Source organism: Arthrobacter sp. 05T420 (assembly GCF_056396305.1).
Window position 1 is genome coordinate 1 of the sequence record NZ_JBFTLG010000023.1, and the last position, 55787, is coordinate 55787.

The 55787-nt window shown below is 66.4% G+C and carries 51 protein-coding genes and 2 pseudogenes; 30 read left to right on the forward strand and 23 right to left on the reverse strand.

Annotated features, from left to right (window positions below; translation table 11 throughout):
• Positions 1 to 210 precede the first annotated feature (210 nt).
• Together AC1DEM_RS19415 and AC1DEM_RS19420 are read left to right on the forward strand one after the other, a co-directional pair.
• Complete coding sequence (locus AC1DEM_RS19415) at positions 211 to 375, forward strand: hypothetical protein (protein WP_476885921.1); 165 nt, start codon at positions 211 to 213, stop codon at positions 373 to 375.
• On the forward strand, positions 372 to 2006 hold the full coding sequence (locus AC1DEM_RS19420; protein ID WP_476885922.1) for an alpha-amylase family glycosyl hydrolase: 1635 nt from the start codon (positions 372 to 374) through the stop codon (positions 2004 to 2006). Before AC1DEM_RS19415 ends, AC1DEM_RS19420 begins: the two co-directional genes overlap by 4 nt.
• 187 nt (positions 2007 to 2193) lie before the next feature.
• On the opposite strand, the gene AC1DEM_RS19425 is transcribed toward AC1DEM_RS19420, so the two are convergent.
• Entirely contained in the window at positions 2194 to 3252 is a 1059-nt protein-coding gene (locus AC1DEM_RS19425) for an LLM class flavin-dependent oxidoreductase (protein ID WP_476885923.1), read from the reverse strand.
• Positions 3253 to 3717: 465 nt separating this feature from the next.
• Between AC1DEM_RS19425 and AC1DEM_RS19430 the strand changes: the two genes are divergently transcribed.
• Positions 3718 to 4020: a YciI-like protein gene (locus AC1DEM_RS19430; RefSeq protein ID WP_476885924.1), complete on the forward strand. Its 303-nt coding sequence runs from the start codon at positions 3718 to 3720 to the stop codon at positions 4018 to 4020.
• 427 nt (positions 4021 to 4447) lie between these two features.
• Here the strand turns inward: AC1DEM_RS19430 and AC1DEM_RS19435 are convergent, their stop codons facing one another.
• The gene (locus AC1DEM_RS19435) at positions 4448 to 4702 is read right to left on the reverse strand and encodes a hypothetical protein (protein WP_476885925.1); all 255 of its coding nucleotides are present in this window, start codon (positions 4700 to 4702) and stop codon (positions 4448 to 4450) included.
• Between the two features lie 389 nt (positions 4703 to 5091).
• Here AC1DEM_RS19435 and AC1DEM_RS19440 point away from each other — a divergent pair.
• From AC1DEM_RS19440 to AC1DEM_RS19450, 3 genes and pseudogenes are all read left to right on the forward strand, one after another.
• A pseudogene (locus AC1DEM_RS19440) lies at positions 5092 to 5265 on the forward strand (diacylglycerol kinase family protein); the annotation flags it as partial.
• Positions 5231 to 5506: pseudogene (locus tag AC1DEM_RS19445) on the forward strand (alpha-amylase family glycosyl hydrolase); the annotation flags it as partial. The pseudogenes AC1DEM_RS19440 and AC1DEM_RS19445, both read left to right, overlap by 35 nt.
• Before the next feature lie 78 nt (positions 5507 to 5584).
• Positions 5585 to 5776 carry a hypothetical protein gene (locus AC1DEM_RS19450; protein WP_476885992.1) on the forward strand — a complete coding sequence of 64 codons (192 nt, stop codon included), beginning with the start codon at positions 5585 to 5587 and terminating at the stop codon, positions 5774 to 5776.
• 126 nt (positions 5777 to 5902) lie between these two features.
• Here AC1DEM_RS19450 and AC1DEM_RS19455 read toward each other — a convergent pair whose 3' ends face one another.
• The 6 genes from AC1DEM_RS19455 to AC1DEM_RS19480 all read right to left on the reverse strand — a co-directional run bounded on the left by AC1DEM_RS19455 (position 5903) and on the right by AC1DEM_RS19480 (position 11007).
• Positions 5903 to 6742, reverse strand: coding sequence for an anti-sigma factor (locus tag AC1DEM_RS19455; RefSeq protein WP_476885926.1), 840 nt, complete (start codon positions 6740 to 6742; stop codon positions 5903 to 5905).
• Positions 6729 to 7301: an RNA polymerase sigma factor gene (locus AC1DEM_RS19460; protein WP_476885927.1), complete on the reverse strand. Its 573-nt coding sequence runs from the start codon at positions 7299 to 7301 to the stop codon at positions 6729 to 6731. Before AC1DEM_RS19460 ends, AC1DEM_RS19455 begins: the two co-directional genes overlap by 14 nt.
• Before the next feature lie 183 nt (positions 7302 to 7484).
• Complete coding sequence (locus AC1DEM_RS19465) at positions 7485 to 8201, reverse strand: DUF4397 domain-containing protein (RefSeq protein WP_476885928.1); 717 nt, start codon at positions 8199 to 8201, stop codon at positions 7485 to 7487.
• 166 nt (positions 8202 to 8367) lie between these two features.
• Positions 8368 to 9366, reverse strand: a complete 999-nt coding sequence (locus AC1DEM_RS19470) for a squalene cyclase (RefSeq protein ID WP_476885929.1) — start codon at positions 9364 to 9366, stop codon at positions 8368 to 8370.
• A 333-nt stretch (positions 9367 to 9699) separates the two neighbouring features.
• Entirely contained in the window at positions 9700 to 10599 is a 900-nt protein-coding gene (locus tag AC1DEM_RS19475; RefSeq protein WP_476885930.1) for a hypothetical protein, read from the reverse strand.
• Positions 10600 to 10767: 168 nt separating this feature from the next.
• Complete coding sequence (locus AC1DEM_RS19480) at positions 10768 to 11007, reverse strand: hypothetical protein (protein ID WP_476885931.1); 240 nt, start codon at positions 11005 to 11007, stop codon at positions 10768 to 10770.
• Between the two features lie 283 nt (positions 11008 to 11290).
• Between AC1DEM_RS19480 and AC1DEM_RS19485 the strand changes: the two genes are divergently transcribed.
• Together AC1DEM_RS19485 and AC1DEM_RS19490 are read left to right on the forward strand one after the other, a co-directional pair.
• Positions 11291 to 12025, forward strand: coding sequence for a hypothetical protein (locus tag AC1DEM_RS19485; protein ID WP_476885932.1), 735 nt, complete (start codon positions 11291 to 11293; stop codon positions 12023 to 12025).
• Positions 12026 to 12502: 477 nt separating this feature from the next.
• The gene (locus AC1DEM_RS19490; protein ID WP_476885933.1) at positions 12503 to 13561 is read left to right on the forward strand and encodes a glycerophosphodiester phosphodiesterase family protein; all 1059 of its coding nucleotides are present in this window, start codon (positions 12503 to 12505) and stop codon (positions 13559 to 13561) included.
• Positions 13562 to 13705: 144 nt separating this feature from the next.
• On the opposite strand, the gene AC1DEM_RS19495 is transcribed toward AC1DEM_RS19490, so the two are convergent.
• Positions 13706 to 14086 carry a VOC family protein gene (locus AC1DEM_RS19495; RefSeq protein WP_476885934.1) on the reverse strand — a complete coding sequence of 127 codons (381 nt, stop codon included), beginning with the start codon at positions 14084 to 14086 and terminating at the stop codon, positions 13706 to 13708.
• A gap of 381 nt (positions 14087 to 14467) precedes the next feature.
• Here AC1DEM_RS19495 and AC1DEM_RS19500 point away from each other — a divergent pair, with 381 nt between their 5' ends.
• From AC1DEM_RS19500 to AC1DEM_RS19525, 6 genes are all read left to right on the forward strand, one after another.
• Positions 14468 to 15619: a low temperature requirement protein A gene (locus AC1DEM_RS19500; RefSeq protein WP_476885935.1), complete on the forward strand. Its 1152-nt coding sequence runs from the start codon at positions 14468 to 14470 to the stop codon at positions 15617 to 15619.
• A gap of 184 nt (positions 15620 to 15803) precedes the next feature.
• Positions 15804 to 16907 (forward strand): oxidoreductase, encoded by a 1104-nt coding sequence (locus AC1DEM_RS19505; RefSeq protein WP_476885936.1) that lies wholly within the window; start codon positions 15804 to 15806, stop codon positions 16905 to 16907.
• Positions 16908 to 16994: 87 nt separating this feature from the next.
• A complete protein-coding gene (locus AC1DEM_RS19510; protein ID WP_476885937.1) occupies positions 16995 to 18965 on the forward strand; it encodes a helix-turn-helix domain-containing protein in 1971 nt (656 codons plus the stop codon).
• A 167-nt stretch (positions 18966 to 19132) separates the two neighbouring features.
• Positions 19133 to 20383 (forward strand): iron-containing alcohol dehydrogenase, encoded by a 1251-nt coding sequence (locus AC1DEM_RS19515; RefSeq protein WP_476885938.1) that lies wholly within the window; start codon positions 19133 to 19135, stop codon positions 20381 to 20383.
• 19 nt (positions 20384 to 20402) lie between these two features.
• Positions 20403 to 21878, forward strand: a complete 1476-nt coding sequence (locus AC1DEM_RS19520; RefSeq protein WP_476885939.1) for an NAD-dependent succinate-semialdehyde dehydrogenase — start codon at positions 20403 to 20405, stop codon at positions 21876 to 21878.
• A gap of 39 nt (positions 21879 to 21917) precedes the next feature.
• On the forward strand, positions 21918 to 23291 hold the full coding sequence (locus tag AC1DEM_RS19525; RefSeq protein ID WP_476885940.1) for an MFS transporter: 1374 nt from the start codon (positions 21918 to 21920) through the stop codon (positions 23289 to 23291).
• A gap of 199 nt (positions 23292 to 23490) precedes the next feature.
• Here AC1DEM_RS19525 and pdxA read toward each other — a convergent pair whose 3' ends face one another.
• Entirely contained in the window at positions 23491 to 25914 is a 2424-nt protein-coding gene (gene pdxA / locus AC1DEM_RS19530) for a 4-hydroxythreonine-4-phosphate dehydrogenase PdxA (RefSeq protein WP_476885941.1), read from the reverse strand.
• Between the two features lie 263 nt (positions 25915 to 26177).
• Between pdxA and AC1DEM_RS19535 the strand changes: the two genes are divergently transcribed.
• From AC1DEM_RS19535 to AC1DEM_RS19580, 10 genes are all read left to right on the forward strand, one after another.
• The gene (locus tag AC1DEM_RS19535) at positions 26178 to 27752 is read left to right on the forward strand and encodes an ABC transporter substrate-binding protein (RefSeq protein WP_476885942.1); all 1575 of its coding nucleotides are present in this window, start codon (positions 26178 to 26180) and stop codon (positions 27750 to 27752) included.
• 3 nt (positions 27753 to 27755) lie between these two features.
• Positions 27756 to 28691: an ABC transporter permease gene (locus tag AC1DEM_RS19540; RefSeq protein WP_476885943.1), complete on the forward strand. Its 936-nt coding sequence runs from the start codon at positions 27756 to 27758 to the stop codon at positions 28689 to 28691.
• Positions 28688 to 29638: an ABC transporter permease gene (locus AC1DEM_RS19545; protein ID WP_476885944.1), complete on the forward strand. Its 951-nt coding sequence runs from the start codon at positions 28688 to 28690 to the stop codon at positions 29636 to 29638. The genes AC1DEM_RS19540 and AC1DEM_RS19545 overlap by 4 nt, the downstream gene beginning before the upstream one ends.
• Before the next feature lies 1 nt (position 29639).
• Complete coding sequence (locus AC1DEM_RS19550) at positions 29640 to 30518, forward strand: ABC transporter ATP-binding protein (protein WP_476885945.1); 879 nt, start codon at positions 29640 to 29642, stop codon at positions 30516 to 30518.
• Positions 30511 to 31341, forward strand: a complete 831-nt coding sequence (locus AC1DEM_RS19555; protein ID WP_476885946.1) for an ATP-binding cassette domain-containing protein — start codon at positions 30511 to 30513, stop codon at positions 31339 to 31341. The genes AC1DEM_RS19550 and AC1DEM_RS19555 overlap by 8 nt, the downstream gene beginning before the upstream one ends.
• A 55-nt stretch (positions 31342 to 31396) precedes the next feature.
• The gene (locus AC1DEM_RS19560) at positions 31397 to 32386 is read left to right on the forward strand and encodes an aldo/keto reductase (RefSeq protein ID WP_476885947.1); all 990 of its coding nucleotides are present in this window, start codon (positions 31397 to 31399) and stop codon (positions 32384 to 32386) included.
• Between the two features lie 54 nt (positions 32387 to 32440).
• The gene (locus AC1DEM_RS19565) at positions 32441 to 33217 is read left to right on the forward strand and encodes an HpcH/HpaI aldolase family protein (RefSeq protein WP_476885948.1); all 777 of its coding nucleotides are present in this window, start codon (positions 32441 to 32443) and stop codon (positions 33215 to 33217) included.
• A gap of 96 nt (positions 33218 to 33313) precedes the next feature.
• Positions 33314 to 34546, forward strand: coding sequence for a sialidase family protein (locus tag AC1DEM_RS19570; RefSeq protein ID WP_476885991.1), 1233 nt, complete (start codon positions 33314 to 33316; stop codon positions 34544 to 34546).
• Positions 34543 to 35223 carry an SDR family NAD(P)-dependent oxidoreductase gene (locus AC1DEM_RS19575; RefSeq protein ID WP_476885949.1) on the forward strand — a complete coding sequence of 227 codons (681 nt, stop codon included), beginning with the start codon at positions 34543 to 34545 and terminating at the stop codon, positions 35221 to 35223. The genes AC1DEM_RS19570 and AC1DEM_RS19575 overlap by 4 nt, the downstream gene beginning before the upstream one ends.
• Before the next feature lie 109 nt (positions 35224 to 35332).
• Entirely contained in the window at positions 35333 to 36118 is a 786-nt protein-coding gene (locus AC1DEM_RS19580; protein ID WP_476885950.1) for a DeoR/GlpR family DNA-binding transcription regulator, read from the forward strand.
• Positions 36119 to 36248: 130 nt separating this feature from the next.
• On the opposite strand, the gene AC1DEM_RS19585 is transcribed toward AC1DEM_RS19580, so the two are convergent.
• Complete coding sequence (locus tag AC1DEM_RS19585) at positions 36249 to 36668, reverse strand: ester cyclase (protein ID WP_476885951.1); 420 nt, start codon at positions 36666 to 36668, stop codon at positions 36249 to 36251.
• Between the two features lie 381 nt (positions 36669 to 37049).
• Positions 37050 to 37940, reverse strand: coding sequence for a carbon-nitrogen hydrolase family protein (locus tag AC1DEM_RS19590; RefSeq protein WP_476885952.1), 891 nt, complete (start codon positions 37938 to 37940; stop codon positions 37050 to 37052).
• 82 nt (positions 37941 to 38022) lie between these two features.
• Between AC1DEM_RS19590 and AC1DEM_RS19595 the strand changes: the two genes are divergently transcribed.
• Positions 38023 to 38787, forward strand: a complete 765-nt coding sequence (locus tag AC1DEM_RS19595) for a FadR/GntR family transcriptional regulator (protein ID WP_476885953.1) — start codon at positions 38023 to 38025, stop codon at positions 38785 to 38787.
• 18 nt (positions 38788 to 38805) lie between these two features.
• On the opposite strand, the gene AC1DEM_RS19600 is transcribed toward AC1DEM_RS19595, so the two are convergent.
• A complete protein-coding gene (locus tag AC1DEM_RS19600) occupies positions 38806 to 39279 on the reverse strand; it encodes a hypothetical protein (protein ID WP_476885954.1) in 474 nt (157 codons plus the stop codon).
• Between the two features lie 163 nt (positions 39280 to 39442).
• On the opposite strand from AC1DEM_RS19600, the gene AC1DEM_RS19605 reads away from it, so the two are divergent.
• The gene (locus AC1DEM_RS19605) at positions 39443 to 39883 is read left to right on the forward strand and encodes an HD domain-containing protein (RefSeq protein WP_476885955.1); all 441 of its coding nucleotides are present in this window, start codon (positions 39443 to 39445) and stop codon (positions 39881 to 39883) included.
• A gap of 49 nt (positions 39884 to 39932) precedes the next feature.
• Here the strand turns inward: AC1DEM_RS19605 and AC1DEM_RS19610 are convergent, their stop codons facing one another.
• The 5 genes from AC1DEM_RS19610 to AC1DEM_RS19630 all read right to left on the reverse strand — a co-directional run bounded on the left by AC1DEM_RS19610 (position 39933) and on the right by AC1DEM_RS19630 (position 45455).
• Entirely contained in the window at positions 39933 to 41297 is a 1365-nt protein-coding gene (locus AC1DEM_RS19610; protein ID WP_476885956.1) for an MFS transporter, read from the reverse strand.
• A 70-nt stretch (positions 41298 to 41367) separates the two neighbouring features.
• On the reverse strand, positions 41368 to 42135 hold the full coding sequence (locus AC1DEM_RS19615) for an amino acid ABC transporter ATP-binding protein (RefSeq protein WP_476885957.1): 768 nt from the start codon (positions 42133 to 42135) through the stop codon (positions 41368 to 41370).
• Complete coding sequence (locus AC1DEM_RS19620; protein WP_476885958.1) at positions 42132 to 43151, reverse strand: amino acid ABC transporter permease; 1020 nt, start codon at positions 43149 to 43151, stop codon at positions 42132 to 42134. Before AC1DEM_RS19620 ends, AC1DEM_RS19615 begins: the two co-directional genes overlap by 4 nt.
• On the reverse strand, positions 43148 to 44059 hold the full coding sequence (locus tag AC1DEM_RS19625) for an ABC transporter substrate-binding protein (protein ID WP_476885959.1): 912 nt from the start codon (positions 44057 to 44059) through the stop codon (positions 43148 to 43150). Before AC1DEM_RS19625 ends, AC1DEM_RS19620 begins: the two co-directional genes overlap by 4 nt.
• A 124-nt stretch (positions 44060 to 44183) precedes the next feature.
• On the reverse strand, positions 44184 to 45455 hold the full coding sequence (locus AC1DEM_RS19630; protein ID WP_476885960.1) for an alpha-hydroxy acid oxidase: 1272 nt from the start codon (positions 45453 to 45455) through the stop codon (positions 44184 to 44186).
• A gap of 133 nt (positions 45456 to 45588) precedes the next feature.
• On the opposite strand from AC1DEM_RS19630, the gene AC1DEM_RS19635 reads away from it, so the two are divergent.
• On the forward strand, positions 45589 to 47217 hold the full coding sequence (locus AC1DEM_RS19635; RefSeq protein ID WP_476885961.1) for a PucR family transcriptional regulator: 1629 nt from the start codon (positions 45589 to 45591) through the stop codon (positions 47215 to 47217).
• Between the two features lie 83 nt (positions 47218 to 47300).
• On the opposite strand, the gene AC1DEM_RS19640 is transcribed toward AC1DEM_RS19635, so the two are convergent.
• From AC1DEM_RS19640 to AC1DEM_RS19650, 3 genes are all read right to left on the reverse strand, one after another.
• Complete coding sequence (locus AC1DEM_RS19640; protein ID WP_476885962.1) at positions 47301 to 48659, reverse strand: diacylglycerol/lipid kinase family protein; 1359 nt, start codon at positions 48657 to 48659, stop codon at positions 47301 to 47303.
• A 170-nt stretch (positions 48660 to 48829) separates the two neighbouring features.
• Positions 48830 to 49165, reverse strand: coding sequence for a cupin domain-containing protein (locus AC1DEM_RS19645; RefSeq protein ID WP_377988253.1), 336 nt, complete (start codon positions 49163 to 49165; stop codon positions 48830 to 48832).
• Positions 49166 to 49390: 225 nt separating this feature from the next.
• Entirely contained in the window at positions 49391 to 49708 is a 318-nt protein-coding gene (locus AC1DEM_RS19650; protein WP_476885963.1) for an acylphosphatase, read from the reverse strand.
• A 240-nt stretch (positions 49709 to 49948) separates the two neighbouring features.
• Here AC1DEM_RS19650 and AC1DEM_RS19655 point away from each other — a divergent pair, with 240 nt between their 5' ends.
• Positions 49949 to 50212, forward strand: coding sequence for a YegP family protein (locus AC1DEM_RS19655; RefSeq protein ID WP_476885964.1), 264 nt, complete (start codon positions 49949 to 49951; stop codon positions 50210 to 50212).
• 144 nt (positions 50213 to 50356) lie between these two features.
• Here the strand turns inward: AC1DEM_RS19655 and AC1DEM_RS19660 are convergent, their stop codons facing one another.
• Both AC1DEM_RS19660 and AC1DEM_RS19665 read right to left on the reverse strand, forming a co-directional pair.
• Complete coding sequence (locus tag AC1DEM_RS19660) at positions 50357 to 51259, reverse strand: hypothetical protein (RefSeq protein WP_476885965.1); 903 nt, start codon at positions 51257 to 51259, stop codon at positions 50357 to 50359.
• A 14-nt stretch (positions 51260 to 51273) separates the two neighbouring features.
• Positions 51274 to 52020: a hypothetical protein gene (locus AC1DEM_RS19665; protein WP_476885966.1), complete on the reverse strand. Its 747-nt coding sequence runs from the start codon at positions 52018 to 52020 to the stop codon at positions 51274 to 51276.
• 221 nt (positions 52021 to 52241) lie between these two features.
• Between AC1DEM_RS19665 and AC1DEM_RS19670 the strand changes: the two genes are divergently transcribed.
• Positions 52242 to 53492, forward strand: a complete 1251-nt coding sequence (locus AC1DEM_RS19670; RefSeq protein ID WP_476885967.1) for a mechanosensitive ion channel family protein — start codon at positions 52242 to 52244, stop codon at positions 53490 to 53492.
• A gap of 129 nt (positions 53493 to 53621) precedes the next feature.
• On the forward strand, positions 53622 to 55511 hold the full coding sequence (locus AC1DEM_RS19675; protein ID WP_476885968.1) for an alpha-glucosidase: 1890 nt from the start codon (positions 53622 to 53624) through the stop codon (positions 55509 to 55511).
• The last annotated feature ends 276 nt before the right edge of the window (positions 55512 to 55787 follow it).

The following is a 55787-nucleotide window of genomic DNA, read 5'->3' on the forward strand; positions in this document are numbered from 1 at the left end:
CCCGCGCATATCAGTCTGACAGCGCCGTCGTTCACGACGCGCCAGCCATCCAGATCAGGCCAGGGAACGGACACAAAAGAGCGGTCCAAGACAAACCAGCCTTGGACCGCTCACCCTTGCCCTCTTGACAAAGAACTCCTACATATCAGATGTACTGCCCAGGCAGGTTGGTTATGCAGCCGCGAGGGAATGTGAACCGTACTAGGTTTGATGCCGCTTCAATTTTGGGAGGGATTCACCGGCGCCACCGAATTCCAGGCGCCCTTCGGCGAACAGATGGCCGCCGGCGTGATCGGCACCGTACCGTTGGTAATTATGGTGCTGATCTTCCAGCGGCGGATCGTCGAGGGCCTCACCGCAGGGGCAAGCAAATGAGCGCTGTTCCCGGCTCCCAGGCGGGACCGCTCGAGGAGACAGCCCTCGCGCCCGCCCCGGACTGGTGGCAGTCCGCCGTCATCTACGAGGTCTACCCGCGCTCCTTCGCTGACGGCGACGGCGACGGCGTGGGCGACCTCGCCGGGTTGATCGCCCGGCTGCCGTACATTGCCGCGCTCGGCGTCGACGGCATCTGGATGACCCCGTTCCAGCCCTCGCCGCAGGTGGACCAGGGCTACGACGTCACCGACTACTGCGGCGTGGACCCGCTGTTCGGCACCATGGAACAGTTCGATTCGCTGCTTTCCGAGGCGCACGCGCTGGGCCTGCGGATCCTGCTCGACGTCGTCCCCAACCACTGCTCGTCCGAGCACCCGCTGTTCCGGGCGGCCCTCGCGGCCGGCCCGGGCTCGCCGGAGCGGGACATGTTCCACTTTGTTGAAGGACCCGACGTCGACACTCCGCCGAACAACTGGCAGAGCGTCTTCGGCGGCCGGGCCTGGAGCCGCGCCCACCCGGACTCGGCCACCGACCTCGACTGGTACCTGCACCTCTTCTCCCCCGCGCAGCCGGACTGGAACTGGCGCAACCCCGCCGTCGGCGACTACTTCGACAACGTGCTGCGTTTCTGGTTCCACAAGGGCGTGGACGGGCTGCGCATCGACGTCGCGCACGCCCTGTTCAAAGCCAACGGGCTGCCGGACTCGCCGTCCGAGGGCGGGGTGGTGGACGGGCTGCGGTCCAACCCGCAGGTGTCCGACCAGGAGGACGTCCACGAGGTCTACCGTCGCTGGCGCACCATCGCGGAGAAGTACCAGCCGCACCGGCTGCTGGTGGGCGAGGTCAACCTGGAGCCGGCCCGCGCCGCCCGCTACACCCGCGCGGACGAGATGCAGCAGGCCTTCGCGTTCGCGTTCGTGAAGCTGGGCTGGCATCCGGAGGCGTGGGCCGCCGTCGGGAACGAGCTCGAGGCCGCTCGTCTGGAGCACGGCGCCGCGCCGACGTGGGCGCTGGAGAACCATGACATCGTCCGCTCGGTGACCCGGTTCGGCGGCGGTTCGCTTGGCAGCGCCCGTGCGCGGGCCGCCCTCGTGGCTTTGCTCGGGCTTCCCGGCGCCGCGTACCTCTACCAGGGCCAGGAGCTCGGGCTGCCCGAGGTCGACGTCCCGATCGAAGCCCGGGTGGATCCGATGTGGGCCCGCGGCGGCGTCTGCCGCGACGGCGCCCGTGTCCCGCTGCCGTGGACCGAGGACCCGGCGTTGAACCACGGCTTCTCTTTGTCCGATACTGCGGGCGCACCGTGGCTGCCGCAGCCGGAGGGCTGGGGAACCCACGCCGTCGAACTTCAGCAGCAGGACCCTACGTCCGCCCTGAACCTGACAAGAACGGCTTTGGAGCTGCGCCGGCAGTTGTGGAAGAACGAGGTCTTCACCGCCAACGACGGCGGCACGTGGCGGGTCGACGCCGGAAACCTCCTCATCTGCGAACGCAACGAGCACTTCCTCGTTGCTATCGCCATGGGCACCGAACCCGTGCAGCTGCCCGCCGGCACGGTGTTGCTCAGTGCCGTGCCGCTGGCAGACGAAGGCTGGCTGCAGCCTAACAACGCGGCTTGGGTGCTCAAGGGCTGAGGTGCATGGAGCAAGGTGTTGGTTTCCGGTGCGGATACCGGCCCGTCCGACGCCGGGCCGGGCTGGCGGCCCCTCCGCTGCGTCGCCTTGTCCAAGCGGCCGTCGAGGGGCCGCGTTTGCAGAACAAGCCAACCGTAGGAGCTCACCGACTTCTTGGTCCTGCTTCTTGGTCCTAGGGCCGCGCCGCTCACTGCGAGTCTTGCCCACGCTGAGCCGGATTCCATCCCAAGGCGGGACCCAACTTGCGGGCGATGTCGGTAAGGATCTGGGTGTAATCCTCGTGGTCGAAGCTGAAGGGCAGGGCGAACGCCACCTCGTCGACTTCCTGGAATCCGGCGTGTGCGTACAGCTGCTCGGCGATTTCATCGCTGGTGCCGATGAGATCCGGGGCGAACAGCATGCCTTTTGGCCCCTGCGGTGCCCGCGTGCGGGGAGTGCGTTCATCGACGTACCGCTGGTACTTCTCCCGCTGGTCCGGCGACGCCGAATCGGTCGGGATCACCACCAGGCCCTGGGACACCCGGGCCGGTCGGTGCGCTTGTGCCGACTCTGCGGCGGCCTTCCGGAAGGCACGGATCTGCGATTGCTGGATACGGGCGAAATCCGGTTCCTGATCCTTCTCGGGGAAGACCACACTGCTGGAGAGCAGATTGAATCCGCTTTCCCCGGCCCAGACGGCCGACTTCAGACTGGCCGCCCCGTACCAAAGGCGGTCGCGGAGCCCGGGAGCGTGGGGCTCCACACGGTTGGAGTATTCTTCGACTACACCCTGCTTGCCGGAAAAGTCCCGTACCGTTTCCCCCGCGATCAGGCGTGCAAGGCGATCAACGCGGACGTAGCTGAAGTCCTCGAGCTCCGAGGACTCCGGGTACAGTGCGTGCTTCACGGTGTCGTAGTGCATCGGTTCCCCCACGCTCAGCCCGGGATTGATGCGGCCCCCGGCGAGCAGATCCACGGTGGCCAGATCCTCGGCAAGGCGCAGCGGGTTTTCCCAGCCCAGTGGGGTCACAGCGGTTCCGAGCTCAATCCGGGACGTGCGCTGGCTGGCAGCGGCCATCACCGCGATCGGAGAGGAGATTCCGAACTGCAGGTGGCGGTGGCGCAGCCAGGCGCTGTCGAATCCAAGCCGCTCGCCAAGTTCGATGATCTGCAAGGTGGACTCGTGACCCGGGGCAGGATCCACCGGATCGAACAGGCCAATGGTGAGGAATCCAAGCTTGCGCAGGGGACGTGTGGGGCTGGGCATGAGGCTCCTTCAGCATCGGGATGCGGCTCCTCCCACAATATGCGCCCCGACCGAACGGACCCTTCTGCGGCGGTCGTTGTGTTACGAGGCCATTGCGATGGCGCTACTGGTAATTCCGGTTCCGGAGCTGAGCGCAGCGCAGCGGCCCCGACGGTGGCCTTTTCCGTCGTTGTCATTTCCGGCGGGGCGGCCCGGAAGCCGGGGGTGATCAGCGCCAGAACCACGACGCCCGGCACGAGCCAGGACACTCCCCGCGTAATGGCGTTACTGCCCTGCGGCCCTTCCAGGCCTGGGCGCGATTGGCACTCCCCTGGACCCCGGTGAGGGACGACGGCGCCGACCCCGGGCGGGTGCAGAAGTTCCGGGACGCGGGGTACAGGTTGGGGTGGCCCCGTTTCTGGCTAAGTCCCGGTGGGTAGGCTACTTCTACAACGAACGAAATCCCTGAACGATATGGAGACAGGCATGCACGCCGTCCTCGAATACACCTACGCAGACAACTACCTTGAAAGCCGCGAACAATACCGCGCAGACCACCTTCGGGCGGGGTGGGAATCAGTCGAACGCGGCGAGCTTCTGCTGGGCGGCGCCGTTGGCGAGGTCCCCTTCAAAGGCTTGCTGATCTTCACCGGTGAAAACGCGCTCGAGGCAGCGAGGGCTTTTGCAGCCGCCGATCCCTACGTCATCAACGGCGTTGTGACGGAGTGGACCGCCAGCCCCTGGACGACGGTGCTCGGAAACGAAGCGGCCTCACCCGTTCGCCCCTAAGCCCTGTCAAGCGCGCCTCCGGCACCATGATGCCGCCTTTCGGCGGATCCCGGAAAAGCTAAAGTTGCGGTGGACCCGGCGCACCAGGGCGACGACGTTGGCCGGGCCGTGGTCAGGGAAATCGTGGAACACTCGCCGGCAGTTGCCCGGCACCGAGGCGATCAGCATCACCAGCGCCAAGTTCATGGAGCGCGCCCACAACCTGTACCGGTCGTTGAGCTCCCGCCGCGCGCGCCGGAACGGGACTGGTTCGCGCCGGGCGAGGACGTGCTGCTGTGGGTGTTTATGCTGAAACTGCGTGGTTGAGCCCGTCGAAGCCTGTACAAACGTCCGATGGCGCGAAAAAAGGAGGCCGACGACGACACTTAGTGTCGCCGTCGGCCTCCTTTAATGCCGCGGTGGTGCTATCCCCGCAGGCCGCTGGACCCTAGGCCGCCGTCGGAAGAGTGACGTAGCTGCCTTCGACGTTGCCGGCGGCAACAACGGGAGTGCCGTCTACTGTGACATAGCTGCCACGGGTGACGGGGGGCAGGTTGCGAACACCGGCGACGGTGGCATAGCTGCCCTCGACGCCGGCGGGCACGCTGCCGGCGGGGAGGGTCACGTAGCTGCCGCCCCGCGATGTGGTGTCAGCGACGGCGGTGGATGAGGAGGCTGCGGAACGTTCGGTCAAGATAGTCATGATTCTCCGTGAGGTTTCTGGATGAGGGCCACATAGGTTCTTGTGCCGCTCAAGCAGGAGGGTGTTGCGCGTGGCGTCGCTTGCCCCGCTGGCCCGGGTATGTTCACCGGTGCGGTACTCAAGGGCTACGCTGGCCTGCATCTAACTTTACGGGCTTATTGTGAGTAACTCAGAATAAGGTGCGAAGACTCACGTTATAAAGTGGCACGGCTCACGTCTTGTGCGGGACGCCTGTGGGCTGCTCCGAACGGCGCCGGTTCGATGGTAAACGCACGGGTCCGTCACCTAGCATGGCCCACATGAAGACTGCCCGGGACGCACGCTCCGCCGCCGTTGTCATCAACGCCGGATCCCGCCGAGGGGCGGCATCCGAACTTGCCGTGGACACGATGCGTAAGGCCGGAGTGCCCGTCTCCTCCGTGCACCACGTGCTGTCCGGGGCGGACCTGGCCGGGACGGTGTCCTACGCCGCCGGCCGGGTTGCCGGCACCAACGTGGCACTCGGCGTTCTTCCTCTGGCCACCGCCAATGACTTCGCCCGCAAGCTGGAGATGCCGAACAATCTTGCCGAGGCGTGCGCCGCCGTCGCCGAGGGGAAGGTGGTGGACATCGACCTCGGCCGGGCCAACGGTAAGCCGTTCCTCAACGTCGCGTCCGTGGGCCTCTCGGTGGCAGTCACCGAGGCCGGACTGGAACTGGCGGAACCCCGCCGTCGGCGATTACTTCGATGGCGAGCTGCGCTTCTGGTTCGACAAGGGCGTGGACGGCCTGCGCATCGACGTCGCGCACGCGCTGTTCAAGGCCGACGGCCTGCCGGACTCGCCGTCAGAGGGCCGGGGGTGGACGGGCTGCGGTCCAACCCGCAGGTCTCGGACCAGGAGGATGTCCACGAGGTCTACCGCCGCTGGCGCAAAACGCGACGAGCACTTCCTGGTCGCCGTCGCGATGGGCACCGAGCCGGTGAAGCTGCCCGCCGGCACGGTGTTGCTCAGCGCCGAACCGCTGGCCGAAGACGGCTGGCTGCAGCCGAACAACGCCGCGTGGGTGCTGCGCGACGAGGGCGTTCCCTCATAGGAAAGCACCGTCGCTGGCGGAGCCGCTCCGCCTGGGCCTTGTACGTAGCCCACCACAGGAATTCGGCAGCGTGCTCCCGGTAGCAGACTGGCGCCCCGCGAAATTCGAACCCCGCCAGGAGCCGAGTCAGGTTTTCGGGTTCAGTGTTCCGCGGGCGATGCTGTCGGCGGAGTGGGCGGGATTCCCGTTGTACGGCTGGTTGGAAATGTCGACCACAGGGTATTGGGCCAGATCGGTGCCGGCGGGGATGGTGAAGACGCCGGAGTCATTGGCGAGGACGCCGAGACTGACCATCTTGGAGAGGTCGGCCGAGCCGACCCACACTCCCCGGAATCCGGAGATGGGGTCGTTGGAGAGCCGGATCGCGAGTCTGCGGGATCCGTCGGGAAGTTGTTGCACCTGCGCCTCTCCCGTCCCGGTGTGCGAGGGAAGGGGAGTCAGGGCTGTTTGGGCGAGGACGACGGCGGCGGGGGCCGACTGGCTGGCCGTGGGGGCCGGGGTGCCGGCGCGTTCGAGGACTCCGGCCGCGATCCACCCGGCAGCAATGCCGACGACGATGCCGGCGGCTGCGGCGGCAGTCCAGAACCTGGGACGGGCAAGCCGCTTTTTTGCGCCCTGCCGCAGTGGAATCGGTGCAGCCGGTGGTTCGGTGCCGGACGTGTCAGCGGCCGCAGGACCGGGCGGCGACGACGACATGGGAGGCCCGGCGGCTCGCCGGCTCAGGGGATCCGCCGCGAGCTCCGGGGAGAGCCCGAGGGCCTGATGGATGGCGGTCCAGGTCTGGCTGCCGGGGGCCTCAAGTTCAATGTCGGCGAGGTCGAGGGTGGCTACGTGCACGGCGTGCTGCAGGGCCCGGAGGGTTTCGCGGCACTGCGGGCAGTTGGCGAGGTGGTCCGCGTCGGCGTCTGCGCCCAAGGGCTCGCCAAGGGCCATCAGGCTGAGAAGTTCGGCGTCAAGGTGTTCCATGTTCCACCTCCAGGCGGTCGCGCAAACGGGTAAGGCTGCGCCGGATGTGGCTTTTGACGGTGCCGAGCGGCAGGTTCAGGCGCGAGGAGATCTGGTCGTGGGTCAGGTCTTCGTAGAATGCCAGCCGCATTATTGTCTGCTGTGGATCCCCAAGATGTTCCAGTTCTTCGTCCAGGACCAGGCGGTCGGCGAGTTCCTCGACACCGCCGGCAGCGGGTCCGGGAGCCGGGTCAGCGGCCAAAAGAGCGGCGGCTTGTTCCAGATGACGCTGCCGGGAGCGGGCAGACAAGGCGTCGGAGATGGCATTACGCGTGATCCCGATCAGCCAGGCCGGCAGCCGTGCCGCCTCGGGGCGATAGCTGGTCCGCGATTTCCAGGCCCGGATGAAGACCTCCTGGGTGACATCGTCCGCCGCGGCACGCTCTCCCAAGGATCGCAGCGCCAGCGTGTAGACCAGCGGACTTAGCCTCCGGTAGACCTCGGCGAGGATGCGTTCGTGGCCGCCGGCAAACGCGTAATCGAGGCTGGGATCCCAATCATGCGCGGCGGCAGCCTCCATGGGGTGCTCCTTCGAGCGGCAACGGGGCTTGTTGAACCATATTATGCCGCTCCCGCAGGGGCTCCGCCATGGTCCGATGGCCGCTGTTGTCCGGAGCGCCACTACGCGCGCCGGCCGGCAGGGCCGCCGTCGAAGCGGCCCCACCGGGGTACAGAACGTGGTGGCTGCACAAGCCCTGGGAGCTTAGTCGCGGTCGCCGTCGTCTCCTTCCGATGACGAGTCCACCACTTGCACGGCGGCTTTGAGGTTTTTGGCGGCGAGGCTGCCCCACGCGTAAACGATGGTGTTCTTGCCCTGGGCGACCTTGACGGTCGCGGGGCCGATCAGCGGGGCTGTGGTTCCCGCGGCCGCGACCGAGGCGGAGACAGTCCCGGCCTTGAGGGTGAGGGTCTTCTGATGCGGGTTGGTGAGGGCTTTGACGACGGCGGTCTTGCCGGCGAGGACATCGACGGCCGGGGCGGCGGCAACGTGCCGGACGGTCAACTTGCCCTTTCCATCCGGGCTGCGCGACGTGTCATTGGTGAACAGCGTGGCCGTGGGCTTGCCGTTGGCGCTCAGGTGCGCGACCGCCGTATAGTCTTCCCCTGCTTCCAGGTCCACCGTGACGGGTCCTATGACGGGGTTGGCCGCGCTGGTGGCGTTCGAGCCGGTGACGGCAATCTTATGGTCACCGTCGGGGACGTTTAGCGGTCCGGCCAATGTGCCTGGTGCGAAGTTGTCCAGGGCGCGCTTTCCGTCGACCCAAACGTCCACGGTGAGGCCCGGGACGCCGTGAAGGACCGAGAGTTTCGCTGTGCCTTCGTCGCGGTGATGCGGGCTGCCGGCCTGGGCCGGGGCGGCCAAGGTCAGTGCTGCCAGCAGCGTCACGGTTCCGGCAACTGCAGTAAGTGTCTTGCGCATTTCCAGCTCCTCGTAGAGGCCCCTGTGGGGGCTGTAATTGTGCTTACACCTCTACTACCGGCCCAGGCCCGTGCCTGGATGCACCCGTCCGGAAATTTCTTGGGCCGCGCTGGCCTCGTTATGGATGCGGCTGCCCAGCGCGCGGCCTTGGCCGGGACTGCCCCCGTCAGGTCCCGCGGACCTCGCCGCCGGGAACCGCCCCGTCCCACCAGTTGAGCAGGCGCGTGGCGTGGAAGGTCAGCCACTTTGACGGTTCGCCTGCCCGCACGTCCGTTTCGAACCAGACCCGGCCGGGATGGCGGCGTTCCTGCACCCACGTCCCGTCCGGCTGCCGGGCGGACCGGACCAGCTCGACGGCGTCGGCCATCCGCGGATCCGGCGCTGCGGCGTCGTGGATGGCCGCCGCCCGGAAATAGTCCGCTGCGTTGAGTGCACTGTAGAACCAACGGAACGGGTAGGCGAAGCGGGCAGCCCACGGCGCCACCACCTCGCCCGAGGCGAGCCTGTAGAGCAGCCTGCGCTCCAAAAGGTACTCCTCGCCGCGACGCCGGGCAGCGCGCATTTCATCGGAGCCGCCGGTCGCGCCCTCAAAGTACAGCACACCCTTCAGAGCGTTAAGGGTGGAATGAAACGAGGACCTGGCGGAGCCGTTGACCCACTCGCAATTCCAGCCGCCGTCGGCCAGCTGGTGAGCCGGGAACCATCGGGCGAGTCCGGCGACGTCGGCGCCCAGCCAGGCGCCGTTCGCCAGCGTGAAGGCATTGATGCAGCAGTCCACCTCGCCGTCCCAGTAGGGCAGGTCATCGTACTCCCAGTGGCTGTTCGCGGCCAGAAGTTCGGCGCTGCCCGCGAGCGCGTCCGGGGCCAGACCCCACTCCCGCAGCATGTTGAGGGACCACGTGGTGGCGGTGTACGGCTGGCCGGCGTCATCGGCTGCCTCCGGTCCGCCGAAGTCAAAGTCCTTGGGAAAATATGCGCCGCCCGCCCATTGTCCGTCCGGGTCCTGCAGCGCGAGCAGCCGCGCGCCGAACCCCTCGGTGCCGATGCGGGCGCGGGTGGCTTCCCACACGTCAGGCGGCGCGCCGGCGAGGTCGCGCTCAACCTGCCAGCGGAGCGCAGGGTCGGAGTCCAGAAGCCACGTCAGCAGAGCGGGGTCTACGGCCATAGCGGGGAGACTACCACGGCGTAGCGCGTCCGCCGAGGCCCGCAACGGCACCTGCCCGCTCCCTGCCACCTCGCTGACTAGAGCTTGGGAATCAGAACCGAAGTATTTCTCTTGTAGGCCTCACAGGCGGCCGGACCGCCCCACTTTTCGAGTCGGGCTTCTTCTCCACCCCGTGCCAGGCAGCGCGCGACCCAGGCAGCCGAACCCACCATGGCTGCAGGCGCCGTCGGCCTCTTCCTCCATCCACTCGCAAACGGGGCTGCCATTGCTCCCTGCGCGGCGCGGCAAAGCCCCCGGTGATGTGCCGGGGGCTTTGCGCCTTTTCCGTGACTGTTACTTTACTGCGACGAAAACCTTGTCGCCTAGCATGCCCGGCCTGACGGCGAGGACGCCTTTGGCGGCCGTGGCCGTCGGCACTTCGATGACCATATTGCCGGTCGCGGTGCCTTTTGTGTAAAGCGTGCTCATGGTGTCGATCGGCTTCGGTGCGACGGCGTGGTTGTCGAGTTTGTTGACGGTGGTGCCCGCTGCTGTCACGTAGTCGATCGAAACGAAGATAGGCATCTGACCTTTAGGGTCATCGCCGATGTAGGTAGTGGAGTAGTTCACGATCATGTACTCCGACCCCTTGGCCGGGGGCTCATTGAATTGGTTGGCAGCGACAACGGCCTTCGTGGCGGCGAGGGTGACTGAGTGGACTACGACGCGCCAGTCTTTAGACTCGATAACCGAGCCGACCGGGTATGGGTTCTCGCGGGTTCCGGCTTCGGCTGCCGGCTTCGCTGCTGCCCCGTCGCTGGCGCCTGCGCTCTGGGACGGTACTGCGACTGTGGTCTTGCCGCCGCTGAAAGCGTTGTCGAACGATGTCGCTACGACGGCAGAGAACACGGCGACCCCGACGATGGTTCCCACGATGGAGAGGATCAGGGCGGTGATCCCCATCCACTTGGCCTTGTCCTTGAGGAATAGAGAAACGAGAGCCAGAACGAATGCGATCGGGAGCAGAATCCACCCAACGATGAGAGCACCGGGGATGCAGGCGAAAATGAACCCGAGGGCCGCCGTGATGAGCGCGATGAGCCCGAGGACGTTCAACGGCTTTTTCGCCTTCGTCGACTGGGGCGGGGGCGTTTGCGTTGGCGCCCCATGGTCCTGCTGCGCGAGAGATGATTGCTGTGGCTGGTGGGGCGCGGTCTGCTGTGAGCCCACCCCAGGGAGCTCTGGTGTTGTCATGGCCCAACTATCGCAGACACGTTTGGTTTGTCATGTTTCACGACACGACGCAAGCTGAACTGTGACAAACATGATGCTTCTCATGTCGCACGTCACGACGCAACGCGTGGTTGATGAAGCCCCCACCCCGCGGGCCAGGGCACGCAATGACCGAGCCGCGTCCTAGGATCACACCCTGAGTACGCCGCAGATCGTGCGGAGGGCGATGCGTGTAGAGGCCACCCTATTCAACGCCGACGGGCTGCCGGACTCGCCCGGGTGGACGGGCTGCGGTCCAACCTGCAGGTCTCGGACCAGGAGGACGTCCACGAGGTCTACCGCCGCTGGCGCACCCTCGCCGAGGAGTACGAGCCGCACCGCCTGCTGGCGGGCGAGGTCAACCTGAAGCCGGCCCGCGCCGCCCGCCACACCCGTGCCGACTGGGTACGACGATTACAGAGGCATGGCCCGGGGGCGGAATTGACCCGGGCCAGAGCCCAGACGACACATTCGACGAATTGCCCCTGGGCTTGGGCGCGCCTAGGACCGTCGCCGTCCAGAGTGCCCATTTCAGTGGGTATGATTCAGCTAATAGCCAGCGAGCGTTCAGATGCCGCTCAGGAATTCTCATTAGGACCGTCAGAATTCACTGCCCCTGCCCAAGTCACTGAGCCGGGTGCGCATATGGCGTTTTGCAAGGAGATACGACCCCGTGAAGAACCCCTCATCGGATGTTTCGCCCAACGACGAACTTGAGCAGACAGATGGACCGCCGATGGCCGACGCCGGCTCGATCGCTAGCTCGGTTTCTCAGGGGCAGCCGGACTCTGCGGCCGCAGGTGAGCCCCTAGATCCGCAGGCAAAGGTCTGCCGCAAGTGCAGCGTTCAGACCCACACTGTCGGCAACTTCTGCCCGAGTTGCGGGACCGCCTATGTCGCTCAGCGACGCTTCGCGACGGTGAAGAAGCGTACTGTCCTTATCGTTGCGGCCCTAGTCGTCGCGGTGATCACCGGTACTGGAATTACATTGAGCATCCAGCACACAAATCAGGTGAACGCTGAGCAAGCGGCCGCGGCGGCTGCCGCCGAGGCCCAGACCCAGCGCGAGGCCGAAGCCGCCCGGGCTGCGGCAGAGGCGACCGCTGCAAAAGAGGCCGCCGATGATGCAAAGCGGACAGAGCGAAAATTGATAGTGTCCGAGGTAGAGGACTCAATTCTCAAGGACGCTAAGTCACGCGTTACCGAAGGAGTCCTGACGGGCCCGATAACGCGGGCATCCTGCACGCCGTTGGGTGGAGGATCGACGGATGATTTAACGGCCATCACGGGCACGTTCGAGTGCATCGCCGTCAACAAGACAGAGGCAGATGGCTCTTCCTCCGGCTACCGGTTCTCCGCAACCGTCAATTGGAACGCTGGCAACTACAGCTGGCACCTCGGCAGCTAAGTATCGGAGCACGTCAACTCCGATGACGGGGTGGATCGGAAAAGGACCGAGGAGGCCGAGTTGAACCGCGGCATTTCACTCACCAAGCCTGCCACCGTCGTGCTCCCGCAGGCATTGGAGGCGTGCGTGCTTCCGAGCTTCACGCGTAGCAGAGCCGAACAACGCGGTTTGGGTTCTGAACGGCTGAGCGTGCCGCCAGGCTGAGCGATGCCACGCGAAGAGGGCCGTCCACGTTCCTTGGAAACGTGGACGGCCTTTTTCGCGTCTCCGCCGGTTCTCACGGGCCGGGATGGAAGCCATTCTTGGACGGCAACACCCTCCCGCGCGGGGATGAGCGCCAGCCGTTGCGCATCTACGCAGCATCTTTGTGTTCACCCCCGGTCCAGCTCCCCGAACACAACAGTCCATCTGGCCTCCCTACGGTGGTCGAGTCGCCGGCGCAGCGCCGGTTACCGTCATCCAGGAGGAACCATTCCCATGCGCACACCCCTGACTGCCGCGGCCGCCGCCGCGCTCATCGCCGCTCTGGCGAGCCCCGCCGTCGCCGCTTCCAGCCCCGAAGCCGGCTCGGCGCCGTCGTCGAACGCTTCCGCAACAACAGCGATCAAGACCAACGAGAGCAACGGCTCCTTTGACCTGCAGGCCCACCGCGGTGGCCGCGGCCAGTGGACCGAGGAATCCCTGGCCGCGTTCGCCAACTCGGTGAAGCTCGGGGTCACCACGCTGGAGCTGGACACCCACCTGACCTCGGACGGCAAGGTGATCGTCTGGCATGACGACACGATCCAGGCGGACAAGTGCCGCGACACCGCTCCCGCGGCTCCCGGCGACACGCAATTCCCCTATGTCGGCGACCGGGTGGCCGAGCTGTCCCTCGCGCAGATCAAGACCCTGGACTGCGGGTTTACCCAGCTGAAGGGATTCCCGGAACAGGACGTCGTCGAGGGCAACCGGATCGCCGAGCTCAAGGACGTGTTCCAGCTCGCGCGCGACGCCAAGAAGGTCCGCTTCAACGTCGAGACCAAGGTGGAGGACGGCCGGGCAGGCGGCGAGGGCATGGTGGCCCTGACCAAGGCCGTGGTCACGGAGATCTACACCGCCGGCATGGCCGGGCGCAGCACCGTGCAGTCGTTCGACTGGTCCTCGCTGAACCTGACCAAGAAGATCGCCCCGCAACTGCCGCTCGTTGCCCTGTCCAGCGGCGATGCCTGGCTCGAGGTCGGCAAGCCCGGCGCCAGCCCCAACCTCGGCGGCATCGACATCGACACCTACGGCGGCTCGCTCGCCAAGGCCGCGGCTGCCCAGGGCTACGACGTCATCTCCCCCGCCTTCGCCTCCGTCACCCCGGCCATGGTCAAGGACGCCCACGCCCTCGGCCTGCCGGTCATCCCCTGGACGGTCAACACCACCGCGGACATGAACCGGCTGATGGACCTCGGCGTGGCCGGCATCATCAGCGACTACCCCACCCGCCTGCGCACGGTCATGGAAGAGCGGGGACTGAAGCTGCCCAAGGCGTACTCGGCCAAGGGCTGATGCACTGATTTCCAGGCGCCCGCGTTCTAGATTCTCGCGCGTACGCTGAACCGGCTCCCGCCTTGAAGGCGGGAGCCGGTTTCGTCAGGCCTCGTTGCCGACCCCAGCGATGCTGTGAGTGGCTGACCGGTGCCGGACTCCGGCCTACGTGCGCTGGGAGATGTTGATGATGTTGCCCTCGCTGTCCAGGAACCAGGCAGCCATGCCCCAGCTGGTGGTGGCAACTCCGTTTTCCGTCTTCAGGCCGGGAAAATCGTAGTCTTCAAAGACGACGCCGCGGGCCCGCAGTTCCTCCATCTCGCGCTGGAGATTGTCAGTATCCCAGGCCAGCTGGGTGTTTTTGGCTGTCCCGGCATTGTCTGTCTGGTAGAGGAGGAAGCGGGTTCCTTGGCCGCAGCTATACATGACGGTCCCCTCCTCCATGGAATCGGAGGGTTCGATTCCCATCTTGTCCCGATAGAACGCCTTCGCCCGGCTGATATCCTTCGCGGGGAGGACAGCCATGATGTTTGAATCCTTGAACATGATGATTCCCTTCAGTGCGTAGAAGACCGCAGCGACGGCGATGCTCCCCCCGGTTTCGGTCCCGGAATCCCCATCCGGAACCCGTGGCCGCCCCTTGCGCCGAGCCGGGGCAGCCACCTGGGACTCTTTTTATGCCACGCCACGCATGACCAACGTGAGGGGTCCCCGAAGTTATGTGGCCATTATGGACCGGTTTGGGTCCGCGGAAGTAGGGGCGTTGGCATCTGCCAGCCCGACCGCTTACGTCCCCGTCGGCACGATGCCAGAGTTGAAGAATAAACGCTCCGGCGAGACCACCCTTGACTTCTCTGCTGACCGTCGTCAGTCTTTTCGACAACAGGGGTGCGTCCGTCCGCTCCTGAATCCCCGTGGAGGACGCTGATGTTCCGTGCCAGGTCGCTGATGCGTTCCGCGACCTCCGGTGACCGGGTTACGCGCCTAGAGCTATTCTTCGATCTGGTCTTTGTCTTTGCGCTATCGCAGCTGTCCCATTATTTGCTGGAGCATCCCTCATGGGTGGGGGCCGGAGAGACCTTCGTGCTTCTTCTTGCGGTCTATAAGGTGTGGGTGTACACGACCTGGTCGGCGACATTGCTGGACACTTCGCGGATTGAGGTGCAGTGGATGCTGCTGATCGTCATGCTTGTCACACTGTTCATGAACGCCTCAATCGGCTCAGCGTTTGGCGCCTTCGGCTGGCTCTTTGCTGCGAGCTATCTCCTGGTCCAACTGGGCCGAGGTGCGTGGATGCTCACCGTCGGACTTGACCGGACCACCCACGACCATTTCGTGCGCACGCTGATCTGGGGGTGTATGAGCGCGCCGTTTTGGATTGCCGGTGCCTTCTTCGGTCCGGGGCCCCGGTTGATGCTCTGGGGTGTCGCTGCCGCGATCGATCTGGGCGGCCACATGCTGGCGCACCGGTTGCCGGGCCGGAAGACCGAAGGAAGCCGGGTCCCGCTCCCGGGAGAGAGGATCTTTGAGCGGTTCGGGTTGTTCTACCTGATCGCGCTCGGCGAGACAATCTTTTCAACCGGCCTGGCGATAGCGGGCAATCTGGAGGACCCCTTGATACTTCTGACCGGGACCGTAAGTTTGGCCGGAAGCGTCGCGATCTGGTGGTGCTACTTCCACGGCCTCGAGGAGGAGGTTCTGGAGAAGCTTGCTTCTGTCGACGATCAGTTCCGGCCCGGTATTTTGGCGGGCAACACCTTGGTGGTGTTACTGGCGGGCCTGATCCTGGTGGCGGTTGGTGATCAGCTCGTGATCACTGATCCGACCGCCCGCCCGGATCTGGCCACCGTCCTGTTTCTTTTTGGTGGGCCGGCTCTTTTCCTTGCCGGCCGGGGCGTTTTTATTCGACGGGTGCTGGGCCACCGCCAACCATCTGATCTCGCCGGCATCGCAGCCTTGGCGGTCCTGGCAAACTTGAGCTTTCTCCTCCCGGCCTTCGTTGCCGCTATTGGGGCCGTTCTTCCCCTCATGGGCGTGGCATTTTCCGACGCCGTGAACCGCCGCCGCCGAGCGCTCTGACGCGCAGGGCTGCCCGCCCACCCGTCAGATTCGGCCGGGAGTTGGCGGCGGCGGCACACGCGACCAGCAGCCGGTGAGACGCCACCCGAGAAATATCCCCACGCCGTGTGTCGTTGGTACTCACGGGAGCAGGTCCCGATGCGGACTGGCTCCCCTGCATTAGACAACCTTGAAGGAGCCATACATGCCCGATTTCACCCCGCTCTGGTCAGATGTTCAGATCGGTTCCACCACACTGGCCAATCGAGTCGCCTTGGCGCCCATGACGCGAGTCAGTGCAAGCGAGGAGGGACATGCAACGGAGAGAATGGCCTCCTACTACGAGGCGTTTGCCCGGGGAGGCTTCGGTCTGCTGATCACCGAGGGCATCTACACGGACACGAGCTACAGTCAGGGCTACCTGTTCCAGCCGGGTATCGCCACCGCGGAACAGGCACAGTCCTGGGTCAAGGTGGTGGAGCGCGTCCACGCCGCCGACGCGCGGATATTCGCCCAGCTCATGCATGCCGGGGCACAAGCCCAGGGCAACCGATTCGTGGAGTCGTCGGTGGGTCCGTCGGCCATCGCCCCCAAGGGTGAGCAGCTGGCTTTCTATCGTGGAGAAGGGCCCTTCCCGGTTCCTTCGGAAATCACCGCTGCCCAGATGGACGAGGTCCGGCAAGGGTTCGTCACCGCGGCGCTACACGCCAAGGACGCGGGATTCGACGGCGTCGAGATTCACGGCGCCAACGGCTACCTCCTCGACCAGTTCCTCACCGAGTACCTGAATAAGAGGACCGACAACTATGGCGGTTCCCCCGAAAACAGGGTGCGTTTCGCCGTGGAGATCTGCCAGGCAGTCCGCGAGGCCGTCGGCCCGGACATGACCGTGGGAATCCGTATCTCGCAGGCCAAGGTCAGCGACAACGACCACCGGTGGACCGGAGGCGCGGAGGAAGCAAAGATCATCTTTGCCGCCCTCGGGGCCGCCGGAATCGACTTCATCCACACCACCGAATACAGGGCCGCCGCTCCGGCGTTCGAGGACAGTCCGGAGACTCTGGCAACTCTGGCCAAGCGGCACTCCGGAGTAACCGTAATCGCCAACGGCAACCTCGACGACCCGGAGACGGCCGTGTCCCTGCTTCAGGACGGTGCCGCCGACGTCGTCGCTTTGGGCAAGGCCGCCTTGGCCACCCGGGACTGGCCGCGCCGCGTCCGGAACAACCAGGCCTTCGACGAGCTCGACGGCAGCCTGTTCGCTCCGGTCGCGGACGTCAAGGACTGGGAGCTGGAACTGCCCGCATAACGGTGGAATTGCAGGGACAGGCCAGGCGGAGATCGCCTGGCCTGTCCCCCCGGTCTGGGACCGCCCTGACCTACTAGCATTAGGTTCATGGGTGCCGATGACAGTTCTGCCGTTCGTAGCGGTGGAGTTCCGTCAGCCGGCACCAAGGATGCCGGCGAGCTCATGGCGATGCTGGACCAGGGTATTTCCGCCGCAGAGCTGGAAACCACGCTGTCCGCCTGGCTGGAAGCCGGGGCCATTGACCAGTCCACTGCGGCGGCGGCACGCCGGTTGAACGCCCGGCTGTGGGAGGCGAGCCGCCGTGAGGGCCTGCTGCGCGTCCTGTACGACACGGCCACCGACCTGACCGGCATTCGTGATGTGGAGGCAGTGCTCAAGGCTATCGTCCGGCGTACGCGGTCACTGATCGGCAGCGACGTCGCCTACCTGAGCTTGAACGACTACGACACCGGCGAGTCCTACGTCCGGGTGACCGACGGCGCAACCACCGCTCTCTTCCGCAACATCCGCATGCCCCTCGGCGAAGGCGTGCTCGGCGCCGTCGCGACCGGCGAGGCGCCAGCCCAGAGCGCCGACTACTTGATGGACGAGACCAAATCGCATCTGGAGTCAAGCGACACCGCGGTGGCAGCCGAGGGCGTCCGGGCCATCATGGGTGTCCCCCTTCGCGCAGAAGGGAAAGTCATCGGCGCGCTCCTGGTCGCCGACAGGCATGCGCACCAGTTCAGCAGTGACGACGTCGCCTTGATGGAATCCATTGGTACGCACGCGGCCGTCGCGCTGGAAAACGCCCGCTACTTCAGTGAAATGGCCAAGGCCCTCGCCCGGCTGGACCAGGCACAGCAGCAGAATCTGGCCCACGTACGGGCCCTGGAGGAGCTCTCCAGCCTGGACCGGCGGCTCATGGAAACCCTGGCCTCAACCGGCAGCCTTCCTTATCTGCTCAACCTGCTGGCCGAGTCCCTGGGCACTCGTGTCTTCTTAGTCTCTCCCATGGGCGAGCCGCTGGTGGAGCTCGCAGCGGACGCAGACTTCGGGAGCCTCCCGGCCCTGAGCGCCGCCGAGGAATCTGCGGCCAAAAGGGCGGCCGTGCGCTTTGCAATCAAGGGCAAGTTGTACACCGTCATGTCCGCCGTCGCGGGCGACCAGCACCTCGCAACCCTCATCGTCGCCGAGGAACTCAGCCCGGCCCGGCTCGCGGTCCTGGAACGCAGCGCCCTGGTGCTCAGTGTGTCCCTGCTGCTGGAACGCACCTTCCAGGACGCCCAATACCGGCTGCAGCTCGAACTCATCGATGACCTGCTCAGCCCCCGCGCCGAAAACGCCGCGGCACTTGCCCGCAGGGCCGGGCAGTTCGGACTGGCAAACCACCTCCAGCTCGTGGTGCGCGTGGTGGGGGTCCCCGACGACCAGCGCCAGCGGGCACTCTCCATACTCAGGCACCGGTCCGAGGACGCTCCGGGAATCATCGCCCTGCACGAATCACACGTGTGCATCATCGAACCCGTGGAACGGCACGACAACCGCCCGAACGAAGCAGGCGGCGCCGGCCGGACCGGCCAGTCCATCATCGACGACCTGAAACGACGCCGCATCACCGCCACCGTCGGGACGTCCGAACAAGTCACCGGATTTGCCCGGCTGGCCGCCGCGCACACCGAAGCCCACGCCGTCCTCCGTGCACTGCAGGCCCTCTCGCGGAACGGCGAGGCAGCGGACCGGGCTGCCCTGGGCACCGCCGGAATGCTACTCGGAGCGATGGACAGCCCGTTCGCCGGACAGCTTCTCGCTGCACAGCTGGGACCACTTCTGGGCTACGACGAGCGGCGGGGAACGCAGCTGGTCCTCACGGCGTGGACTTTCCACGAAAACGGCGGCGCCGCCCAGGAAACCGCCGACTCCCTCCACATCCACCCCAACACCCTGCGGCAACGGCTGGACAGGATCGATGCCCTGATCGGTCCCTCCTGGCGCCGGGGAAGCCGTTCCCTCGACGTCCAAGTGGCGCTGCGCCTGTGGCGGATGAAGACAGCCGGCGTCAGCTCCGCCGGTTCCTGACCTAACGCGCCTGCTTGCCACCAGCTCGAAGGGGTATGGCACCGGCACACATGCGCAGGAGCGATATATGGCTCGAAACCACATGGTGAGGGTCACGTAGCTCTGGAATGCTGAGATCTGCGGCACCTTTGGGGAGCCGCCCATCCCATCTCTAGGAGTTATTCACAATGTCGTGTGCGCATGCAGCGGGTATCCGTCCCGCAACTTTCGGCGTCCTCCGCCTGCCGCGGAGCGTCGTCGTCGGCGCCCAGCAGCGCTTCGCCGTCGCCAATATCGCAGCCGAATTCGGGACCAACGTCCTGGTCTGCACCGATCCGCGGCTGGCCGTCTCAGAGGAACTTCAGGCCCTGGTCCGAAGCCTTGAGGACCGGAACCTGACCGTACGGGTCTACGGGGACACCCAGGCCGAGCTTCCGGTGCCGGGGATCATCGCCTGCGTCGAGGAGCTCAACGGCCACGAGATCGACGTCATCATCGGTTTTGGCGGCGGCAGCTGCATGGACATGGCGAAGGTCGTCTCCGTGCTGCTCACCCACGGCGGCAAGCCGAGCGACTACTACGGCGAATTCGCCGTTCCCGGCCCCACCAAGCCGGTCATCGCACTGCCCACCACGGCGGGCACAGGGTCCGAAGCCACCGCAATCGCCGTCGTCTCCGATCCTGATCTGGGCATGAAGATGGGCATCTCCAGCCCCCACATCATCCCGTTCGCCGCGGTGTGCGATCCCGAGCTCACCTACTCCTGCCCGCCGTCCCTGACGGCCGCCACCGGTGCTGATACCTTCGTGCACCTGGTGGAGTCCTTCACAGCCATAACCCGGGAGCCGACCTCCACCCTGGCCTCGGAACGGGTCTTCGTCGGCAAGAACATCCTGACGGACTCAATTGCCTTGAACGGCATCGGGCTGGTGGGCCGCAGCCTGGTCACCGCCTACAAGGACCCGGAAAACACCGAGGCCCGTGGCGGGATGATGCTCGCGGCACTCTACGGCGGTGTGGTCCTCAGCAACGCCGGAACCGCCGCGGCGCACGCCATCCAGTACCCGGTAGGCGCACTTACCCACACCCCTCACGGGGTGGGCGTCGGCCTCCTGCTCCCCTATGTCGTCCGCCACAACTTCCAGGCGATCCAGCCGCAGCTGGCGCAGATCGCAGAGGCCCTGGGGCGCGATATCCGCGGGCTCGACGAGCGCGCCGCCGCCGTCGCAGGCGTCGAGGCAATCGACGAGGTCATCGCGGCCATCGAGCTGCCGCCGACGCTGCAGGCCCTTGGCGTGCAGGAAAGCGATCTCGACCAGATCGCCAAGCTGTCGTTGAACTCCAAGCGGCTCATCGACAACAACCCCGTGCCGCTTGATCTCGACGCCGTCACCTCCATCGTTCACGCCGCCTACGCCGGCGACCGCACGATCCGCTAATCAGCAATAAGGACCACTGATGACTCTCCTTTCAACCTCTGAACCGCTCGACGTCGACGGGCTGGCAGTGCCCCGCCAGCTGCTGATCGCCGGGAACTGGCAGGACGCCAGCAGCGGTGACACCGTCGAGGTGATCAACCCCTCCGACGCTTCCGCCATCACCGGCATCGCCGACGCCGACGTCGAGGACGGCCTCGCCGCCGTCGACGCCGCAGCAGCAGCCCTCCCGGAGTGGGCCGCGACGCCCCCGCGACGTCGCGCCGAAATCCTGAGCCGCTGCTTCGACCTGATGACCGAGCGCAGCGAGCAAATCGCCCACCTCATCTCCCTGGAAAACGGCAAGGCCCTGGCCGACGCCCGCGGTGAAGTGGCGTACGCCGCCGAATTCTTCCGCTGGTATGCCGAAGAAGCGGTCCGGATCATCGGCGAGGTGTCCGTCTCGCCGTCGGGCTCCAACCGGATCTTGGTCCAGCACATGCCGATCGGTGTCTGCGTGCTGATCACCCCCTGGAACTTCCCGGCGGCCATGGCCACTCGGAAGCTGGCGCCGGCGCTGGCCGCCGGCTGCACCGCCGTGCTGAAGCCCGCCACGCTCACACCGCTGACCACCCTGGCGATCGCCCAGCTGATGATCGACGCCGGCGTCCCGGCCGGCGTGGTCAACATCATCACCACGAGCAAGACCAGCGACGTCATGACCCCGATCCTTGCGGACCCCCGGGTCCGCAAGCTGTCCTTCACCGGTTCCACCAGCGTCGGACGCCACCTGCTGCGCCAGGCAGCCGACAACGTGCTCAAGTGCTCGATGGAACTGGGCGGCAACGCTCCGTTCCTGGTCTTCGATGACGCGGACCTCGATTTGGCCCTCGACGGCGCCATGATCGCCAAGATGCGCAACGGCGGCCAGGCCTGCACCGCCGCCAACCGGATCTACGTCCAGCGCGGCATCCACGACGAGTTCGCCCGCCGGCTGGCCGAACGCATGGGCGCCATGCGCGTGGGCCCGGGCACCGACCCCGGCACCGAGGTCGGTCCGCTGGTGGACGAGGCCAGCGTCCGCAAAGTCGACTCGCTGGTCCGCGACGCGGTCAGCCAGGGCGCCAGGCTCCTGGCCGGCGGCAAGGCCATCGACGGCGCCGGGTATTACTACCCGCCCACCGTCGTGACCAACGTGCCGCTGCAGGCCCGCATGGTCAGCGAGGAAATCTTCGGGCCGGTGGCCTCGGTCATCCCCTTCGACACCGAAGAGGAAGTCATCGCCGCCGCCAACGATTCCGAGTACGGTCTCGCAGCCTACGTGTTCACCGAGAACCTTCGCCGCGGGCTCAGGGTCTCCGAACGCGTCGAAAGCGGCATGGTGGCCCTCAACCGGGGACTCGTTTCCGACCCCGCAGCACCGTTCGGCGGAGTCAAGCAGAGCGGCCTCGGCCGCGAAGGCGCCCACCAGGGCCTGCTGGACTTCACCGAAACCAAATACATAGCCCTCGACTGGTAGCCCGCGGCTCCCTTTGTTTCCCTCCGAAAGAAAAGACCAATGACGATCTCTAACACCAAAGCCAAGACGAAGGCGCCCTGGCGTGTTCCGGCTGCCAGCTTCATCGGCACCACCATCGAGTGGTACGACTACTACATCTTCGGTTTGCTCGCCGCCACGGGAGTCTTCAGCCGCCTGTACTTCCCCGAGCAGGATCCGGCCACCGGTCTGCTGATGGCGTTTGTCACCTACGCGGTAGGTTTCGTTGCCCGTCCGTTCGGCGGCATGTTCGCCGGCCACTTCGGGGACAAGATCGGCCGCAAGCCCATGCTGGTGCTCTCCCTGCTCATCATGGGCATCGCCACCCTGGCCATGGGTCTGCTTCCCACCTACACGCAGATCGGAGTCTGGGCTCCCATCCTGCTGACGGTGCTGCGCCTGCTGCAGGGCTTCGGCGCCGGAGCGGAATGGGCCGGCGCGGCCGTCATCTCGATCGAACACGCCCCTGCCGGACGCAGCGGATTCTTCGGAAGCTTCACCCAGATGGGCGTCCCGGCAGGCATGCTGCTGGCCAACTCCAGCGTCCTGGCCGTCAAGGCCGCCGTACCGGCGGAGGTCTTCGAGGCCTGGGCCTGGCGCCTTCCGTTCCTGCTCAGCGTGATCCTGATCGTCACCGGCATGATCGTCCGCACCAAGCTTGAAGACTCCAACGACTTCAAGGAACTCGTGGCGACCAACCAGACCTCGAAGAAGCCGCTGGGCGAGGCCATGAAGAAGGAAACCAAGGGAATCTGGCTCGTTGTCGGCATGCGCCTGGCAGAGAACTCCGCGTTCTACCTGTACTCGACGTTCTCGGTGGTCTACATCATGAAGACGTTTGGAGCCGAGCGCGCCAACCAGGGCACGATGTCCGTTCTGATTGCCTCGGGCATCGGCGTCATTGCCGTCCCGCTGTGGGCGATCCTCTCGGACAAGATCGGACGCAAGCCGCTGTACCTGTTCGGTTCCATTGGCGGACTCCTGTTCTTCCCGCTCTACTTCGTCATGACGGACACCGGCAGCGCGCTGCTGGCAACGCTCGCCATCATCATCGGGCTCGCCGTCTTCCACAACTCGATGTACGGCCCGCAGGCGGCCTTCTTCGCCGAACTGTTCTCCACCAAGCTGCGCTACAGCGGCGCGTCCATGGGTTACCAGTTCGGCTCGGTCCTGGCAGGCGGCATCGCGCCCCTTGTCGCCGTGGCGCTCCTCACCGCCGGCAACGGCAAGCCGGGCTGGGTGATCCTGTACTTCAGCATCATCGGCGTCATCACCGTCGTCGCAACCTTGCTCGCACCCGAAACGCTCGAAAAGCTGGACCGGCGGATTACCGCCGCCCAGGAGCTGGACGAGAAAAACGCAGCGATTGCACAGGAGCGCGTCAGCGCTAACTGACACTCCCTGAAATAGGGCGGGCGCCGTCCGGGTCGAAGGTAGACCTGGACGGCGCCCGTCTTGCTGCGCCTGATCCGCCCGCAATTGTGCGTTGCCGGAAAGTGCCGCCCCAAACAACACAACGCGGGGTCACTTAGCGCCCATAAATGCCCTCGGAATGGGCCGTAGGTGACCCCGCGTTGCTGCTAGGCGAGCGTCCCTAAGCCTGCAGCACCGGGCTCGGCGACATCTCGGCGGCCTGGCGCAGGGCCTCGATCATGCTGCGCACGTCCACGATGCCCTTGCCGGCGATGTCGAAGGCCGTGCCGTGGTCCACGGAGGTGCGGATCACCGGCAGGCCCACGGTGATATTGACGCCGGCCTCGATGCCGAGGACCTTCACGGGGCCGTGGCCCTGGTCGTGGTACATCGCCACGATCAGGTCGAAGTCGCCGCGGCCGGCCAGGAAGAACGCGGTGTCGGCCGGGAGCGGGCCGCGGGCGTCGATGCCGTCGGCCTGCAGCTTTTCGATGGCCGGGGTGATCTTTTCCGCTTCTTCGCCGTAGCCGAACAGGCCGTTCTCCCCCGCGTGCGGGTTGATGGCACAGACGCCGATCTTGGGGTGGGCGATGCCGGCGCGCTGCATGGCGCTGTAACCGCGCCGGACGGTGCGTTCCACCAGGCCGGGCTCGATTTTGTTGATCGCGTCGATCAGGCCGATGTGCGTGGTGACGTGGATGACCTTGACCTTGGGGGTGGAGAGCATCATGGACACTTCCTCAATCCCCATGAAGTGCGCCAGCAGCTCCGTGTGGCCCGGGTAGACGTGCCCGGCCTTGTGCAGCGCGGCCTTGTTCAGCGGCGCGGTGCAGATCCCCTGCACCTCCCCCTTCATCCCGAGCTCGCAGGCGATCCGGATGTAGTGGTAGGCGGCGTTGCCGGCCTCGGCGGATTCCACGCCCCAGGGCAGGTCGCGCGAGAGCAGCTTCGGATCAATCACGTTGATGCGGCCCGGTTCGAAGACGGCCTCGGCCACATCCTGGATCTCCACTATGTCGGCCTGGACGCCCAGCGCCTTCGCACCCAGTTCCAGCCGGTACACGTCCCCGATGACGATGGGCCGGCAGTCCCGGTAGGCGTTTTCGGCCAGCAGCGCGCCCACCGTCACTTCGGGGCCGACACCCGCGCCGTCGCCCATGGTGACGGCGATGACGGGGCGGGTGTCCTGTGCTGTTGCCGTCAAATCGGTGGCATTCAACTCGGCTGCTTTCAAGACTGAATTCATGGTTTCTCCAGATTTTGCGGAAGGGTCGAGTGGTTCTTGGCGTGCAGTGCCGGCCGGTTCAGAGGACCGGCGGCTTTGGATTGAGTGGTAGAGCTGCAGCAGGGCCCGGTCATCGCCGAAGCTGCCGGGCTTGGTGCCCACCAGCCTGCCGTCGTCGGCGAGACTGACCACCGCGCCGTGCTGTTCGGCGCCGAGCGGCTCCAGCGCCCGGATGCCGAGGCGCTCCAGCACCTCGCGGGCCGTCTCGCCGCCGGTCAGGATGAGATCGGGAACAACGACGGCGACGGTTGGGCTCTGCGGTTGCGTGTCCAGGACGCTGGAAACGAAGCGCCCCAGGTTGCTGACGATCTCGCCAGCTTCGCGGGGATCCACGCGGTCCGCCGTGACCGTCAGGGCCACCGGCTCCCCGGCGGCCAGGGCCCTGCAGACGCTTTGCAGGTTCGGGGCCGTCCCGGACTGACGAAGTTCTTCCGGGCTCAGCCCGAACAGCGTAAAACCCCCGGCCTGCAGCTCCCGCAGTTGCCTGCGTGCGGCCCCGGACGCAGAGCCGACGACGGCGAGCACCGGCCGGGCAGCACGGCTGCCGGTGGTGGGGTCTGTGGTACTTGCGGCCCCTGCCACCTGCGCGATTCGCGCAGGTGGCAGGGTTTCTGTGTTCGCCCCAGAGCGCGACCCGGGTCGTAGAGTCTCCGCGAGCACGGCAGCGATGCCGCCAGTACCCACCAGGACGATTCTGCGACCGCCGGCGGCATAGTCCACCTGCGCCAGGGCTTCGACCACGGCTTCCAGGTCGGCCTCGGTCTCGCCGTCGGCCACCACGGTCACGGCGTCGTCGCCGGAGAACAACTGCACGAGCCGCTCGGCCAGATTCGGCGAGCGCACGGCGGCGAGATCCAGCGCGGCAACGGAACTTTGCGCCAGGACCTCTTCTATGCGGGACGGTGGCGCAGCTGCCTCAGCCACCCAAAGGCCGGTTTCGGCCAGCGGAACGCCGTCAGCGTAGGGACGTCCGTCCACTACGGTGCGCCGCAGCTGCGGGAGGGCTCCGGCAATCAGCACGTGGTAGCCGAGGTCCGCCAGGGCCGCCACTTCGGCGCCCACGTTCCCACGCCACAGCGAATCGCTCTTCTTGAACAGCACGGGTGTCCGCGCCGCGTCCTGGGCTGCAAAGACCCTGGCCACGGCGGTTGCAGCCTCCTCCGCAGAGGATGACCTCGAGTGCGTGTCAACAACAATCACGTCGGAAGTCGCGGAAGATGGTTCGAGCAGGATCCGCGTGTCGAATCCCTGCCGGGCAAAACACTCCCCTACTTCAGCGGCGCCGGAAAAGTCATCGGCCTGTATGAGCACTGTTGCCATATCCCCTCCTCCCTTGGATCGAACTGGTCATTGAGCTGGTGAAGTAACTGCCACTTGAACTGAATTGCGGGCCAGCAAAGGAGCTGGCAATGAAGCTGGTGATCGAGCTCTTCATCAAGCTGTCGATGTCCTCATCATGACACAACTGCGCGAATCGCGCTAGAACTGTTGCGCGAATCGCGCAAACGTGGCAAGGTGATCCATGTAACACGGCGCAGGCCATCCGGTCCCCAGCCGTCCCCCGTTCTACCGAGAGGTCAACGATGACCGTTCTTCCTCAAGGAAGTGAGATTTCCCGGCGCCGCCTGCTGCAATTCGGCGCATTCGCCGGACTTCTCCTGGGCACAGGCAGCGTCGCCGGATGCGCCGGCCCCACCGGCCTGCCGGGCCCCAGCACCCTGACCCTGGCGCTCAACCGGTCCCTGGTCAGTCTGGACAACAAACTCAACCAGTTCGACGCCGCCGTCACGGTCCAGCGCGCCGTACGCCAGGGTCTCACAGCAATCGGCCCCGAAACCAAGCCCGTCCTGGTCCTGGCCGAAAGCTTCAAAATGACCTCGCCCACGGTATGGACCGTCCGGCTCCGCGAGGGCGTCAAGTACTCTGACGGCACGCCGCTGAAGATCGAGGACGTCGCCACGGCCCTGAAGATGTACCAGCAGGTCCAGGGCTCCTTCGTTGCCGGCTTCTTCCCCGAGTTCCCCACCGTGGTGCCGGTTGATGACCGCACGTTCCGGATGGAATCCAAGAAGCCCATCCCCATCCTGGATTCGCTGATGAGCATGATCCTGATCAGCCCCGCAGCCAAGAACAAGCCCGAAGAACTGCAGGACGGCGTGGGCACGGGCCCGTACGTCGTGACCAAGTTCAACCGCGGCGCCGGCACTTACAGCCTCCGCCGCAATGAGAACTACTGGGGACCCGCACCGGCGGTGGACACCGTCGAGGTCCGGTTCCTGCCGGAGGAATCCAGCCGCGTCATTGCGCTGCGCAGCGGCGAGGTGGATGTCATCGACTCCATCACGCCCGACTCGCGCGAACAGCTGGCCGGACTTCCCGGCGTCGTACTTAAAGAGGCCTCCAGCCTCCGGCTGAACCAGATCTTCTACAACTTCCGTAAACCGGCCGGGCACCCGCTGGCCGACGCCCGGGTCCGCGAGGCCCTCAGCTGGGCCATCAACGGCGAAGCCCTGGTCAAGGACGTGCTGGTGAACTCCGTCAGCCAGGCCGAGGGCGTCACCCCGTCCAGCCTGACCGGCTTCGCCAAGACCGGCACCTACACCTACGATCCCGAGAAGGCCAAGGCAACCCTGAAGAGCCTGGGCGTCAACGACCTCAGCCTGAAGATCATCTGGGAAACCGGCGAATTCGCGTCCGACACCTCCGTCATGGAGGCCCTGGTAGAGATGTTCGGCAACATCGGAGTCAAGGCCCAGCTCCAGCAGTTCGAGGCCGGTGGCAACATCTCGGCCTGGCGCCAAGGCAAGGAAGGCGACTGGGACCTCCTGGGCAACGGTTTCAGCAGCCCCACCGGCCTGGCCATCACCATGATGCAGGGTATGTACGCCGGCACCGCGGAGAAGGAAAAGACCCGCGACACCTACCAGGGGTACGTGGTGCCCGAGGTGCAGGCCAAGATCCAGGCCGCCGCTACCGAGGTGGACCCCGTGCGCCGGCAGCAGCTGCTCGCAGTGGCCCAGAAGGCCATCTGGGAGACCTGGCCCTGTGCCTGGGCGTTCGTGCCCAAGTCCGTATTGGCCCACCGGGAGCGCGTGGGCGGTCTCTCGCTGGCGCCCACCAACTCCTACCCGCTTGCTGACGTCCGGCTGGAGGCCTAGACCATGACGACTTACATCCTCAAGAGGCTCGGACAGGGCCTACTGACCGTGTTCCTCACTGTCTCCACCGTGTTCGTCCTGATCCGGATGGCCCCGGGCGACCCAGCCGTGGCCTACGCCGGACCGCTGGCCACCACCGAGCAGCTCGCCAAGGTCCGGGAGCAGTTCGGCCTGGACCTGCCCCTGATCGAGCAGTACTGGATCTTCCTGCAGCAGCTGTTCACCGGCAACCTCGGCATGTCCTACTCCTTCCAGGCCCCGGCCATGCAGGTGGTCTTGGAACGGATGCCGTACACGCTGACCCTGGCCACGGCCTCGATCCTGCTCACCGCAGTAGTCGCCATCCCGCTGGGCGTCTGGATGTCCCGCCGCCCGGACACCAAGAAGGAATTCGGCGTCAACGTCCTGACCATCGCCGGGCAGTCCATGCCGGACTTCTGGACCGGCATCATGCTGCTCACGGTCTTCGCCGTCATCATCCCGATCTTCCCGGCCTCCGGTTTCGCCACCTGGGGCGGCCTGGTCCTGCCGACGGTCACCATCGCCATCCTGCAGATCGCCCTGATCTCGCGGATGGTCCGGCGCGAAATGACTACGAACTTCGCCGCACCCTACCTGACCGTGGCCCGCTCCCGCGGCGTCCGGAACTCCTTCCTGACCTGGCGCTACGCCATGGGCAACTCGGCCATCCCGGTCTTCACGGCCTTGGGCACCCGCTTCGCGGCCATGCTCAACGGCGTGGTGGTAGTGGAAGTGGTCTTCGCGTGGCCCGGCGTCGGCTCCCTGATCGTCCGCGCACTCGAAACCCGCGACTACCCGCTGATCCAGGCCACCGTGCTCCTCACGGCGCTCCTCGCGGTTGCCGTCCAGCTGGTCATCGACCTCGCCTACCCCCTGCTTGATCCCCGCGTTCGTCTTGGAAAGGCGGCCACAGCATGAGCCTCAGCGATACCGCAGCTCCTTCCGCAGAAGTCCCCTCAAGCCTCCCCGCCGAGCCGGCCACGAGGAAGCCCTCCCCCAGCGCCGTCACCAAGCAGCTGATCGCCAAGGCCGGCGCCACCCGCCGCCGGATCGCGGCCAAGGTGAAGATCCGCGTCGGCATCGTCTGCACCCTGCTCGTGGCCGTTCCAATCCTGCTGGCCGGGCTCCTGCCGCTGCCCGACCCCAACCACCAGGACCTTGCACAGCGGCTGCTTCACCCGCTGACGGAAGGACACCTGTTCGGCACCGACCAACTGGGCCGCGACCTACTCTCCCGCGTCCTGCACGGCGGCCAGGTGTCACTCACCATCGGCGTCCTCGCCGTGGTGGTCTCCGGCGTCCTCGGCGTCATCGCCGGCGCGGCCGCCGGGTACTTCGGCGGCAAGCTGGACACCGTGGTCTCCCGCCTGATCGAGGCGCAGATGTCCCTGCCGCTGCTGATGATGCTGCTGCTGGTGGTGGCGCTCTTCGGCCCGTCCATTCCGGTCATCACGTTCGTGATCGCCATTGCCCAATGGCCCGAGGTGGCTCGGCTGACCCGGTCCATGGTGCTGGTGGAGCGCGAGAAGCCCTACGTCTCCGCCGCCCGGATCCTGGGCCTGCACCGCGTGCAGATCCTGATCCAGCACATCATCCCCAACGTCATCAAGCAGGCCACGCTGGTGGTCCTGCTCCTCCTGGCCCAGGCAGTGCTGCTGGAAAGCGCGCTCAGCTTCCTCGGCGCCGGCCCACAGCGTCCGTTCGCCACGTGGGGGCGCATCATCTCCGACGGCCAGGACTACATCACCACCGCCTGGTGGCTGGTGACGCTTCCCGGCCTGGTGATCGTGCTCATGGTGGTGGGCGTGAACCTGCTGGGCGACGGCCTCCGCGACCGTCCCCGCCGCAAGAAGAAGGGTGCCTGAGATGAACCTGCATGCGAAAACCGCCGAACAGCCGCTGCTGGAAGTCCGCGACTTCCAGGTGGAACTGATCACCGACGCCGGCATTGTCCGCGCCGTGGATTCCGTCAGCTTCACCATCCACCGGGGAGAGACGGTCACCATCATCGGTGAGTCCGGTTCCGGAAAATCGACGACGGCGATGGGCCTCCTCCGGCTCCTGCCGGAGGACCTCGCCGTGATCTCCGGATCGGTCCGGATCGACGGCGTGGACGTGATCGCCGACTCCAAGGCGATCAACAAGGTCCGGGGCAAGACGCTCGCGCTGATTCCGCAGGACCCCATGACGGCGCTGAGCCCGGTGCACTCGATCGGCAACCAGCTCTTTGAAGCCATCCGGATCGCCGGCGCGGCCTCGACCAAGGAGAAGGGCGCCGTCCATGCCCGCGCCGTCCGGCTGCTGGAACAAGTGCACATCCCCACCCCGGAGGCGCAGCTGAAGAAATACCCGCACCAGCTCTCCGGCGGCATGCTCCAGCGCGTCCTGATCGCCATCGCCCTGGCCAGCGAGCCGCAGCTGCTGGTGGCCGATGAGCCCACGTCCGCGCTGGACGTCACCGTGCAGGCCGGCATCCTGGACCTGCTGCTCGAACTGCAGGAACAGCGCGGCATCGGCATCCTGATGATCACGCACGACCTCGGGGTGGCCCGGCTGATCTCGGACCGGATCCACGTCATGAAGGACGGCGCGTTCGTCGAGTCCGGCGAGGTCCAGCAGATCGTGGACAACCCCGCCACCGAGTACACCCGCAAGCTGCTCGCCGCCATCCCCGTCCTGGGCGCGTGGGACGAATCGCCGGCGGCCAGCACCCCCCTGACCATGACCGGAGCCAGCCATGAATAAGCCGTTCCTTTCCGTCGAAAACCTCGTGGTGGATTACCACGTCTCCGGCGGAACCTTCCGGGCCGTGGACGATGTCTCCTTCTCGGTGGAGAAAGGCAAGACGATCGCCGTCGTCGGGGAATCCGGTTGCGGAAAGTCCACCATCGCCAAGGCGCTGATGCGCCTGGTCACGCCGACCAGCGGGCGGATCGAGCTGGACGGAACGGATCTAGCGGCGCTTAGCGAGGCCAAGCTCCGGCCCCTGCGCTCCAAATTCCAGATGGTCTTCCAGGACCCCTACGGTTCCCTGGACCCGCACCTCACGGCGCAGGAAATAGTGGCCGAGCCGCTGAAGCTCCAGGGTGTCCGGTCGCGGAGAGAGCGGCACAAGGCGGCGGCCAGCCTGATCGACCAGGTGGGCCTGCCTGTAGCATCCCTGGACAAGCATCCGTCAGAGTTCTCCGGCGGGCAGCGGCAGCGGATCGGGATTGCCCGGGCGCTGGCGTCCAAGCCGGAACTGCTGGTCTGCGACGAGGCCACCAGTGCGCTGGACGTTTCGGTGCAGGCCCAGGTGCTCCGGTTGCTCAAATCCATCCAGGACGAAACCGGCATCACCTACGTCTTCATTTCACACAACCTCGGCGTGGTGCAGGAGATCAGCGATACCGTGATGGTCATGCAGCGCGGAAAGCTTGTGGAGCACGGAACGACGGCGCAGGTGCTGACCGCGCCGCAGGAGGACTACACCCGCCGGCTCCGCCGGGCAGCCCTCGACCCGTCCACCATGACCGGCCTGAAGCCGCGGCACCTGGTCTCATCGCTGGCGCTGAAGACCAGCGCCTGAGCCCGCTGGCCACCCGTCAACGCAACCTGCCAACTCAAAACATGAGGATCAACCAATGAGCATCCAGACCGAAGGCACGCCAGTGGACGGCCTCAAGCTACCGATCTCCAGGCTCGTCCTGGGCACCATGACGTTCGGCGACACCGCCGATGAGGCCACCGCGGGACGGATGGTGGACGAGGCGCTCGCCGCCGGCATCACCACCATCGATACCGCCAACGCCTACGTCGGCGGAGCGACCGAGGAGATGCTGTCCCGCCTCCTCAAGGACCGCCGGGCCGACGTCGTCCTCGCCTCAAAGGCGGGCATGCCGCACCCGGACCACGGCCAGCACGCCCCGCTGTCCAAGGAGGGGCTGCGCAACAGCGTGGAGGGCAGCCTGCGCCGGCTCGGCACGGACAGCATCGACCTGTTCTACCTGCACCAGCCGGACCGGGCCACCCCGCTGCAGGAAACCCTGGGCACCGTGGCCGAGCTCGCCGCCGAAGGCAAAATCGGCGCCCTGGGCGTGTCCAACTTCGCCGCCTGGCAGATCGCCGACGTCATCCACGTGGCACGCGAAATGGGCGCTCCGCGGCCGGTGGTCGCGCAGCAGCTCTACAACCTGGTGGCCCGCCGGGTGGAGGAGGAATACCTCGAATTCGCCGCCACCCACCAGGTCCACACCATGGTCTACAACCCGCTGGGCGGAGGCCTGCTGACGGGCAAGCACAGCTTCGACGCCAAGCCGACCGAGGGACGCTACGGCGACTCCAAGCTGGCCGCCATGTACACCCAGCGGTACTGGGACAAGCAGCTGTTCGAGGCCGTCAACGAACTCTCCCTCATTGCGCAGGAACTTGGCATCAGCCTGGCCGAGCTGTCCCTGCGCTGGCTCGCCTACCGCGACGGCGTCGGCTCCATGCTGCTGGGCGGATCGAAGGTGGAGCAGCTGCAGGCGAACATCGCCGCCGTGGCCAAGGGTCCGCTGCCCGCAGCCGTTTCGGAGGCGTGCGACGCCGTCGGCGCCGGCCTCCGCGGCCCCATGCCCGCCTACAACCGCTGACATACGCAACCACTCCCCCGACTGAATTCCCCGACTGAAGGCAGAAGAGACAACATGACATCGGAACTCGCCACCGAATTCGCCCGCAAGATCCGCGCCCGCGAGCAGGCCGTCGGCTACTGGGCCGTCCTGGACGCACCGGTCGCCACCGAGCGCATCGGCCGGCTCGGCTATGACTACGTGGCGCTTGACGCGCAGCACGGGCTGCTGGGCTACTCGGGCGTGCTGAACGGGCTCATGGCAATCGACGCCGGGCACACCGCCGTCGGGATGGTGCGGGTGGAGGGCAACGACTTCACCGCGATCGGCAAGGCGCTCGACGCCGGCGCCGTCGGCGTGATCGTCCCGCTGGTCAACTCCGCGGCAGACGCCGCCGCGGCCGTCGCCGCGGCCAAGTACCCGCCGCTGGGCGGCCGGTCCTACGGCCCCATGCGCTCGGCCCTGCGGATCGGCCCGGTTCCCGCCGACGCCAACGCCGCAACCCTGGTCTTCGCCATGATTGAGACCCCGGAAGGATTGGCCAACGTCAAGGAAATCTGCGCGACGCCGGGACTGGACGGCATCTACGTGGGCCCCTCGGACCTCGCCATCGCCGTGGGCGCTGCCTACCCCGGCGACCCCGCCGTCGAAACCGAGTTCAACGCCGCACTGGAGACCATCGCCGAGGCAGCCGCCTCTGCCGGCGTCGCCGCGGGCATCCACACCCCGGCCGGTGACGTCGCCGCGCTCCGGCTGCGGCAGGGCTACACGTTCACCACCATCGCCTCCGACCTGACCCACCTGGAGCAGGTTGCCAAGGCCCACCTGGCAGCCGCGACGGCAAAGGACTGAGCCGTGACTTCTTCAACTGATGCGACTTCAACAAATGCGACCCGCACTCAGGCTCCCGGCGCGCAAACTCCCAGCGCCGCCGCTGGCTACACCACCATCACGCCAGACGGCGAGGTGAAGGAAGCCGGCGACAGCCTCTACGCGTACCTGCCGGCGCCCACCGTGCAAAGCCACGCCGCGAACCTGCTGACGCTGCCGGACGGCCGGCTCGGCTGCGTGTGGTTCGGCGGCACCCAGGAAGGTGTACCGGACATCTCCATCTGGTTCTCCACCCTGGAGCCCGGCAGCCGCCAGTGGTCGGCCGCCGAGCAGCTCTCGGACGACTCCGCCCGCTCAGAACAGAACCCCATCCTGTTCGCCGCCCCGGATCACCGGCTGTGGCTGCTGTACACCGCGCAGAAGGCCGGCAACCAGGACACCGCCGAGGTCCGCCGCCGCATCTCCCCGGACAGCGGCCGGACCTGGGGCCCGGTGGAGACCCTGTTCCCCGCCAACGCCACCGGGGGCGTGTTCGTCCGCCAGCTGCCCGTGGTGCTGCCGTCTGGCCGGCTGATCATCCCGATCTTCCGCTGCATCACCACCCCCGGCGAGAAATGGGTGGGCAACAGCGACGACAGCGCGGTCATGATTTCCGACGACGCCGGAGCCAACTGGACTGAGCATGTCCTGCCGGGCAGCCTGGGCTGCGTCCACATGAACATCCAGCCCGTGGCCGACGGGTCCCTGCTGGCCCTGTTCCGCAGCCGCTGGGCCGACTCGATCTACGAATCCCGGTCCACCGACGGCGGCACCACCTGGAGCGAACCCGTTCCCACCGAGCTGCCGAACAATAACTCCTCCATCCAGTTCGTTGCCCTGGCCGACGGCCGGCTGGCCCTGGTCTACAACCACAGCCGCGCCGAGGCCTCCACCGAGCGGCGGCTTTCGCTCTACGACGAGATCGACGACGACGGCCTGGCCGAGGAACAGGGGCAGATCGCCGAGCCGGTGGTCACCGCGGGATCCCCGGCCCGTTCGTTTGCCGGCGACGGCGGTGAAAAGAAGGCCTTCTGGGGCACGCCGCGGTCCCCGATGACGCTGGCGATCTCCGAGGACTCCGGCCGCAGCTGGCCCATCCGGCGGAACCTGGACGTGGGCGACGGCTACTGCCTGTCCAACAACTCCCGCGACGGCCTGAACCGCGAATACTCCTACCCGTCCATCCACCAGGGCCCGGACGGCGCCCTGAACATCGCCTACACCTACTTCCGGCAGGCCATCAAGTACGTCCGCGTCGACCTTCAGTGGGCCTCCGAAGGAACCAGCACCCCGGGCGGCGACCTCCAGTGAGCAGCACACCGCACGCCGTCGTCACCGGCTGCAGCTCGGGCATCGGCAAAGCCATTGCCGCCCGGCTGCTGGCCGACGGCTGGCAGGTGACCGGGCTCAGCCGGAGCGAACCCGCGCTCGGGCCGGGCTTCCAGTGGCGGCAGGCGGATCTCTCGGACCCGGCGTCCCTGGCCGCCGGCGTCCAGGACCTGCCTCAAGTGAATGCCTTGGTCCACGCCGCCGGCTTCCAGCGGACCGCCGTCCTGGGCGAGCTGGATCCCGAGGCGCTGGCCGGGATGTTCACCGTCCATGTGGCGGCCGCGAGCACCCTGGCCAACGCGCTGGTTCCGCGGATGCCCGACGGCGGCCGGGTGCTCCTGGTGGGCAGCCGGACCTCCACCGGCTCCCCCGGCAAGAGCCAGTACGCGGCCACCAAGGCTGCGCTGCTTGGCCTGGGCCGGACCTGGGCGCAGGAACTGGCACCCCGCGGCATCACAGTGAACGTCCTGTCCCCCGGGCCCACGGACACGCCGATGCTCGAGGACCCGGGCCGGTCCGCCACGCCGCCGAAACTGCCCGCGCTGGGCCAACTCGTGGACCTGGAGGACGTGGCGGCACTCGCCGGTTTCCTGCTGGGGAACCACGGGAAGTCCATCACGGGACAGAACTATGTGATCTGCGGCGGCGCGTCCCTATGAGCGGATGCACATTGAAGAGATGCGCGCCGGGTCGGAATAGCATGAGGTCAGCAATGTACCGCTCGGTACATCTACGGATGCGTCAGCAGCCGGTGAAGGAGAGCCAACGATGACTACCGCCAAAGCCAGGCGCGAAGAGATCTACCACCTCGCCGTGACCACGGGCCTGGCGTCCGTGGAAGATTTGTCGCGCCATTTTGCCGTGACCGCCTCCACGATCCGGCGGGACCTTGCCCAGTTGAACGAGCAGGGAAAACTCGCCAGGACCTACGGCGGCGCCGTGGCGCTCGGCGCGCACCCTGAGCCGTCCCTGCGGCAGCGGACCGGCGAGGCGTTCGAACAAAAGCAGGCCATCGCCGCCTGGGCGGCTGCCGAAGTCAGGGAGGGTGAAAACATCCTGCTCGACGGCGGCTCGAGCGTCGGGGCCATGGCGCATGCCCTCCGGGACAGGGAAAACCTCTCCGTCACCACCCCGGGCATCAACACGCTCCAGGAACTCGCCGACTCGCCCGGCATCCAGGTGGACTGCCTGGGCGGCCGACTCCGCGGACTCAGCCAGACCTTCGTGGGTCCCATCGCCGAGGCAGCCCTGGAGCGGATGAGTTTCGATCGCGTATTCCTGGGTGCCGACGCTGTCACGGTGGACGCCGGCCTCTGCGAGGCCGACCAGGCCCAGACCCGCCTCAAGGAACTGATGGCACGCCGCGGCAACACCGTCTACGTCCTGGCGGATTCCACCAAGCTCGGCAAACGCCCGTTCCATGCCTGGGTGCGGCTGCCTGCCCCCTGGATCCTGGTCACGGACAACCGCGCGGACCCGGATCAGATTGAGCTCTTCCGGCAATCTGGGGTGACGGTCCAGGTCGTTGACGTGGCGCCGGCGCAGGCTGCCTGACCTAACGCCAGACGTAACAACGCCGTCGTCGAACGGCTGTCCGCGTTCCCGAGGGGAACGTGGACAGCCATTGTTGCTGCGCGCGTCGGCTTGGTTCCGCGCGTCGGGCCCTGTTTGTTCGTCGCCTGGTTCAGGCAACCGCCACGGCGCCAATCTGCTTCATGAGGCTCAGGTTGTCCGTGGTGCCCCAATGCTCGGCCACTTTGCCTCCCTCGACACGGATGATGTCAGTGCAGTCGAACTCGACGCTCTTGCCCGTTGGCGGGATGCCGGCCAGTTCCCCACGATGCGTACCCGTGAGAACCACGTGGCACGCCTCCAGGTTTCCGGCGGCCACCTTGGGCATGATCTCCTTGACCTTGATGTCCGGGAAAGCCGACCGCATCGTCTTCACGAAGTACTTAACCCCGTCCTTGCCGGGCGGTTGCCCGGGGAGGGCCTCCTCGTGGTCGACATAGCTGTCCGCGGCCAGCTCATCAATGAGGTCGAGGTTTCCACTCTCAATGACATCCTTGTAAAACCGCTCAATCAATCCAACATCTCCAGACATTTCCGACTCCTAGTAGACGAGACCGAAATTGGATCCCCCCGGCCTAGTGCCCCGGCCGCACGCGCAGACCACCCCGGAGGAACTCTCCGTTTTTGGTCCCGCAGGTAGGTTTTGAACCCGCGGGCAGGAATCAGCGGTCCGCGCAGAACGCCGAGCAATAGTGTGAAAAAACGAGTGAGGAACGGGCGAAACGCCTCGTTAAGGCAGAAGATATTCCGGGGTTTCGAGGGTGTCAAGATGCGTGCATCAGCGCCCGCTCGAGCCCCCGGCGTCGCCGTCCCCGGAGAGCAACGCGGGGCACCGAAGAGCAACGCGGGGTCACTTAGCGCCCATCCCAGCGGCCCGGATGGGCCGTAAGTGACCCCGCGTTGCGGTGGTTCCTTAGGCGTTGAAGGACTGGGGAGACCAGGTGGCCGGGTTGATCCGGCCCTGGTAGACGGGCAGTTCGATCGCGTCCTCGCCGTCGCGGAACTGAGACCAGGGTCGGTTGAGATTTTCGGTGCCGTGGGTCCTGACGTGCTCGACGGCGGCAAGGTCCAGTTCCGCCGTGAGCAGCACCGGGGCGTCGTCGTCGGCCTCGGCCAGGGTGTTGCCCTCGGGGTCGACAATGATGCTCAGGCCCTTGCCGGTGGGACCCGCGCAGTTGACGCTGACCACGAAGACCTGGTTGACGATCGCGTTGGCCTTGGAGAGTACCAGTTCCTGGCGGCGGTCCGGGGTGGTGGTTTTGACGACGTTGAGGATGACCTCGGCACCCATCCAGGCGAGCTGGCGTGAGACCTCAGGGAACCATGCGTCGTAGCAGATGTTCAGGCCCAACCGGCCAATACCGGGGAGGTCCACGGTGGTGAACCGGCCGCCGGGGTCGTAGGGCTCGAACGGACGCCACGGGAAAACCTTCCGGTAATAACCGGCCAGCTCGCCCTCCGGGGACAGGACCAGCTGGGTGTTGAACAACTGGCCTTCCGGGCCGCGCTCGCAGACGCTACCCGGCACCAGCCAGATCCCCAGGTCCGCGGCAAGCTGCCGGAGCTCCTTGACCCGTGGACCGTCCAGCGGCTCGGCAGAGTTCTGCAGCACCTCCGTGCGCTGCTGGTCCGGGCTTTCGTCGCCGAAGAGGTGGAGCTCCGGAAAGACCACCAGCTTGCTGTGCGGCTGGGCGGCGAGGGCGGCTTTGACCTCGTCCGCGAACGCCGAGACTGGTTCGCCGATGAGCCGGGGGCTGGCCTGGGATGCGATGAGGGGAAGGATGCGTTGCATGGTGTTCTCCACGTTGGGGATGGGATCTACACTAAATTAGATCAGAATGATCTAATTATGGGAAGAGGCGAGATTGGGCCGTAAAGTAGCGGATATGAGCCGTCAGTTGGAGGACACCGCCGAGCCTTCGCCCATCGGCGCCGGCAGGTTGGCCGGTATCGACCGGCGCAGCGCCATCGACGCCGTTCGGCTGCGGATCGGCATGGCGATTTCGCTGGGGCTGCTCAAACCGGGCGAGCGCCTGCCCGACCAGGAAGACGTGGCCCTGGGCCTGTCAGTCAGCCCGATTACTGCCCGCCGCGCACTGGCGAGCCTGGCGGAACTGGGCGTGGTGGTCCGCCGCCGCGGCCGGGGCGGCGGAACGTTCGTCGCCGATGAACCCCCGCGCAGCGTCTTGGCGGAACTCGCGGCGTCCCCCGCCGAGTGCCGGGCCGTGAACCGCCTGGTGGACCGGAGGCTGCTCTTCGAATGCGCCGTGACCCACTACGCGGCAGTCAACGCCACGGCCGAACAGTTGGACGACCTGGACCGGCTGACCAAGGACATGGCAGAGTCCACGGACTGGTCCGACTACCACCAGGCGGACGAGCAGTTCCATCAGCTGGTGGGCTCGGCCTCGGGGCTGGGCACCGCCGTCGAGGCGTACTACGAGACCCTGGCGGAGCTCTATGCCTACTTCATTCCCTACCCGATCGAGCTGCTGCATAAATCAAACTGCGACCACGTCGCATTGGTGGCGGCACTGCGTGCCGGCGATGTCCAAGAGGCCGTGGAGGTCTCCCGCAAGCACGTGAACATCCTGCACCAGACCATGTTCATGGGCCTGCCGGACGGCGGGGGCTCCCCTACGCCCGAGTAATCAGGCAGGCTTGGCGCATCAGGCGCTGTGGTAGACCTTCAGCGCCGCGCCGTATCCCAACGGCAATCCGCGCCCGTGAAGCCAGGACATCAGTACCTCGATTACTGCGGCGAGGCTGAGAATCTGGTTAGCCTTGGGCTCCTCGTGGGGCAGGTTTCCGGAGTCGTCGGCCGCCGCCCCCCTACCAATGCGCCAATTGTGCGTGGTATCTCCGTCGATCTGGGCGACCTCCACCAGATATCCCGAGCCGGTATTGGCAGCCTGCGCGTACCGTCCGGATGGTTGCTCATCCAGGTCCTTCGTCTGCACAGTGAACCAGTCATCCTCCGCGGTGATGCTTTGAGCGATGGCGACGAGTTGATCCGCGGATTCCACGTCATGCCAGCCTGTGTAGCTCCCGTCCAGCTCGGCCTGCCATTCGAGGGATTCCTCAGGTTGAACGCCAAGCATCAATTCGAGCTGTGTGTCTGGCAAAGCAAGAGTTTCGAGCATCCATCGCCCTTTCGTGTGGGTCGTGTACAGGACCATGGTGTGCCATAGCAGTGACATTTTCGGGTCCACGCGAGGAATGTCACAGCCCCTTGGTAGCTTGTGAATGCCGGCGAAGGCCTAACTTGGCCGGTCGACAGAAAGGGTCTCCATGGAAACCCAAGAAATGACTTCCGAAATAGCCGCCGCGCAGGCGATTGCGACGATCGCCCACCGGTACCAGACGGACAAGATTGGCGTCGCTTACATCGAGCATCCGCGCCGCGTCGCTGCCAGGCTCACGAAAATGAATGCGGCCCCGTCGCACATCGCTGCGGCCTGGCTGCATGACGTGATTGAGGATTGCGGCGTGACTGCCTCAGACCTGATCGCCGCGGGCATCAGCCGGGAAGTCGTGGACGCCGTCGTCCTGCTCACGCGGACCGAATCAAACAAGGGCGACGGGTACTACCTCGAAATCCGCAAGAACCCACTTGCACTGGCAGTGAAACGGGCGGACATCGCGGACAACACGGATCCGGAGCGGACCGCGCTCTTATCTGCAGAAAAGCGGGAACGGCTCGCCGCCAAATACGCACATGCCTTGACGATCCTCGAACCCAAATAGGCGAAGTAGCGGCCGGCGTCCCAGAAATAATCGTGGCCGGCCCTTGAGCCTAGGCTGTCCGCCGCTCCCGCCACGCCAGCGACACCATGAACACCACTGCCCCCAGCGCCAGCATGACGAACACCATCAGTCCCCAGTTCGCCTGGGTGACCCCGCTGCCGTAGAAGATGCCGATCAGCACTGTCGCCGTGATCGCGCCCAAGTAGCGGCAGGTCTGGAAGATCCCGGCGGCCACCCCGCGCTCCTCCGGCCGCGTGGAAACGTACATGCCCTGGCTCGAGGAAATGGCGACCACGCAATAGGGTGCACCCAGGAACGCGGTCAGGGCGAGCACCAGCGGGACGGCGAGGGAGACCGTCAGCAGCCACATCGCCGCCGACGCGGCAATGAGGAGCACGACGCCGGCGATCAGCACCCGCCGCACGCCGAACCTGTCGATCGCGCGGACCGCGAACGGCGTCCCGACCACGGAGATCGCGGCGAGCGGCAGCATCAGCAACCCCACGACGCCGGGATTGTATCCGCCTGCGGTCTGCAGCAGCTGGGGCAGGCCGAAGAACGCGAAGTAGTAGACGCCGTTGAACAGCGCGAAGCCCAGGTACACCAGCAGCAGCGGCCGGTTGCGGCCCAGCAGCCGCAGGTCCAGGAACGGCGGGCTGAACCGCAGCTCCCGCCACGCGAACAGCGCCGCGAGGAGCATTCCTCCGCCAAGCAGCCACCAGCGGTAGTCGGGCAGCACATTCAGCAGCGCCATCATCACCAGCACCAGGGCACCGATGAAGGCCCCGATGCCGGGCAGGTCCGAGTCCCGCACCAGTTCCGATACCCGGCCGCGCTCCCGGAAACCGTCCGCCGGGGCAAAGCGCCGGACAACGAGGATCGCCACCAGCGAGAGCGGGACGTTGATCAGGAACAGCGCCTGCCACCCCACCAGGCTCACCAGCAGGCCGCCCACCACGGGCCCGACGGCGGCTGCCGAGGTGTTCGCCATCTGGATCCGGCCCAGCGGCCGCGTGGACTTCACGTTCGCCTCCCGCGCCAGCGCCGCGACCATGACGACGGCGCTCGGGTACGCGGTGGCGGTGCCGAGGGCCATGAAGGCCCGCGCGACGCACAGCAGCGCGAAGTTCGGCGCGAAGGGAGCGAGCGCACAGGTCACGGCCACCAGGGCCATGCCCAGCAGGAACAGCCGCCGCGGGCCGAAGCGATCCGCGAGCCGGCCCATGAGCGGCTGGCCGGCGGCGGAGGTGAGGTAGAACGCGGTGATCACCCAGGTGACCGTGGCGACGTCGAGCCCGAAGTCCTCGCGCAGCACCAAGAGGGCGACGGCGATCATCGAGGAATTCAACGGGTTCAGCGACGTGCCCAGGCTGAGTCCGGCGACGGCCAGGCCCGTCCGGGGAGAGTTGCTCACGGCAACAGTCTGTCCTACGACGCCAGCCGAAATCGAACCGGACGCCACACGCCGCGCCGGAACCCCGGCGTCAGAGGACCTTGGAAAGGAACGCCCTGGTCCGGTGGTGCTGCGGATCGCTCAGGATCTGGCGGGGCGCTCCGGCTTCCACCACCACTCCTTCGTCCATGAAGACCAGGGTGTCGGCCACCTCGCGGGCGAACCCCATCTCGTGGGTCACCACGATCATGGTCATGCCGCTCTTGGCCAGTTCCTTCATGACGTCGAGCACCTCTCCCACCAGCTCCGGGTCCAGTGCGCTGGTGGGCTCATCGAAGAGCATCAGCTTGGGGTCCATCGCCAAGGCACGCGCAATGGCCACCCGCTGCTGCTGGCCGCCGGACAAGTGCGCCGGGTAGTGGTCGCCCTTGTCCCCCAGTCCCACCCGTTCCAGCAGTTCCTTAGCCCGTGCGGTGGCGGCGGCCTTGGACAGCCGTTTGACCCGCATCGGGGCCAGGATGATGTTCTCCACCGCCGTCAGGTGCGGAAACAGATTGAACCGCTGGAAGACCATGCCGATGTCCTGGCGCTGAAGGGCGGCCTCCTTGAGCTTCAGTTCGTAGAGCTTGTCCCCCTTCTGACGGTAGCCAACCAGCTGCCCGTCGACCGATAGCCTGCCCGCATCCACCCGTTCCAGGTGGTTGATGCAGCGCAGGAACGTGGACTTGCCCGAACCGCTGGGACCCACGATGCAGAGCACCTCGCCCGGATTGACCTCCAGGCTGATCCCGCGCAGCACCTTGTTGGTACCGAAGTTCTTCGAAACGCGGTCTGCGAGCACCATTGGCATGCCGGTCATCCCTTACCTCCAAAATCTGTGCCGAGCGGCGCGCCCGGAACCGTACCCGGACCCGCGCCGGGAACCGTGCCAACAGTGGCGGATGCCGCCGTCGGACCTGGCGACGCCGGTTCCTTGCCGGTCTTGAGCCGTCCGGTTCCGCGCGAGAACCGCTTTTCGATGAAGTGCTGGCCCACCATGAGGGCTGAGGTGAAGAGCAGGTACCAGAGGGACGCCACGATCAGCAGCGGCACCGGGGTGAACGTTACGGCGGAAATGCCGCGGGACACCCCGTAGAGATCGATGCTCAACGGAATCGCGGCCACCAGCGAGGTGGTCTTGAGCATCGAGATCACCTCGTTGCCGGTGGGCGGGATGATGATCTTCATCGCCTGGGGAACCACCACATACCGCATGGTCTGCCCCCAGGACATGGCCAGCGCCGTCGAGGCTTCCTCCTGGCCCTCATCCACGGACAGCAGCCCGGCGCGGACAATCTCGGACATGTACGCGGCCTCGTTCAGGGCCAGTCCGATCACCGCGGTGATGAAGAGGTTGGTGAAGATCTCGTTCGGGAAGCTGACCCACGGCGTCGTGAACGGAATGCCCAGCGTGAACACCGGGTAGATCAAGGCCACGATGCCCCAGAAGACCAGCTGCACATAGACGGGGGTTCCGCGGAAGATCCAGATGTACAGCCACGCCACGCTTTTCAGCACCGGGTTGGGCGAGAGCCGCATGATGGCCAGCAGCAGGCCCAGGACAATCGCGCCGATCATCGAGTAGATGGTCAGCGTCAGCGTCACCCAGGCGGCCTGGCTGATCCGGCGGTCAAAGATGTACTTGCCGACGTCGGGCCAGCCGAAGTCCGGACGCTGCGCGGCGTCTAGCACGAACACCGCCAGCATGAGGACCAGGACCACCGCCACCAGGATTCGCCAGGGATGGCGCAGCGGGACGGCGACAATGGGCGTCGGCTCGTCCGTCATCTCCGGTTCGACGCCGACGGCGGTTCCGGCTCGGTTATGGCTGGTCACCCTTTAGCTGCCACGTTCAGCGTTGCCGTCTTGACGCCACCGGATTCCACGCCCCACTTGGCCAGGATCTTGTTGTAGGTGCCGTCATCGATCAGCGTCTGGAGCGCCTTCTGCAGGACCGGGGTGAAGGCGCTGTCCTTGGCCACGGGCATCCCGTACGGTGCCACCTCGAAGGCGTTGCCGGCGGTCTGCAGCTTGTCCTTGGTCTTGGAGATCGCGTAGAGGGTCACCGGTGAATCAGCACTCATCGCGTCTACCTGCCCGACCACTAGGGCGTTGGTGGCCTGGTCCTGCGCGTCGTACTTAAAGACGGTAATGGCGGGCTTGCCGGCGTCGGTGCAGGCCTTGGACTTCGCGGGCACCTCGTGGGTGTCCTGGTAGGTGGTGGCCTGGACGGCGACCTTGAGCCCGCAGGCGTTGTTCGGGTCCACGGTCTTGCCCTTCGGCGAGGCCCACTGGATGCCGGCGGAGTAGTAGTTCACGAAGTCCACCTGCTTTTCGCGTTCCAGGGTGTCGGTGAAGGAGGACACGCCCACGTCGTCCTTTCCGGCCTTCACCGCCGGAAGGATGTTGTCGAAGGTGCCGATGTCGAAGTTGACCTTCAGGCCCAGGACCCCGCCGAGGGCGTTGGTCAGGTCCACGGCCCAGCCGGCCGGCGCACCGTTGTCGTCCTTGAACTCGTTGGGCGGGTAGTTGTTGGCCATGCCGACGTTGAGGACACCGGCGGACTTGATCTTCTCCGGAAGCGACGCCGCGAGGGAGTCGTTCTTCTGCACCGTGACGGCGTCCGCCGTGCCGGAAGCGCCGGGGGCGCCGGCTGTGGCGGCAGGTTCGCTGTTGTTGACGCAGCCTGAAAGCGACATTGCCGTGACTACGGTGAGGACGGGAAGCAGGTATCGAGTGCGCATGGTTTCCTTAGCTGTTCAGGGATTCTTCGAGACTCCCGCGACGTTGCGGGGGGCACTGTGTGCTGAATTGTTCGGGGCTGATTGTTTGGGGCCGATTACTCGGGCTGATTTTGTTCCGGGATTGTTACTGTCGGGAGCCTGGGGCTGCTGTTTCGAGGACTTCGGGGGAATGACGGATGTCGCGAAGAATTTCCCCGCCCCGCGCCTTCAATTCGGGAATGCTGGAAACGCCCACCAGCGTCATCGTACGCCGGAGTTCGTCCCCAAAGATGTCAATGATGCGTCCGACACCCGGCGATCCGGCCGCCACCAACCCGTACAGGTAGGCCCGGCCGATCGAACAGGCGTCCGCTCCGAGCGCCAGGGCCTTGAGGATGTCACTCCCCCGGCGGACGCCGGAGTCCACGTAGATCTCGATCGAGTCGCCCACGCGTTGCCGGGATTCCTGCAGGACATCCATGGGGCTCAGCATGTGGTCCAGCTGGCGGCCGCCGTGGTTGCTCAGCTGCACGGCGTCCAGGCCAATACCCGAAGCCTTCGCGACGTCGGCCGGGTTGACGCAGCCCTTGAGCACGATCTTGCCGTGCCAGGCCTGCCGCAACCCCTCGAGTTCCTTCCATCCGCTGCTCGCATCCGAGTGGCCCAGGATGTGCTGCCACATGGTCGGGGTGACCACGGAGGTGGCGGCGGGGCTTTGCGGATCCAGGTTCGGGAAACTGATGCCGTCCGCGCGAAGGAAGTTGACCCACCAGGAAGGACGCCGGGCGATGTCCGCAATGGTTGACAGCGTCAGCGCCGGCGGGGCGGTGAAGCCGTTGTGGAGGTCCCGTTCCCTGGAGCCCAGTGCCCGCGTGTCGACGCCGACAATCAAGGTGTTGAATCCGGCAGCCTCGCAGCGGGCCAGTTTGGTCTTCATCGCCTGCGCGTCGGAGGTGAGGCCAAAGTTGAACCAGCGGTCCAGACCCGGGTAGCGCTCCGCGATGGTCTCCATGGGAACGGTGCTCAGCCCGGCCAGTCCGTAGGGGAGCCCAGCCCGATCGGCGGCGGCCGCAACGGCGAGCTCGCCGTCGGGATGGAACAACCGGGTGGCCCCGGTCGGAGTCAAGGTCAGCGGCAGGGCGCTTTCTTTTCCGAGCAGCGTGGCACTGGTGTCCGGGCCGGAAACCGGGCCCCAACTGGGCATCAGGGCCCACGCGTCGAAGACGGCTCGATTGCGGCGGAGCGTCACCTCGTCTTCAGATCCGCCGTCCAAATAATCGAAAATGCCGGCCGGCAGGACCCGGCGGGCCGATTTCCGGTATTCCTCCACATTGAAAGCGTTGGCCAGCACCCGGCGTCGGCGGGAAATCACCGGGGCCTTGACCTGGATGAGCTGTTTGGCTTCGCTGATTTTCAATGACGGCCTTCCGTTTGCTGTGCTGCGTTATGGTTCAGCGTAGAAAGTGAAGCTCCGCGCCACTATGGAGATTGCGACAAATTGAGGGGCCCATGATTAGTAGCAAATGCCAAACGGGTTTTTTGGGGAAGCCATGACGACGCCTCCGGCGGAGCGGCACGCCCTGCCCACGCTGGCCGACGTCGCCCGCTCGGCGGGTTCGGAAATTCTCAGCCTCGTGGAAATGCCGGCCGATGACCGGCAGATCGTCGCCGGTTCGGTGCTCTATGACTCGACGGCCCGGCCCACCAGGTTTCCCGGCGCCGTTGCCCTGGCCATCGGCCTATCCCTCTCCGGCAAGCGTCTGGGCGCGAAAATTAGGGAGCTAAGCGAGGCCGGCTACGTGGCCATCGTTTACAAATCCAACGGCACCTCGGACGAGGTGTTGCGGGCAGCGGCCCGGGACAACGGGATGGCGCTGTTCCGGGCCTCCGACTCGGTGCCGTGGAACCAGCTCGCGGAGATCATGGATGCCGCAGTCATCCCGCACCGGCAGTCGGGACGGACCCTGGTGGACATCCGGCCCGGCGACCTGTTCGACCTCGCCAACACGGTGGCGGCCCAGGCCGGCGGTGCCATCGCGATCGCCGATCCCGAGCAGACGATCCTGGCGTACTCGACCCTCCCGGACCAGCCCATTGACGAGACGCGCAGGAATTCCATCCTGAGCCTGCACGTGCCGCATTCCGTGGAAACGGACAACGACTACCGCCGGGTCCATGCCGCCACCGATGCACTGGATGTGGCGACCCAGGATCCCCTGCTCCGGCGCACGGCCATCGCCATCCGGGCCGGCGACTCCGTTCTGGGCTCGCTCTGGCTCCTGGAACTGGCCGCCCACCCCAACGAGGACGCCAGCCGGATCCTGCGCGAAGCAGCCAACGTGGCCGCGCTCCACATCCTGCACAAACGGACCACCTACGTCTCCAACCTGACCCGCCAGATTGATCTGGTCCAACCGCTGCTGTTCGATCCGAAACGCGCCGAACTGGCGGCCATCAGGCTCGGGATCTCGGCGCCGTCGATCCGTGTGGCGGCCCTGGGCATCTGGCCATCCGATGCCATCGCGGCCGAGACCCTGCAGTCCCGCCTCCGGCTCTTCGACACCATCCGGACCGCCTGCGCCATCCGGCTGCCCTCCGCCGTCTGCGGGCTCTCGGACAACATCGTGTACATCGTTCTGCCGCAGACCACGGAATCGTCGCGCCAGTTCCAGCGCGGCGCGATCCTGAAGATTGTGCAGAATGCGCGCCGGTTGCTCTCCCGTCCGGTCCTGGCCGCGCTGGGCGTCGCGGCGACGATCGACCGCCTCGAGGAATCCAGGGTCAACGCGGAACTGGTCCTGTCCGAGCTGGTGCGCAACGTCGCGGAAGGGCTCATTGCCGCCGATTCCGATGACATCGTGGCCGACGACGACTCCCTCGGCTCACGTCTTTTGCTGCGCCAGTTCGTCTCGGCGCTGACCGCCGCCGGCCAGCTGCCCGGGGCGCACGCGCTCAGCATCGCGGCGTACGACGAACAGCATAAGAAATCCTTCGAGGAGACCATCTACGCCTACCTGAGCTGCGGCGGCAACGCGATCGACGCCGCCAAGTCGCTGGACGTGCACGTCAACACGGTCCGGTACCGCTTGTCCCGCGTGGAGCCGCTGTTCGGCATAGACCTCGACGACGCCGAAACGCGCCTGCTCGTGTGGCTGCAGTTATGGGCACGACACAACTAGTGGCTGGCTCACGCGGTTGAGGCTTGACCTGCTGCGGCTCGGTCAATCGCTGTCGATGCCCGGCTCTGTCACCGCCCGGGGCATCAGCCGCCGGCGGACGCCGGTGCGGTCGGCGCGGTCGGGTGCCGCCCCCAGGCCAGCTCACGGAGCCGGACCAGGTCCAAGGAGGGCTGGGCCGGCGGGACGCCTGGCCGGTTCTGCGGAACCAGGACCCGCAGGGCGCGGGGTTCGATGCTGCACCGCACCGGCGTGCTCATCAGCAGGGCCTCGCCGTCCACTCCGACGGGGATCTCGGGCACGTCGGCGTCGACCACCACCTCCGCCGCGACTCGTTGGATCAGGCCGTGCTTCGTGGCACGGCGCAGCAGGCCGACCGCTTCGCGGGTGCTGGCCGCGGAAAGCGCCACGGCGCCCAGAACTCCGCGGTCCAGCCGGGTCCGGCGGCCCAGGCCCGCGAGGTCGTTGCTGCCGTACGGACCGTTGCTGACCAGCACCGCCTGCGGGCCGTCCACTGTCATGCCGTCCATCTGGGCTCGAAGTCGCGCACCCTTAGCGCCCTTGATCAGGTCGGGAAGCATCTGCAGCACCGTTCCGGCCTTGTCTTCGCGGTACTCCGGGCTCTGCACCACCTCGGCGTACACGCCGAAGGATGAGTTGTTGACGAAGGTGCGGCCGTTGATCTTGCCGAGGTCCACGTGCAGCTCCACCCCGTCCCGAAGGGCGTCCAAGCAGCCCGTCGGGTCCTCCCGGTCCAGCCCAAGGTCCAGGGCGAAATGGTTGCGGGTGCCGGCGCTGATCACCAGGAAGGGAAGGTTGTGCTCGGCCGCAATGCCGGCCACCAGCGCCTGGGTTCCGTCCCCACCGGCGACGCCGAGCAGATCGGCGCCGCGCTCCACCGCTTGCCGGGCCAACGCGTCGACGTCCACCTGTCCGGGACCTTCAAGAAGGGCCACCTCGGCGCCGAGTTCCTCGGCCTTCCGCTTGAGATCGAACTTCACCACCTTGCCCCCGCCGGAACGCGGATTCATCACCAGGAAGGCATGCCGCCAGGTGGGAGCGGGGTACTCGGCCATCGCTTTGCCCTCACCCCTTTCCCGGAGGGCGGCACGGGCACAGACCACCGCCACGAACGCCAGGGCAAGGGCGATCACCACCTCGCGGAGCAGGCTCGCCTGGACATACAGGGCCAGCACCACCAGCGGGGCCAGCACCGCCAGGGCCAGCGCACACCAGCGCAGGAAACCGCGGCTGATGAGAAACCAGTAGATCGCGGCCACGGCCACCAGCACGGCGCCCAACCCGGTGACGACCAGGGCAATGGTGCCTGCAAAACCCGCAGCCACCAAGGGGACAGCCACCGCGAGGATCACCGCCGCGTAGGCCGCCCTGGCCCACCACCTCCGGGTTTCCGGGACCTCCTCGATGGACGGTATGACTTTCATGGCGCGCCCCCGATCTGCGTTACCCCGACGGCGGCCATCAGCCCGGTCTCTGCCCTGCGCTCCCCGTGTCGAGGGTGCGGGCGCCCGAGCTCTCTGCCATCCCTGGAATTCACTTTCGGCCTCTCCTTCGCCTCGAATGAATGCGGCCATCACAGAATCGGGCCGGCCGTTCAGGTCCTGATTTTTGCCACCGTCATCAAAATCGCCGAGTCTTCCTCGGCCTCCAGGCTGTGCAGTCCCGCCGGCACGATCAGCAGATCGCCGGTCTTGCCCTGCCAGGATTCATTGCCGGCCCGCAGGCGAACACAGCCGCGGAGCACAAACACGGTCGCCTCGCCCGGGTTTTGGTGCTCGCTCAGCTGCGTCCCGGCCCTGAACGCCATGACGGTCTGGCGCAGAACTTTCTCGTGCCCGCCGAACACGGTGTCAGCAGCCCGTCCGCTCCCTGCCGCGAGCGCAGCCGCGATCTGCTGCCTGGCCAGGGCATCGATCGAAATTTTCTGCATGGGCACACCGTACTCGCCTCACGCCGCGCTGCCGAGGGTCCTTCGCCCCGGAGTCTGGCCCGCACCCGGTCACCGTCCGGGGTCGATGTCCTGGCATGCACCTCAGGCCACCGTTTCTGAGTCGCGGGAGCGCCCAAGCAGCCGGGTACAGCTGCAGCCCCGTACAGTTCCATCCCCAGTACGTCACTAGCCCTAGTACGCCCTAGCTCTAGTACGCCACTGGCCCTAGTACGCCACGTCGAATCCGCCGAACTCCCCAGTCGCCGCCGAGACGGACTCTTCGACGTTGTCCACCCGGCCAGGCGCTTCCGGCGAGCGCAGCCAGCGCCGCAGCTCCAGCACCACGGACTGCGGCCCCTCGGCCACGATGCCCACGGAGCCGTCCATGTTGTTCCTGACCGTGCCGCTGAGCCCCAGCTCCTCGGCCTTCCGGACCGTCCAGTACCGGAAGCCAACCGCTTGAACCACACCGGAGACCCTGGCGTTCAGCCGCACGGGCTCACCGGAATCGGCCGGAAACTGCGCCCGGTGTTTCTCAGTCATGCTCCCAATGTAGCGCCCACAATGGCGCCGATTTTAGTCACAGTTTTTGGTCATACAGGGCTTGGGCAGACCGGGTTTGGTAGTGCAGACATAGTCTCACCACCCAGACACAAGAGGACCTTTGCCTCTTTTCGAGCGGCTGCCGTCCGCGAAAAGCTAGCTTCCGGCACTGCAACAGCACACCCGAAGTGCTCTTCCCCTTACCACCGGCGGTTACAACTGCCAGAAAAAGGACAAATAATGGCTGGACAATTCGAAATCTTCACTGACTCCGAATCCAATGTGCGCTTCCGGCTGCTCGCAGCCGACGGGACCGTGTTAGCAATTTCCACACCATTCGAAGACAAGCGCCAAGCAGCAAACGGCATCATGGCCGTTCGCGAGTGCGCCGGTACCGGGCTGATCAGCGAGGCCCGCAACAACCCTTGGACTGGACAGCGCGCCAGCAAGAATGCGTCGGCCCCGGGCCATCGTCACCTACACCGGCACCTGCCCGCCGTGTAGTTCACGTCTAGCTTGCCAGCCGGCCACACGGCCGGCTGCTTAGCTGTGCCCGGCTGCGGCTCGTAGGAGCGGCATTGAGGGCACCTCGTGCCCGGCTTGCGGCTTTCAGGACATCCTTTGAGGGTGCCCGGTGCCCGGCTGCGGCTACTTTGCCGGCTCCGTCACTGCGCCTGTCACCGCACCCTTCGCAGGACGCAGGGACGTGATCATCTTCCGAACGTCCTGGTACTCGGCCGTGGTGGCGTACAGCTTCGCCTTCTCTAGGTACGGCAACCCGGGGTCCCCCGGCGTCGTGTTCTTCGCCGGGTCATAGGCTTGGCCGAACAGCGCCCCGCTGGGTGGCCAGAGGAACAGCTGGAACATCGGGCACGACACGGGTCCGGTCTCCTCCGGCATCATGGTGATCCCGTACGACGCGATGGTGGGCGGCGAAGCGTCAGTGGCTGTGGCATCACCGCGGCCCTCGAAGACGTAGCGCGGCACAGTCTGGTCGGCCATGCCGGGTTCACTCAGGGCCTGCATCGGTTCCGAATCGATGAGCAAGTACGGCTGCTGATCGCCGCATTCGGCGCCCGTGACTATGTTGGTGCGCAGCGCGGCCATCTGCTTCCCGGCGCCGTTCACAACGTCCACGAACTCACCGCCCAGCGGCGCCTGGCCCGCCGGATCCCGGACCACCCATGTGGCCGGGTAGTCGAAGCTCAGCGTCCCGTCCGACGTCGTGAACGTCTTCCACCCGGACGACGACGGCGGGGCCCCCTCCGCAGGTGAGGTGGCCGGCGTCGTGGTCCCCGGTGTTGTTTCCGATGCTGTTCCCGTCGGCGGGGTTCCCTGCGTTCCCTGCGTAGCGGTTCCCGACTCAGTGTTTCCCGACTCAGTGTTTCCCGGGGACGGGGGGGCCCCGGACGTAGCATCCGGCGCCGAAGCAGCGCCGGATGTTGCGGGCGCCACCCCCGGTGAGCCGCAACCGGCCAGCACCAGGCCTGTGAGGAGCAGCCCCGAGACGAACGGAGCCTGAAAGACTGTGCGTCGCTGCCGCCCCACCATGGCCCGGGCCGGTCCTACTGCCCCGCCGGGTGCAGCGAGGTGATCATCTTCCTGATGTTCTTGAATTCAGAGGTCTCCATGTAGGCCTCCGGGGTGTCGACATTCGCCTCGTTGCCCGGGCTGGTGTCGAAGGGGTTGTAGACGCCCCCGAACGACGCTCCGCTGGGCGGCCAGGTGAAGAAATGGAAGATCGGACAGGCATCGGGCCCGGACGGTTTGGGCGCCGAGCTGATGCCGTAAGCCATGACGTTGGCCTTCATGGGGTCCTTCTCTGCCGGATACAGCCGCAACTCAAAGATGAAGTTCGGTGTGACACCCTGCTGGGCCAAGGCTGGGACGGGCACCAGATCTAGCAGTGAGTAGGGGATCCGTTGAGTGCATTCCGAGCCTGTGGCTACGTTGGTCCGCAACGTGGCCAGCGACTTGCCGCCCGCGGTGAGGACCTCGAGGAACACCGCGCCGGGCGAGGCCTCGGCGCCGCGGTCCTTCACGCTCCACTCGGCCGGGTGGTCGAACTCCAGCTTCCCGTCGGAGGTCTTGAAAGTCTTCCAGTCGGCCGCCGTCGGCGCGGGCGTGCCGGGTGCCGAGGGCGGGTCGGTGGGCGCAATATCTGTTGCGCCGGGCGCGGACGTCAGTGGGGGCACGGAGGGCATCGCCGGCGACGTCGGCCCCGGACCCGCGGGACCCCCGCAGGCGCCGAGCAGTGCCGCAACCAAGAAACCGGCCGATGCCGCTGAGCCGAACGCCGCGAGACGACGCATGTCACCCTCCCCCTGGGATACAAGTGGTTCGACCATTCTGGAACGTCCGGGCGCAAAAGCAAGAGCCAAAAGTCCCGGTTTGGCGGCGAGAACCGGCCGGAACGCGCCGCAGCGTGCCGTGACTGCCACCCGCTGCCGTGGCTTCTGCCGCGGCGTGACCGGACCCACGTTGACATCCGGACGATTTCAATTGCCCGCGGAAGCTTGCTAGAGCTTAACTAATGCAAGAGTTCCTGACACAAGCAATGCCGTTCCTGGCCATGGCCCTCGCCGTGGTTGCCGGGCTCGTCCTGTCCTGGCTGGTGCGCAAGCTTGTGCTCCGGCTCAACCGCAGCAAACCCGAACTGCGCGAGACGTCCCGCGTCGCCCGTATGCCCCTGCGCCTCTCGCTTTGCCTGGTGGCCGTGCGGATCGCGCTGGCCACAAGCACCGGGGACCTCGAATGGCGCCACGGCCTGGACCATCTGCTGCTGATTGCGCTGATCGCGTCCCTGGCCTGGCTGGCCATCGCCATGCTTCTCATCATCGAGGCGATGGTCCTCAACCGGTACCGGGTGGATGTCGCGGACAACCGCCGCGCCCGGCGGCTGCGCACCCAGGTGATCCTGGCCCGGCGGATCGGCGTCGCCCTGATCGTAGTGGTGGCCCTGGGCAGCGTGATGCTGACATTCCCCGCGATCCAGGCCCTCGGCGCCGGGCTCCTGGCCTCCGCGGGCGTGATCTCGATTGTCGCCGGCCTCGCCGCCCAGACCTCCCTGGTCAACGTCTTCGCCGGCATCCAGCTCGCCTTCACGGACGCGATCCGGGTGGACGACGTGGTGGTGGTCCAGAAGGAGTGGGGCCGCATCGAGGAGATCACCCTGACGTATGTGGTGGTCCACATCTGGGACGACCGCCGGCTGATCCTGCCCTCAACGTACTTCACCACCACCCCGTTCGAGAACTGGACCCGGCGGCAGTCCGAGGTCATGGGCACCGTGGAGTTTGACCTCGACTGGCGCGCACCGGTCGAGGCGATGCGCGGCGAGCTGAAGAAGGTCCTGGCCGAGACCCCGCTGTGGGACCAGCGGGTGGGGGTCCTGCAGATCACGGACGCCACCGCCGGCTTTGTCCGCGTGCGCATTCTGGTCAGCGCGGCCGACAGTGCCTCCCTGTTCGACCTCCGTTGCCTGATCCGGGAGGAATTGGTGCTGTTCCTGCAGCAGGACCACCCGACGGCGCTCCCCCACGTGCGACTCGAATCGCTGCCGTCCGCGGCTTCCGCCACGGCTTCCTCCAACGCCTCCGACGCCGGGACGGGCGCCAAACGTCCGGGCAAGACTGCCACGGCCGAGCACCACCGGCACCCGGACCCGCACGACTCCCAGCTGTTCACCGGATCCATCGAGGCGATCCAGCGCTCCAAGGCCTTCTCCGGTCCGGGCGAGGACGTCTTCGAGGACCGTGACAACGCCATCGCCTCACAGAACTAGGCCGGGCCGCTTCTACTCGGCCGCGGACCGGACAGGTCTTCCCAGCCTCCGCCAACTGGTCAATAATCAGACGTTGGCGGGACAGCAGTAGCTGCCCGCATTGTCTGCAGGACCAGCTGAGGAGTCCCCATGACGGTCGAACAAGCCCCCGCCGAAACACTAAAGGCGGCTGCCAGCGATTGGTTCCAGAGCGCCGTCGTCTATCAGATCTACCCGCGCAGCTTTGCCGACTCGAACGGCGATGGCATCGGGGACCTCCGCGGCATCATCAGCAAGCTGGACTACCTGCAGCGGCTGGGCGTCGACGTCGTCTGGCTCTCACCGATCTACACCTCCCCGCAGGACGACAACGGCTATGACATCAGCGACTACCGCAATGTCGATCCGCTTTTCGGCACCCTGGACGAGCTCCGGGAACTGACCGACGGGCTGCATGCGCGCGGCATGAAACTGGTGATGGACCTGGTGGTCAACCACACCTCGGACGAGCACCCCTGGTTCGTCGAATCCCGGTCCTCGAAGGACAACCCGAAGCGCGACTGGTACTGGTGGCGGCCGCCGCGGGAGCCCGACGCCGGTGCCTCCCAAGGGCGCACCGCCGCGGAGCCGAACAACTGGGGCTCGGCGTTCTCCGGGCCCGCGTGGGAGTTCGACCAGGCCACCGGGGAGTACTACCTGCACATCTTCTCCAAGAAGCAGCCGGACCTGAACTGGGAAAATCCCGAGGTCCGCGCGGCGGTCTACGAGATGATGAACTGGTGGCTGGACCGGGGCGTGGACGGCTTCCGGATGGACGTCATCAACTTCATCTCCAAGGACACCGCGCTCCCGGACGGCCCGGTCGCGGACGGCAAGCTCTTTGGCGACGGCAGCCCGTTCTACATCGACGGCCCGCGCATGCACGAGTTCTTGCAGGAGATGCACCGGGAAGTCTTCGCCGGCCGCAGCGGCGAGCTGCTCACCGTGGCCGAAATGCCCGGCGTGAGCGTGACCGACGCCGTCCTGTACACCGACCCCGCCCGGGCCGAGGTGGACATGGTCTTCCAGTTCGAGCACGTGGCCCTGGACCAGGAAGGCGGCGACAAATGGCGGCCCAAAAAGCTCCTGCTCACCGAGCTGAAGCAGACCCTGGGATGCTGGCAGGACGGCCTGGCCAAGACCGGCTGGAACAGCCTGTACTGGGGCAACCACGACCAGGCCCGCGCCGTGTCCCGCTTCGGCGACGACAACCCGCGGTACCGCGAACTCTCCGCCAAGATGCTCGCCGGCATCCTGCACCTGCACCGGGGCACGCCCTACGTCTACCAGGGCGAGGAACTGGGCATGACCAACATGAGCTTCGGTGCGATCAGCGACTACCGCGACATCGAGGTCCTCAACCACCACCGCGAGGCCACCACCCACCTCGGCCACACCGACGCCGAAGTCCTCGCCGCCCTCGCGCCGCTCAACCGGGACAACGCCCGCACCCCGGTTCAATGGGACGCCTCCCGGCACGCCGGATTCACCACGGGGGCCCCCTGGATCGCGGTGAACCCGAACGCCAACCACATCAACGCAGCGGCCCAGGTGGACGATCCGGATTCGGTCTACAGCTTCTACCGCCAGCTCATCGCGCTGCGGCACGCCGAACCTGTGGTCTCCCACGGGAACTTCAGCATGCTCCTGCCAGACGACCCGCACATCTACGCGTTCACCCGGGCGCTGGCTGGGCCCGGTTCAGATGGCTCCCCCGGCACTCCTTCAGACAGCACGGAGCTTTTGGTTCTGGGCAACTTCTCCGGCGAGGAGCGGGACGCAGAGCTCGGGGACGCGGCCTGGCAGAACGCCGAGCTGGTCTTGGGCAATTATCCGTCCGACGGCGGCACTGCCGATAGCGGCGGTGCCGACGGCTCAGCCACGAGTGCTGTGCGTGGCGGCGCTGGCTCGGGCGCGATGCGGGCCGGGGCTGCCGCCGCCGGCGCGATGCGCCTGCGGCCCTGGGAACTGCGGGTCTTGCGCCGGCGCAAAGACGCCTGATTGCCGTATCCGGAACACCAGCTACGAAAGGAAGCTCGATATGACTATTCCGCCGCCCCCCGAACCCGATCCGTTTCCGCCGGAACCGGGTCCCACGACGCCGCAGCCGGAGCCGGGGGACCCGTTCCCGCCCGAGCCTGGCCCGGTCACGCCCCCGCCGGTTCCGGGGCCCGAGCCGGTACCTGGCCCCGCACCCACGCCGTCACCGGAACCGGGGCCGTTCCCGACGCCGCCCAATCCTCTCCCAATTCCGGATCCCGGCCCGGTGCCGCCGCG

What these genes read in the sequence shown, in the direction of transcription:
- AC1DEM_RS19415 (WP_476885921.1), top strand. Translation starts at nt 211, where the DNA reads ATGCCGCTTCAATTTTGGGAGGGATTCACCGGCGCCACCGAATTCCAG.
- AC1DEM_RS19420 (WP_476885922.1), top strand. Translation starts at nt 372, where the DNA reads ATGAGCGCTGTTCCCGGCTCCCAGGCGGGACCGCTCGAGGAGACAGCC.
- AC1DEM_RS19425 (WP_476885923.1), bottom strand. Translation starts at nt 3,252, where the DNA reads ATGCCCAGCCCCACACGTCCCCTGCGCAAGCTTGGATTCCTCACCATT.
- AC1DEM_RS19430 (WP_476885924.1), top strand. Translation starts at nt 3,718, where the DNA reads ATGCACGCCGTCCTCGAATACACCTACGCAGACAACTACCTTGAAAGC.
- AC1DEM_RS19435 (WP_476885925.1), bottom strand. Translation starts at nt 4,702, where the DNA reads ATGACTATCTTGACCGAACGTTCCGCAGCCTCCTCATCCACCGCCGTC.
- AC1DEM_RS19450 (WP_476885992.1), top strand. Translation starts at nt 5,585, where the DNA reads ATGTCCACGAGGTCTACCGCCGCTGGCGCAAAACGCGACGAGCACTTC.
- AC1DEM_RS19455 (WP_476885926.1), bottom strand. Translation starts at nt 6,742, where the DNA reads ATGGAACACCTTGACGCCGAACTTCTCAGCCTGATGGCCCTTGGCGAG.
- AC1DEM_RS19460 (WP_476885927.1), bottom strand. Translation starts at nt 7,301, where the DNA reads ATGGAGGCTGCCGCCGCGCATGATTGGGATCCCAGCCTCGATTACGCG.
- AC1DEM_RS19465 (WP_476885928.1), bottom strand. Translation starts at nt 8,201, where the DNA reads ATGCGCAAGACACTTACTGCAGTTGCCGGAACCGTGACGCTGCTGGCA.
- AC1DEM_RS19470 (WP_476885929.1), bottom strand. Translation starts at nt 9,366, where the DNA reads ATGGCCGTAGACCCCGCTCTGCTGACGTGGCTTCTGGACTCCGACCCT.
- AC1DEM_RS19475 (WP_476885930.1), bottom strand. Translation starts at nt 10,599, where the DNA reads ATGACAACACCAGAGCTCCCTGGGGTGGGCTCACAGCAGACCGCGCCC.
- AC1DEM_RS19490 (WP_476885933.1), top strand. Translation starts at nt 12,503, where the DNA reads ATGCGCACACCCCTGACTGCCGCGGCCGCCGCCGCGCTCATCGCCGCT.
- AC1DEM_RS19495 (WP_476885934.1), bottom strand. Translation starts at nt 14,086, where the DNA reads ATGTTCAAGGATTCAAACATCATGGCTGTCCTCCCCGCGAAGGATATC.
- AC1DEM_RS19500 (WP_476885935.1), top strand. Translation starts at nt 14,468, where the DNA reads ATGTTCCGTGCCAGGTCGCTGATGCGTTCCGCGACCTCCGGTGACCGG.
- AC1DEM_RS19505 (WP_476885936.1), top strand. Translation starts at nt 15,804, where the DNA reads ATGCCCGATTTCACCCCGCTCTGGTCAGATGTTCAGATCGGTTCCACC.
- AC1DEM_RS19510 (WP_476885937.1), top strand. Translation starts at nt 16,995, where the DNA reads ATGGGTGCCGATGACAGTTCTGCCGTTCGTAGCGGTGGAGTTCCGTCA.
- AC1DEM_RS19515 (WP_476885938.1), top strand. Translation starts at nt 19,133, where the DNA reads ATGTCGTGTGCGCATGCAGCGGGTATCCGTCCCGCAACTTTCGGCGTC.
- AC1DEM_RS19520 (WP_476885939.1), top strand. Translation starts at nt 20,403, where the DNA reads ATGACTCTCCTTTCAACCTCTGAACCGCTCGACGTCGACGGGCTGGCA.
- AC1DEM_RS19525 (WP_476885940.1), top strand. Translation starts at nt 21,918, where the DNA reads ATGACGATCTCTAACACCAAAGCCAAGACGAAGGCGCCCTGGCGTGTT.
- pdxA (WP_476885941.1), bottom strand. Translation starts at nt 25,914, where the DNA reads ATGGCAACAGTGCTCATACAGGCCGATGACTTTTCCGGCGCCGCTGAA.
- AC1DEM_RS19535 (WP_476885942.1), top strand. Translation starts at nt 26,178, where the DNA reads ATGACCGTTCTTCCTCAAGGAAGTGAGATTTCCCGGCGCCGCCTGCTG.
- AC1DEM_RS19540 (WP_476885943.1), top strand. Translation starts at nt 27,756, where the DNA reads ATGACGACTTACATCCTCAAGAGGCTCGGACAGGGCCTACTGACCGTG.
- AC1DEM_RS19545 (WP_476885944.1), top strand. Translation starts at nt 28,688, where the DNA reads ATGAGCCTCAGCGATACCGCAGCTCCTTCCGCAGAAGTCCCCTCAAGC.
- AC1DEM_RS19550 (WP_476885945.1), top strand. Translation starts at nt 29,640, where the DNA reads ATGAACCTGCATGCGAAAACCGCCGAACAGCCGCTGCTGGAAGTCCGC.
- AC1DEM_RS19555 (WP_476885946.1), top strand. Translation starts at nt 30,511, where the DNA reads ATGAATAAGCCGTTCCTTTCCGTCGAAAACCTCGTGGTGGATTACCAC.
- AC1DEM_RS19560 (WP_476885947.1), top strand. Translation starts at nt 31,397, where the DNA reads ATGAGCATCCAGACCGAAGGCACGCCAGTGGACGGCCTCAAGCTACCG.
- AC1DEM_RS19565 (WP_476885948.1), top strand. Translation starts at nt 32,441, where the DNA reads ATGACATCGGAACTCGCCACCGAATTCGCCCGCAAGATCCGCGCCCGC.
- AC1DEM_RS19580 (WP_476885950.1), top strand. Translation starts at nt 35,333, where the DNA reads ATGACTACCGCCAAAGCCAGGCGCGAAGAGATCTACCACCTCGCCGTG.
- AC1DEM_RS19585 (WP_476885951.1), bottom strand. Translation starts at nt 36,668, where the DNA reads ATGTCTGGAGATGTTGGATTGATTGAGCGGTTTTACAAGGATGTCATT.
- AC1DEM_RS19595 (WP_476885953.1), top strand. Translation starts at nt 38,023, where the DNA reads ATGAGCCGTCAGTTGGAGGACACCGCCGAGCCTTCGCCCATCGGCGCC.
- AC1DEM_RS19600 (WP_476885954.1), bottom strand. Translation starts at nt 39,279, where the DNA reads ATGCTCGAAACTCTTGCTTTGCCAGACACACAGCTCGAATTGATGCTT.
- AC1DEM_RS19605 (WP_476885955.1), top strand. Translation starts at nt 39,443, where the DNA reads ATGACTTCCGAAATAGCCGCCGCGCAGGCGATTGCGACGATCGCCCAC.
- AC1DEM_RS19615 (WP_476885957.1), bottom strand. Translation starts at nt 42,135, where the DNA reads ATGACCGGCATGCCAATGGTGCTCGCAGACCGCGTTTCGAAGAACTTC.
- AC1DEM_RS19625 (WP_476885959.1), bottom strand. Translation starts at nt 44,059, where the DNA reads ATGCGCACTCGATACCTGCTTCCCGTCCTCACCGTAGTCACGGCAATG.
- AC1DEM_RS19635 (WP_476885961.1), top strand. Translation starts at nt 45,589, where the DNA reads ATGACGACGCCTCCGGCGGAGCGGCACGCCCTGCCCACGCTGGCCGAC.
- AC1DEM_RS19640 (WP_476885962.1), bottom strand. Translation starts at nt 48,659, where the DNA reads ATGAAAGTCATACCGTCCATCGAGGAGGTCCCGGAAACCCGGAGGTGG.
- AC1DEM_RS19645 (WP_377988253.1), bottom strand. Translation starts at nt 49,165, where the DNA reads ATGCAGAAAATTTCGATCGATGCCCTGGCCAGGCAGCAGATCGCGGCT.
- AC1DEM_RS19650 (WP_476885963.1), bottom strand. Translation starts at nt 49,708, where the DNA reads ATGACTGAGAAACACCGGGCGCAGTTTCCGGCCGATTCCGGTGAGCCC.
- AC1DEM_RS19655 (WP_476885964.1), top strand. Translation starts at nt 49,949, where the DNA reads ATGGCTGGACAATTCGAAATCTTCACTGACTCCGAATCCAATGTGCGC.
- AC1DEM_RS19660 (WP_476885965.1), bottom strand. Translation starts at nt 51,259, where the DNA reads ATGGTGGGGCGGCAGCGACGCACAGTCTTTCAGGCTCCGTTCGTCTCG.
- AC1DEM_RS19665 (WP_476885966.1), bottom strand. Translation starts at nt 52,020, where the DNA reads ATGCGTCGTCTCGCGGCGTTCGGCTCAGCGGCATCGGCCGGTTTCTTG.
- AC1DEM_RS19670 (WP_476885967.1), top strand. Translation starts at nt 52,242, where the DNA reads ATGCAAGAGTTCCTGACACAAGCAATGCCGTTCCTGGCCATGGCCCTC.
- AC1DEM_RS19675 (WP_476885968.1), top strand. Translation starts at nt 53,622, where the DNA reads ATGACGGTCGAACAAGCCCCCGCCGAAACACTAAAGGCGGCTGCCAGC.